The sequence below is a fragment of the Bradyrhizobium sp. genome (assembly GCF_035309285.1).
Taxonomy (GTDB): domain Bacteria; phylum Pseudomonadota; class Alphaproteobacteria; order Rhizobiales; family Xanthobacteraceae; genus Bradyrhizobium.
The window spans coordinates 1-54,057 of record NZ_DATGFH010000135.1 but is presented as its reverse complement, the minus strand read 5'-3'; the positions used below and the strand labels follow the sequence as shown (position 1 = coordinate 54,057).

Below are 54,057 nucleotides of genomic sequence, written 5' to 3'. Positions count from 1 at the left end.
CGGGGCCGACATAGTCTTCTATCCGCGCAGGAAGCAGGCAGACCTGGTCCCGGCTCTCGCCGCTCTTGAATGTGTGATTCGTCATAAACCGAATCGTACATCAATTGCCGGAAATGCCGAGTTCTTGCCCAGCCTCGTCGGCCAGCACCTTGATGAGCGTAGCCTTCACCTCTGCCGCCGGCTCGCCGGGGATGATCCGGCAATTGACCTTGGCCGAAGCCAGTTGCGGCAGCGCGTTGGCAGCGTGGCCGCCCTGCAGCATGGTCGCGACACAGGTGGTGCGGAGCTCTGCGTTAAATACCGGAATGGCCGACAGCCGCGCCACGGCCAACGCGTCAGGTTTGTCCGAAAGCATCGAGCGGATGTCGGACGCGGTCTGCTGGCTGAAAAACTGCGCACTCCGTGCAAACCAGGCTCGCGTTGTGTCGTTCAGGTGCAGCGGGAATTCGAATTTCGACAGCTGCACCAGGCCCTGCGCCAGATGATAGATCGCATTGTCCGGGCGCGGCACCGAGGAGTGTCCGCCCGGGTTCCTGACGTCGAGCTGGAACGTCACCGGCACCTTCTCGCTGGTCTGGATATTGACGCGGATGGCCTTGCCGTCCTTCACGTAGACGCCGCCGCCCTCGTTCAGCGCAAATTCGGCGTCGATCAGATCGCGGTGGTTGGCGAGCAACCACTGAATGCCAAGTCCGTTATGATCGAATATCTCCTCGTCCGTCTCCATCGCGACGATGATGTCGCGGTCGGGCTTGTAGCCTTCCTGCTTGTAACGGATCAGGTTGGTGATGAAGGACGCGCCCATGTACTTGTCGTCGCTCGAGCCGCGCCCGTAGAAATAGCCGTCCTGTTCAGTCAACTTGAACGGATCGACCGACCAGTCCGCCCGAAGCGCCGGCACCACGTCGAGGTGCGCCACCAGCAGGATCGGCTTGCGCTTGCCGGTGCCATGCAGCCGCGCCACCAGATTGCCCTTGTGTGGCGCCGGCGACAGCACGTGGACATCTTCATCGGCGAAGCCCGCCGCCTTGAGCCGCGACGCCATCGCTTCCGCCGCCCGCTTGGTGTCGCCGGTCGCGGTCGTCGTGTCGATTTCGACGAGCTCCTTATAGATGTCGTGGGCCAGCTGCTGGTTCGGCGTCAGATCGTCGGCGATGGCTTGACCGGACAACGCGAGCAGCGCCCACAGCCCGGTTGAGAGAAGCGACGACGCGTTATTCGTGTTCTTCATGATGCCTCCCGAAAGATTCTTCTCACTGCCGCGCCTCGCTCACCTCCTGCTCGGTCACGACGTCGCTGTAGTTGTTGCCGAAGTGCGTCCGCAGATAGTTCACCACGGCCGCAATCTGGGCATCGTTCATCATGTCGCCGAACGGCGGCATCGCGCGACGGCCGTGGATGATGAGCGTGACGGGATAGCCGGCCTGCTCCAAATTCGGATTGGTAGCGAGCGACGGATAGGAGCCGGCGCCGGTCGCGCCCTTGCCGTCCGCCATGTGACATCCGCGGCAGACATTGTCGTAAATCTCCTCGCCGCTCATTTCGACGAAGCGGTAGCCCGAGCTGAAGGTGCGATGCCCCTCCTGCGCCACGGCCGCATGCGCGACCAGCGCGAGCGACGCCGCAAGGCCAGCCACCGCATAGTTGCGTACGCGGACCATCATCACGTCTTCACCACGCGCTGATGCAGCCTTGTGATCGCATCGAGCGCGGACAGGATCGCGCCCTCCTGCCAGGCCGGCAACGCGGAGGCATGCTCGCCGGCGAGCACGATACGCCCGTCGATCTGGCAGAGATTGGCATAATGCTGTCGCCGCGCCTCGTCCGACCAGTCGCCGCTGCAGCCGAGCGCGAACGGCACGCGGTGCCAGGCGACCGAGAAGCCGTTCTCGAACTCGCTCTTGTATTGCGGATGCAGCGCCGCGCCGAACTCGACCGCGTGCGCGACCCGCTCTTGCGGAGCCATCGCGGTGAACTCGTAGGAATTGGCGCCGTCGAACAGATAGGCCCCGAGCAGCACGCCGCGGCCGGCGCGGTTGAAGCCGGAGTTGGGATAGGCGATCTGGCGGATCGGCAAGTCCGTATAGCTGATGCCGCCATAGATGCCGTCATCTTCCTCCCAGAAGCGGCGCTTGAACTGCAGGCCGATCTTGACCGCGCCCGCATAGGGAACGGCGTTGATCGCAGCTCGCATCGCGGGCCCCACATCGATCGCCAGCTGGCTCAAAATCGAGAGCGGAATGGTGCAGACGCACCAGTCGGCGGTCACAATGGTCGGGATCGACGGCGTTGCCGCGTCGACATAGCTGACGGTGACGCCATGATCGCTCTGCTCGATCTTCGTGACCCGGGCGTTGTATCGGATCACGTCGCCGAGCTCTCTCGCAAAGCCCTTGCCGATCGCATCCATGCCGCCGATCGGCTGAAACATCGTGGTCTGGAAATTGTAGCTGGCGAAATTCCGCAAATAACCCCAAAGCCGCGACTTCAGGATATCGGACAGCGCCACCGGATCGCTCGGCACGGGCGTGGCGGAAAGCCCGCCGCCGGGAGCAGCGGCATAGCCCCGCACCGACGCGGAAGCGAGATTGGCATTGTAGTGATAGTCGCGATCGAGCGCGCCCCAGGAGCGCAACGCCTCGAGCAGAAGCTCCTGATCCTCCTTGCTCACGGCCTCGTCGAGCTTGCCCTGCTGGGTAACCTTGGCAAGCAGCTCCGATACACCTCCCGCAAAATCGGCCTTCACCGTGCGGATGCGCTGCGGCGCGCCGCCGAAGGCGCGCACGGAATGCAGATAGGCATTGTGGTTGAGCTGGATGAAGGGTTCGAGCACGACGTTGAACCGCTTGCAATAGTCGAGCAGCGCGCGGTGATGATAGGGAATGCGCCACGGACCGGGATTGAGGTAGAGCCCCGGCTGGAAGTCGCAGTCTTGCGTGGCGCCGCCGAGCTCGGTGTAGGTGTCGCCGCCGCGGATGGTCCAGTTGCGGCCACCGGGCCGCTTGTTGAACTCCAGGATCCGGACCCGATAGCCCGCCTTGCGTAGCTCCAGCGCCGCGGTCATGCCGGCAAGCCCCGCGCCGAGGATCAGGACGGACGCGCCCTTCGGATCGCCTTCGAGCTTGATCGGCCCCTGGTAGCGCGACTCCGCGGCGAGGCCGAGGCTCGTCATTGCGTGATACATCGCCGCGCTGCCCGCCACGGTCCCGATCAGCGACAGCAGATCACGCCGACTGACTCCCTGAGCTTCGCGATGCATCGATACATTCCCGACCCGCGGGCGTAATCGGAGCCGCGCGGCGATGCGCTGTCAAGAAAGCGAATGCCGCTGCACACGCGTTGTTGATCGAAAGCGCCTCGCCTGTCCTGGATGAGATCTGGCAACCCGATGACGCGCTGGGCTGCCTGATGGACCTCACCGAGCACAATATGCTTCCGCGCTGGCGCGCCGGAAAAGTAGCGACTCTACGCAACTGCCGGAGGGATCATCAACCGGCGGCATCGAGACGGCGCCGGGATACCGGGCGATGTCGCGCATACAGGCTGGACTCGGATCGGCCGCCTAAGGCTTAATGCCACCGACATTGCGAAGCGTTCAGTACAACAAGAACAACAGGACGCCGGCCGACCGAGGAATCGCTTGAAAAGGGAGGAACCATGCTTGGACTCATGCAAAACCGGCCGCTCTTGATCTCGGACCTGGTGGACTATGTCGCGACCTGGCACGCGGAAACCGAGATCGTCTCGCGCGATCCGAAGGGCGTCATGCACCGGTCCAATTACGGACAGATCGCCTCGCGCGCCAAGCGCGTCGCCAATGCGCTTGGCGCACTCGGCGTCGGGCTCGGCGACCGCGTGGCGACGCTCGCCTGGAATTCGTGGCGTCATCTTGAAATCTATTATGGCGTGACCTGCTCCGGCCGCGTGCTGCATACCGTCAATCCGCGCCTGTTCGCCGAGCAGCTCGTCTACATCATCAATCATGCCGAGAACGGCTATATCTTCTTCGATCCAGATTTCACCGCGCTGGTCGAGCAACTCGCGCCACATCTGCCGCTGGTGCGCGGCTGGGTCGCGCTGTGTGACGAGAAGGACATGCCCTCCGTCAAGGTCGACCGTCTCCTGTGTTACGAGACGCTTCTCGCGCAGGCCGCGCCGGACTACGCCTGGCCGCAGCTCGACGAGAACACCGCCTGCACGCTCTGCTACACCTCCGGCACAACAGGTAATCCCAAAGGCGTCCTCTACAGCCACCGCTCGACGGTGCTGCACGCCTTCGCCGCCTGCGCGGTCGACGGGCTTGGGCTGTCGGCCAAGGATTCGATCCTGGTGGTCGTGCCCTTGTTCCACGCCAATGCCTGGAGCTTGCCGTTCTCGGCGGCCATGTGCGGCGCCAAGCTGGTCCTGCCCGGGCCAAAGCTCGATCCGGAAAGCATCTACATGCTGCTTGAACAGGAGGGCTGCACCAAGGCCGGCGGTATTCCGACCATCTGGCTCAACTTCCTCGCCTACGTGGAAAACAATCGTGCAAGGCTCGATCTCTCGAAACTGAAGCTGAAGCTCGTCTTCTCGGGTGGCACCGCGGCGCCGCGCGCGACCATCGAGAAATTCCGCGATCTGCTCGGTGTGTTCCTGCTGCATGCCTGGGGCATGACCGAAACGAGCCCGATCGTCACGCTCGGCTCGCCGCTCGGCAAGCACGACGGCGCGACGCCGGACGAGATCGTCGACATGCAGATCAAGCAGGGGCGTCAGATTTTCGGCGTCGAACTGCGCGTGGCTGGCGAAGATGGTCAGCCTCTGCCATGCGACGGCAAGACGGTCGGCCAGCTCAAGGTGCGAGGCAACTGGGTGATATCGGGTTACTTCAAGGGCGAAGGCGGCAAGGTCGTCGCCGACGACGGCTGGTTCGGCACCGGCGACGTCGCGACCATCAATCCCGACGGCTATGTGCAACTGACCGACCGCCTGAAGGACGTCATCAAGTCCGGCGGCGAGTGGATCTCCTCGATAGAGATCGAAAATCTCGCCGTCTCGCATCCCGACGTGTTCGAGGCGGCCGTCATCGCAATTCCGCATCCCACCTGGCAGGAGCGGCCGCTGCTGTTGGTGCAGCCCAAGCCCGGCACAAATCCGACCAAGGAATCGATCCTGGAATTCCTCTCGACGCGGATTGCCAAATGGTGGATGCCGGACGACGTGATCTTCGTGGAGTCGCTGCCACACACCGCGACCGGCAAGCTGCTCAAGACCGAGCTTCGCGCCAAATATGGCGGTCGGCTCGCTGTCGCGGGATGAGAAGCAAACGCACGTCGCAAGGGTGACGCGTGAGGGGCAAGCCGGTGCCGGACCGCCCATGCGGGCAGTTTCGCAAGGTCTTGCGAAATTCCAGATTAGGCCCAACCTAATTGGAGTTTCCCATGTCCGACCCAACAACCAGTATCCTCTCTTCGCTGTCTGCCGCCCTGGAAGGCGCCGTCGCAAAAGTGCGGCCCTCGATCGTGTCGGTACATTCGCGGCGCTCGCGCGCCTCGGGCTTCGTCTGGAAGGCCGGCCTTGTGGTGACCGCCGACGAGGCGCTCGCCGAGGAAGGCGATGTCGCAATCAAGCTCGCCGACGGAACGAGCCGCCCCGCCACCATCGCCGGCCGCGATCACACGACTGATGTCGCACTTCTTCGGTTCGACAGCGCGGGCCTCACCCCGGTGGCACTGACGTCCCGCGTGCCGGCGCTCGGTGGGCTGGCTTCTGTCGTTGCCGCCGAGAACGGCAATCCGACCGTTGCACTCGGCGCGGTTTCTCTGGTCGGCGAACGCTGGCGCAGTCTTCGCGGCGGCGATATCGACGCCAGAATCGAGCTCGACGTCACGCTGCGGCACCGCCACGAGGGCGGCCTTGCGCTCAACGCATCGGGCGAAATATTCGGCATGGCCGTGCTGGGACCGCGGCGCGTGCTCGTGATCCCATCGGCGACGATCGAACGCGTTGCGGCCAGGCTCGAGACCCATGGGCGAGTCGCGCGTGGCTATCTCGGCCTCGGCCTGCAGCCGGTCAAGCTCGACGACGGCGTCGGCGCCATGGTGATGAGCGTCGACGGCGCCGGTCCATCGGCCGCCGCCGGCATCAAACAGGGCGACGTGATCGTCGCCTGGAATAACGAACGGCTGACCGGGGTACGATCGCTGCTGCGCTCGCTGGGCCCCGACAGCATCGGTTCCGCGGTGGACGTTGCGGCGCGGCGCGGCGGCGAGCCCGTGAGTTTCAAGCTCACGATCGGCGAAAGGCCGGAGCGGTGAGCGAAGACGCTTCGCCAACAATCTCGGTTGCGATCGAGATCGACGATCCCGTGCTGGCGGACCGGCTCGTGCTGCTGCTTGGCGGCGTGGCCGGTCTCACCCTCGCCGCCCCGGGACAAGCCGCCGATCTCGCAATCGTGACACGGATGGCGGCGGGCGCACGGGAACCGCCGGAGGTCGAACTGACCCCGCGCGAGCTCGACGTGCTGGCGCTGATGGCCGAGGGCGCATCCAACAAGGCCATTGCGAGGCAGCTTGGAATATCCGTCCACACCGCCAAATTCCACGTCGGTTCGATCCTGGACAAGCTCGATGCCACCGGCCGTACCGATGCGGTCGCGCACGCGGCGCGGCGCGGCGTCATCCACCTGTAGGATTCGCCCCGGAAGCCAGGCAAGAAAGCAACACTTCAAATCACTTCAAATCATTTCGAGACGGCATATTTCCGATTATTAATGCGACAAAGCTGAACACGGCGGTCCAAAATATCGCCCTTGGGAATGTTACTGGTGTTGCCAACGGGGTAAACTGCGGTAACCCGATCTCCCACTCCAAGCCTTGGGTGACATCAGCTCCATGGACCAGCCGCTAAAGCCACCGGCCAAGGTGCCCTCGTATGATCGCTCGCCGACCAAGCCGCGGTCGGGCGGTCGCGTGGTCGTGGCCTCGCTGATCGTGCTGTCACTGGTGGCCGGCATCGTGTGGTGGACCCGTCACCAGGGTTCCCCACAGCCGAATCCCGGTGGCAAACGGGGCGGCGGCGCGCCGATGTCGATCGTTCCGGAGACGGTCGGTAAGGGCGACGTCGGCATCAACCTCAATGCGCTCGGCACGGTGACCTCGCTTGCCACCGTCACCGTCCGCACCCAGATCTCGGGCTATTTGATCAAGGTCGTCTTCAAGGAAGGCGACGAGGTCAAGAAGGGCGATCTGCTGGCCGAGATCGATCCGCGGCCCTATGAGGCGGCCCTCGCCCAGCAGCGTGGCCAGCTCGCGCGCGACGAAGCGCTACTGAAGGGCGCGCAGGTGGATCTTGCGCGCTATCAGGGCCTTGCCGCGCAAAACGCTGTCCCGCACCAGCAGCTCGATACGCAGACTGCGCTGGTGGCGCAGGACCAGGGCACGGTGGAAGCCGACCGCGCACTGGTGAAGGCGGCCGAGGTCAATCTGGCTTTCACCAAGATCGTGTCCCCGATCGACGGCCGCGTCGGCCTGCGCCAAATCGACCAAGGGAACTATGTGACGCCGGGCGATGCGAACGGGCTCGTCGTGATCACACAGATCCAGCCGATCAGCGTGCTGTTCACCGTACCGGAAGACAATCTGCAGGCGATCTCAAAACGCCTGCAATCCGGCGCCCAGCTTCCCGTCACCGCACTCGACCGTGCCGGCGCCAACAAGCTCGCCGACGGCGTGCTGACGACCTTCGACAGCCAGATCGACCCGACCACGGGCACCATCAAGCTGCGCGCGCAGTTCCCGAATGACACAAGGACGCTCTATCCCAACCAGTTCGTCAACGTCCGCCTGTTGGTCGACACCCACAAGGACGTGGTGACGATGTCGACCGCGGGTATTCAGCGCGGCGTGCCCGGCACCTTCGTCTATCTCGTCAACGCCGACAGTACGGTGAGCGTGCGGCCGGTGAAGCTCGGCGTCACCGACGGCGATCGCGTCGAGGTGCTGTCGGGCCTCGAGCCGGGCGACCGCGTCGTCATCGACGGCGCCGACAAGCTGCGCGAGGGCGCGAAGGTGATCGTGCGCGCCGAAGGCGATGCCAACAATGCTCCGGCCAATGCCAAGGATGGCGTCAAGGGTGGCGTCAACGCCGCCGGCACAAATGGCGGCGACAAGGCGGGTGGCGGGCAGAAGAAGCGGAGTTCGGGCGGCGACGCCAAGCCAGCCGAGTCAAAGCAGAGCGAGCCGAAGCAAGGCGAGCCGAAGCAATGAACCCGTCACGGCCATTTATCCTAAGGCCGGTAGCAACCACGCTCCTGATGATCGCCATCATGCTGGCGGGCGGGCTTGCGTTCCGCTTCCTCCCCGTGGCGGCGCTTCCGGAAGTGGATTACCCGACGATCCAGGTGCAGACCTTCTATCCCGGCGCGAGCCCGGATGTGATGACGTCCTCGGTGACGGCGCCGCTGGAAGTGCAGTTCGGCCAGATGCCGAATCTGAACCAGATGAGCTCGGTGAGCTCGGCCGGCGCCTCGGTCATCACGCTACAATTTTCCCTCAACATCTCGCTCGATATCGCCGAGCAGGAGGTGCAGGCCGCGATCAACGCCGCGGGCAATCTGTTGCCCTCCGACCTGCCGGCGCCGCCGATCTACGCCAAGGTCAACCCGGCGGACGCGCCGATCCTGACCCTTGGCCTCACCTCGAAGACCATGGAGTTGACGCAGGTCGAGGACTTCGTCGACGCCCGGCTGGCGCAGAAGATCTCGCAGCTTCCCGGCGTCGGCCTTGTCAGCCTCTCCGGCGGCCAGCGGCCGGCCGTGCGCATCCGCGCCGACATCCGCAAGCTCGCCGCCTACGGGCTCAACATCGACGATCTCCGCACCACGCTTTCCAATGCCAACGTCAATACGCCCAAAGGCAATTTCGACGGCGGCATGCGCGCCTACACCATCAACGCCAACGACCAGATCCGCAACGCGTCGGATTATTCCTCGCTGATCGTCGCCTACAAGAACGGCTCGCCGGTCCGCCTCTCTGACGTCGGCGAGGTCGTCGACGGCTCCCAGAACGACAAGCTCGGGGCCTGGATGAACGAGACGCCGGCGATCATTCTGAACATCCAGCGCCAGCCAGGCGCCAATGTGATCTCGGTCGTCGATGGCATCAAGGCAATCCTGCCGCAACTGCAGGCGACGCTGCCGGCTGCCATCGATCTCGCGATCCTGACCGACCGCACGGTGACGATTCGCGCTTCCGTGCGCGATGTCGAATATGAATTGTCGCTCGCGGTGGTCCTGGTCGTGCTCGTGATCTTCGTGTTCCTGCGCTCGACGCGCGCCACGCTGATCCCGAGCCTGTCGGTGCCGCTGTCGCTGGTCGGCACGCTGGGAGCAATGTACCTGTTCGGCTTCAGCCTGAACAACCTGTCGCTGATGGCGCTCACGATCGCGACCGGCTTCGTCGTCGACGACGCCATCGTCGTGATCGAGAACATCTCGCGCTACATCGAGGAAGGCGATTCGCCGCTGGAAGCCGCGCTGAAAGGCTCCGAGCAAATCGGCTTCACCATCATCTCGCTCACCGTCTCCCTGATCGCGGTCTTGATCCCGCTCCTGTTCATGGGCGACGTGGTCGGCCGCCTGTTCCGGGAATTCGCGATCACACTGGCGGTGACGATCCTGATCTCGGCGGTGGTGTCGCTGACGCTGGTGCCGATGGCCTGCGCCAAGCTCCTGAGGGCCGAGGGCGAGGCGCACGAGAACACGTTCCAGCGCTTGAGCCGCGTCGGCTTCGACAAGGTCATCGAAATCTACGGGCACATGCTGAACTGGGTGCTCGACCGCCAGACCTTCGTACTGTTGATCGCGCTCGCGACGTTTGGGCTCACCGCCTACCTCTACGCCGCGATCCCCAAGGGCTTCTTCCCGCTGCAGGACTCCGGCGTGATCCAGGCGATCTCGGAAGCGCCGCAGTCGGTCTCCTATGCCGCGATGGCGGAGCGGCAGCAAAAGCTCGCAAGCGTCATCCTGAAGGACCCCGAGGTCGATAGCCTCTCCTCTTTCATCGGCGTTGACGGCACCAACACCACGCTGAACTCTGGTCGCATCCTGATCAACCTGAAGCCGCATGATGAGCGCAAGTCCGACATCTCGACCATCATGCGCCGCCTCAAGGAGGCAACCTCGCAGCTCACCGGCATCACGCTCTACATGCAGCCGGTGCAGGACCTGACCATCGAGGGCACCGTCTCCAAGACGCAGTACCAGTTCATCCTGCAGGATGCCGATCCGGTGCAGCTTGCCGAATGGACCCCGAAGCTCGTCGACAAGCTCCGCAGCCTGCCCCAGTTCGAAGATGTCGCCACCGATATCTCGGCGCAGGGGTTGTCCGTCTTTGTCGAGATCAACCGCGACCAGGCCGCGCGCTTCGGCATCACGCCGGCCACTATCGACAACGCGCTTTACGATTCCTACGGCCAGCGCATCGTCTCGACCATCTTCACCAACTCCAACCAGTATCGCGTGATCCTCGAGGCTGATCCGACCCTGCAGAACTCGCTGCAGTCGTTGTCGGATATCTATTTGCCCTCTTCCGTCGGCTCGGCGCCGGTGCCGCTCTCGGTGCTCGCCAAGTTCCGTGAGGAGACCGCGCCGCTGCAGGTTTCCCATCTCGGCCAGTTCCCCTCCGCCACCGTCTCGTTCAACCTTGCGCCCGGTGTCTCGCTCGGAGAAGCGGTCACTGCAATCAAGCGGGCGCAGACCGACATCGGCCAGCCGCTTGGCGTGATCACGAGCTTCCAGGGCGCGGCGCTGGCCTTCCAGTCGTCGCTGTCGAACCAGCTCTTCCTGATCATGGCCGCGATCGTCACGGTCTACATCGTGCTCGGCGTGCTCTACGAGAGCTTCATCCACCCCGTCACCATCCTCTCGACGCTGCCGTCGGCCGGCATCGGCGCGCTGCTGGCGCTGATGGCGGCTCGCCAGGACCTCACCATCGTCGCCATCATCGGCATCATCCTGCTGATCGGAATCGTGAAGAAGAACGCGATCATGATGATCGATTTCGCGCTCGATGCCGAACGCAACGAGGGCAAGCCCCCGCGCGAGGCGATCTACCAGGCCTGCCTGTTGCGCTTCCGCCCGATCATCATGACCACGATGGCCGCGGTCCTCGGCGCGCTGCCGCTCATGGTCGGCACCGGCGCGGGTTCGGAATTGCGCCACCCGCTCGGCATTTCCATCGTCGGCGGCCTGCTCGTCAGCCAGATGCTGACGCTGTTCACCACGCCCGTGATCTATCTCTGGTTCGATCGCCTTGCCGTCCGCTTTGCGGGCCGGCCCGCGAGCGCGCACCAAGCCGGGCCGTGAAGCGATGCAGCCGTCGACACCCTTCATGCGCCGGCCGGTCGCAACCACGCTTTTGACCTTTGGCCTGGCGGCGGCCGGCGTCGTGGCATTCTTCAAGCTGCCGGTTTCGCCGCTGCCGCAGGTCGATTTCCCCACGATCTCGGTGCGGGCGGTCCTGCCGGGTGCGAGCCCGGAGGACGTCGCGACCACGGTGGCGAGCCCCCTCGAGAAGCACCTCGGCCAGATCGCCGACGTCACCGAGATGACCTCCTCCTCCACGGTCGGCTCGACCCGCATCACGCTGCAGTTCGGGCTCAACCGCGACATCAATGGCGCGGCGCGCGACGTGCAGGCCGCCATCAACGCTGCGCGCGCCGACCTGCCGTCCAGCCTGCGCACCAACCCGACCTACAAGAAGGTCAATCCGGCCGATGCGCCGATCCTGATCCTCACGCTCACCTCCGACACTGCGAACCGCGGCGACCTCTATGACGCCGCCTCCACCGTGCTCGCGCAAAAGCTCTCCCAGGTCGAAGGCGTCGGCGAGGTCGTCGTCGGCGGCAGCTCGCTGCCCGCCGTGCGCGTCGACCTGTTGCCGCAGGCGTTGTTCAAATACGGCATCGGGCTTGAGGACGTTCGCGCGGCGCTCGCCAGCGCCAATGCGCACAGCCCGAAAGGCGGCATCGATGTCGGCGACAACCGCTACCAGATCTACGCCAACGACCAGGCCACCAAGGCCGACGACTACAAATCCCTGATCGTCGCCTACCGGAACGGCGCCGCGGTGCATCTCTCCGACGTCGGCGAGGTCACCGACGGCGTGGAGAGCCTGCGCAACGCGGGCCTTGCCAACGGCAAGCCGGCGGTGCTCATCATCCTGTACCGGCAGCCCGGCGCCAACATCATCTCGACGGTCGATGCGGTGCGAGCGCTGGTGCCGAGCTTGCGCGCCTCGATCTCGCCCGCCATCGACATCGGCGTCGGCGTCGACCGCTCCTCCACCATCCGCACCTCGCTGCGCGACGTCGAGCGGACGCTGGTGTTTGCCGTGCTGCTCGTGATCCTCGTCGTGTTCGCCTTCTTGCGGAATTTGCGTGCGACTATCATCCCGGTGGTCGCGGTCTCGGTGTCGCTGGTCGCGACCTTCGGCGTGATGTATCTGATCGGCTACAGCCTCGATAACCTGTCGCTGATGGCGCTGACGGTCGCGACCGGCTTCGTCGTCGACGACGCCATCGTCGTGCTGGAGAACGTCACCCGCTACATCGAGGAGGGGATGTCGCCGCTGAACGCGGCGCTCAAGGGCGCCAACGAGGTCGGCTTCACCGTGCTCTCGATGAGCGTCTCGCTGATCGCGGTCTTCATTCCGATCCTCCTGATGGGCGGCATCATCGGTCGCCTGTTTCGCGAATTCGCGATGGTGATCTCGATCTCGATCGTGCTTTCGCTGGCGATCTCGCTGACGACGACGCCGATGATGTGCGCCATGATGCTCCGCCACGAAGCCGGCGAGCATGGCCGGCTGTATCGGGTGAGCGAGCGCTTCTTCGAGGCGATGCTCGATTTCTACCGGCGCACGCTGACGGTCGCGCTCGATCATCCGCGCTTCATCATGCTGGTGCTCGCGACGGTCGTAGGTCTCAATTTCTATCTTTATGGCGTGGTCCCGAAGGGCTTCTTCCCGCAGCAGGACACGGGAAGGGTCATCGGCATCATCCAGGCCGACCAGAGCATCTCGTTTCAGTTGATGCAGAAGAAGCTCGCGCAGTTCGTGAGCATCATCAAGAAGGACCCGGCGGTCGAGACCGTGGTCGGCTTCACCGGCGGCGGCCAGACCAATTCCGGCTTCATGTTCATGTCGCTGGTGCCGGTCAGCGAGCGGCATATCAGCGCCGACGGCGTGATCGCGCGACTCAGGCGGGCGATGGCGGTCGTGCCGGGCGCAACGTTGTTCCTGCAGGCGGTGCAGGACATCCGCGTCGGCGGCCGCGCCAGCAACGCGCAGTACCAGTACACGCTCGAGGGCTCCTCGTTTGCAGAGCCGAACGAATGGTCGCCGAAGATCGCGGCCGCGCTGCAGCACGAGAAGAATCTGGCCGACGTCAACAGCGACCAGCAGAACAAGGGGCTCGAGTCCCAGGTCATCATCGACCGCAACGCCGCAGCAAGGCTTGGCGTCACCGTGAGCCAGATCGACAACACGCTCTATGACGCGTTCGGCCAGCGCCAGGTCTCGACCATCTATGTCGCGCGCAACCAGTATCACGTCGTCATGGAGGTGGCGCCGCGCTTCTGGCAGAGCCCGGAAACGCTGAAGGACGTCTATGTTTCGACCTCGGGCGGCTCGGTCGGCGGCTCGCAGGGGACCAATGCCGTGGCGGGCACGGTGGTGTCGTCCGCGACGTCGACGGCGGCAGCCGCAGCCAACGCCCAGGCTGCGAGAAATCTCGCGACCAACTCGATCGGCGCGACCGGCAAGGGCGTGGCGTCGACCGGCTCGGCGGTCTCGACAAGACAGGAAACGATGATCCCGCTGTCGGCGGTGGCGCATTTCGGCCAGGGTGCGACCCCGCTCGGGGTCAATCACCAGGGCCTGCTGGTCGCCACCACCATCTCGTTCAACCTGCCGCCCGGCGTCTCCCTGAGCGATGCGGTCAGAACCATCGAAGCCACCATGAACCGGCTTGGGGTCCCCGCTACGATTCGCGGCACGTTCCAGGGCACCGCCAAGGTGTTCCAGGATTCGCTCGCCAATCAGCCCTTCCTGATTCTCGCCGCGCTCATCACCATCTACATCGTGCTCGGCGTGCTCTATGAGAGCTACATCCATCCGCTGACCATTCTCTCCACGCTGCCGTCGGCTGGTGTCGGCGCGCTGCTCGCGCTGATGGCATTCAAGACAGAATTTTCGATCATGGCGCTGATCGGCGTCATCCTGCTGATCGGCATCGTCAAGAAGAACGCGATCATGATGATCGATTTCGCGCTGGACGCCGAACGGCAGCGCGGCTTGAGCCCGCTCGATGCGATTCGCGAAGCCTGCCTGCTCCGCTTCCGCCCGATCATGATGACGACGATGGCCGCGATGCTGGGCGCGTTGCCGCTGGCGCTGGGGCTCGGCGAAGGCGCCGAATTGCGCCAGCCGCTGGGCATTGCCATCGTCGGCGGCCTGATCCTCAGTCAAGCCCTGACGCTTTATTCCACACCTGTGATCTATTTGTATCTGGACAGGTTTCGCCTATGGAGCCAACGTCTTCGGGGCGGGGCGGCACCTCATACACCCGGACCTTCGCTGCAACCGGGTGAGTAGATGTCAGGGGTAGTGTCAAACGTGGCTGCTGGACGTGTGCGGACCCATTTTGGGATCAAGGGGCTGCTTGCGCTCGCGCTGGCCCCTGCGCTGTCGGGCTGCATCATCGGCACCGAACGACCCGCGCTCAATCTGGAGGTGCCTGCGGCCTATCGCGCGGCGGCGAAAAGCGACGCCGATGCGCACGTTCCCATGCTGGATTGGTGGCGCGGTTTCCGCTCCGGCGAGCTGACCTTGCTGATCGACACGGCGCAGGTCTACAACCTCGATATCGCGGTCGCGATCGCGCAGATCGTGCAGGCCGATGCGCAAGTCGGCGTGTCCGGTGCGCCGCTGTTGCCGACACTGACGGGCAACGGCAGCGCCGAACGGCAGAAGACGTCTTCGGCCACCAGCAGCAGCGGTGGCGGCTTTGGCGGAGCCACCTTCAACACTTTCACCTCGAGCCTGACCGCAAGTTACATACTCGACTTCTGGGGCAAGAACCGCGCAACGCTTTATGCCGCGGAGGAGAACGCTACCTCCGCGCGCTATAACCGCGAGGTCGTGACGCTCACGGCTATCGTCAGCGTCGCCAATACCTATTTTGAGGTGCTGGCCGCTCAGGATCAGCTCCGCGTCACCCGCCGCAACCTCGCGGCCGCCGAGCGTATCCTGAGCCTGATCAAGAAGCAGTTCAACGGCGGCACGGCTTCGCAGCTCGAGGTGTCGCAGCAGGAGGCGCTGGCGGCGACCCAGCGCGCTGCGATCCCGCCGCTCGAGGTCACGCTCGGCCAGAACATCGCCGCACTGGCGCTGCTGGTCGGGCGAGCACCCGCGAACCTCACCGTCCGTGGCGGCTCGTTGAGCCGGATCGCGGTGCCGCGCGTGACGCCGGGGCTGCCGTCAGAGCTGCTCTATCAGCGGCCGGATATCAGGCAGACCGAGGCGCAGCTTTCGGCCGCCAATTTCAGCGTCGAGTCCGCACGCGCGGCCTTCTTCCCGCAGATCCAGTTGACCGGCACCACCGGTTTCGAGAGCGCGGCGCTGGCCTCGCTGTTCACGCCGGGGGCGTGGTTCTACACGCTGACCGCAAGCCTGAGCCAGCCGATCTTCGACGGCTTCCTGCTGGATAGCCAATTGAAGCAGGCCAAGGGCGTGCAGCTTCAGGATCTCAACGCCTATCGCAAGGCCGTGCTGTCGGCGTTCACCGACGTCGAGAAAGCGCTGATCGCGCTGCAGAAGTTCACACTGCAGGAAAGGCTGCAGCAACAGGTGGTCGCCGCCTCGCGCGCGGCCTTCGACGTCGCCGAAAAGCAGCTCGCCGGCGGTACCGTCAACCTGATCACCGTGCTGCAGACCGAGCAGACGCTGTTCACGGCCGAAAACAACCTGGTCACGGTTCGGCTGAACAAGCTTTTGGCGGCAACGAGCCTGTTTCAGGCGCTGGGCGGCGGCTGGACGCCGGGCGGCACGCTGGCGGCGGTGGAGTGAGACGCATGACGAGCCGCAAGAATCGAAAGCGTAACCCGGCCGCGGCAGTCCTGGTGCTGGCCTGCCTCGCGCTCGCACCGGCATTCGCCCAGCAGCTCACGCCACCCAACATTCCGCTGACGTTCGGCATGACGCCGGACCAGGCCTCGCAGGCGCTCGGCGTGCAGCTCTATTATGTGCGCGGCCGTCCCGGCGATGAGCTCCTCGTCGCGCTGCCCAATGTGAAGGGCGCGGCGCTCGCGAGCCGCAGCGACGCGCTGTATCTACAGTTCCGGAAGGGACGATTGTCCGGCTGGAAAGGCGATTGGGGAACCATCCGGCCATGATGCGGGGGATACGCCTATGACCACGTGGCGAAAGACGATGGCGGCGGCAGGCATCGTGACGGTGCTGACCACGGGCATGGCGCAGGCGCAAGACCTCGGCCTCCGCCCGCTGCGCTACGGCAACACGTCCGGTTGGTATTACGACAATCGCGACGACAACCGCGATTATCCGACCAACGGCTTCTTCCCGGGAAATTTCACCGACGATCCCTCGACCGCCTGGCTCGGGATTGCGGGCCTGCGTGCAGGCAATTCCTATCGCTCGCCCTTGCCCTACCCTTCGCAGGTGGTGATCGGCCCGCCGCCCGCTCGGCCCGCCTGCCTTCGCGCCCGCTCTTATGATCCGGCAAGCGGCAGTTATAGGAGCCGCGACGGCCTGCGGCATCGCTGCTGATCACATCTCTCACCGCTGCGTCCAGGCGCCACCCGCTAGGCGTTCGGCATATTCGATCGCCTCGATCATGCTGCGCTCATTGGCGATGCCCTTGCCTGCGATATCGAACGCCGTGCCGTGATCGACGGAGGTGCGGATGATCGGCAACCCCAGCGTGATGTTGACGCCGGACAGCTCCTGCCATTTGCCGGTTGCCGGATCGACCTCGAAGCCAAGCAGCTTGACCGGAATGTGCCCCTGGTCGTGATACATCGCGACAACCGCGTCATATTGCCCTGCGCGCAGCTTGACAAAGACGGTGTCGCCGGGGATGGGTCCGACCACGTCGAAACCATCAGCTACCGCCTTCGCAATCGTCGGCGCTGACACCTCGATATCCTGACGCCCGAACAAGCCGCCTTCGCCCGCATGCGGGTTGAGCGCAGCGACTGCAATCGTAGGCTTCGCGATCCCCATCGCGACCAGCGCCTTGTGCGTGAGGTCGATCACGAGCCGCAGCCGCTCCGGCGTCAGCCGCGCTGGAACGTCCTGCAGGGCAACGTGCGTGGAAACATGGCTCACGCGCATGTTTCCATGAGCAAGCAGCATCACCGAGCCGCGCACGCCGGTCAGCGCCGCCAGCATCTCGGTATGGCCGGGATAGTGATAGCCGGCCTTGTTCAGCGCTTCCTTGTTGAGCGGCGCGGTGACGATGCCGGCGACGCGGCCGGACAGCGAAAGCTTTACGCCGTGCTCGACCGCCTTGTAGGCAAAGCGGCCGCCATCGGCCGAAAGCACGCCGGGCGCAATCGCATCGCTTTCCTTATCCGCCTGCAGGAAGGCAAGATTCGGCCATTCATTGTCGTCGAGCCCGACTTGCGCGATGTCGAGATTGGCCGCGACCTGCGTCTTGGCTCGGTCGAGCGCGCGGTGACTGCCGATGATCAGGAGTTTCAGATCGGAGGCATCAAGGCGATCACGCAGCTTCGCGCAGGCCTTCGCGATGATCTCGGGGCCGATGCCGGCAGGATCGCCCATCGTGATGGCGAGATGTCGCTTGGCCATGATGTTCCCCTCTAGGTCAGACCGTTCCGCTTGAGCAGCTTCGACCACAGATCCGGCGGCCCAAAAGCACCGGACTTCGATATGACGTCAACCCCCGCCCAGCGCCCGCCTCGTATCACAGATTTGGGAAGGCCGGGCTCGAGCCGGCCGAGGACGTGCAAGGCGCTTGCCCCGACTGCCAGCATCTGGGCCTTGAGGGTCTCGCCGCCGGCGACGACGACGGTCCTGGGCGGATCGATCGCCCGGCTGAGAAGCGCGATCTCTTGCGAAAAGCGGCTGGCCGCTTCGCTGCGCGAAAGCGCGCCAGCCGTCTTCAATTGGACGAAGACGACACCCCGATCCAGCGCGCGCCCGATCTGGTCGATATCCGATCCGATGTCGGCGCTTCGGATCACCACGCGCCCGCATCTCGCAAGCTGGGCCGCAGTGGCCGGATGGTCGGAGCCGAAGACACCCAGCACCGGCGTTGTCAGTCGAGCAGAGACCGCGGCGTCAGCCCCCCGCGCCAGCGCGGTGGCGAGACCGCCGCTGCCGCACCACAACAGCCGGCTCTTGAATGTACGGCCGATGTCGGCGACGCGATCGAGGTCGGCGTCAGTTTCGGCATCGAAGACATTGATGCCTTTTTCAAGCGGCGCCGCAAGACCGGCGATCCGCGCCTCCAACCCTCGATCGCGGAGCCGCCGGAGGATGTCGTCGCCGACCGCGGTCCAATGTCCGTCGAGCGTGCGGGAAAATTGCTTGCCGCTTCGCGTGACCCTGCCCTGATGCGGGAAGGCCGGAGCGACAATACAGGCGTCCCACTTGCCCGCCTTAAGGCAAGCGTCGAGCTCGGCGACCCAGGGTCCGCGCAACAGGCTGTCGATCTTCTTGAAGGCGATGCCGGCGCCATCGAGGAGCGGCGCAAGCTTGCGTAGAATCGCAAACGCCTCGCCGGACGCAAGCTCGCGCGTGCCGCTGTCGCTAGCAAGACTTTGCTCGCCGGCCGCAAGCGGCGCGGGGGACCACACCACGTCGATCGGCCCGAACGCGCCGACGAATTCCGCCGAGGTGTCGAGCGCGCCCGTGAGGTCGTCCGCCAGGAGTCTCAGGGAGCGCATGCGATCCGCGCTCGCATAAGCGCGCTCACTTGAGCGCGCCGCGGCTTGCGAGATTCTTCAGCATCGCGCCGATGCCGAAGGCCCACGGCTCGCATTCATCGCTTGTACGCATGCGATTGATCAGCTTGCCGAGCTTGGCGGTGCGAATGGTGACAACGTCGTTGCGCTTGTGGGTAAAGCCCTGCCCCGGCGTGTCGCGGTCCTTCACCGGCGCGAACATGGTGCCGAGGAACAGCGCAAATCCGTCCGGATATTGATGCACCGCGCCGATCGTCTGCGACACCAGGTCTTCCGGGTCGCGGCTGATCTTGCCGATCGAGGAATGGCCGTCGAGCACAAAGCCGTCCTCGCCCTCGACCGTCATGGTGATGTCCATCGTCCTGACGTCGTCGAGCGAGAACGAACTATCGAACAGCCGCACGAACGGGCCCACCGCACAGGAGGCGTTGTTGTCCTTTGCCTTGGAGAGCAGCAGCGCCGAGCGCCCCTCGAAGTCGCGCAGGTTGACATCGTTGCCGAGCGTGGCGCCGACGATCTTGCCCGTGCTTGACACGACCAGCACCACCTCCGGCTCGGGATTGTTCCAGGTCGATTTCGGATGCACGCCGGCATCCATGCCCGTGCCGACCGACGACAGCACCGGCGCCTTGGTGAAGACCTCGGCGTCCGGCCCGATCCCGACCTCGAGATACTGGCTCCAGGCCTGTTGCGAGATCAGCACCTCCTTGAGATGCATCGCCTCCTTCGAACCCGGCTTGAGTTTCGAAAGATCATCCCCGACCAGCCGCTCCACCTCCTTGCGGATTGCCGCCGCCGAGGATGGATTGCCGCGCGCCCGCTCCTCGATGACGCGCTCGAGCATCGAGACCACGAAGGTCACGCCCGCCGCTTTGAGCACCTGAAGATCGACCGGCGCGAGCAGCCAGGGTCTTGTCGCATCACGCGTGTCGGGTGGTGTGTTGGCAACGATCTCGTTGAGGCTTCCGATCCGCACACCTTTGGCCTCGCACAACGCGGCAGCCGGCTTCGCGACCTCGGCCAGCGCGCTCACCGTTGGAAAAGCTTGCGTCACATCGAACACGCCATCACCGCGCACCGCCGCTACGGCCGGCCCACCTGCCTGTGGCAGCCAGACCCGGCCCACCAGCGTTCCCGCGGTGCCGTCCTCTGGCAAGATCGATGCAGCATTGAGCGCCTTCATCAAGAGTTCCTCCCCTCTATTTCGGCTTATAACGCCGGCATCAAACCAGCCGGCCGAGCGCCGCCTGCGCATCGCTCTGGATGCGCTTCAGATGCGCTTCATCGCGAAAACTTTCGGCGTAGATCTTGCAGACATCCTCGGTTCCTGACGGCCGCGCCGCAAACCAGCCCATCCCGGTTTCGACCTTGATGCCGCCGAAGGGCTGGCCATTGCCGGGCGCGGTGGTGCGCATCGCGCGCACGGCATCGCCTGCGAGCTCCTTCATGTTGAGCTTCTCCGGCGTCACCGCCTTCAATGCATTCTTCAACGGCGCGGTCGCCGGCATGTCGATCCGCTCGTAGAAGGGCATGCCGAGCTCGGCGGTGAGATTGCCAAAATACTGGCTCGGATCCTGTCCGGTGGCGGCCAGGATCTCTGCGGCAACCAGCCCCAGGATGATTCCATCCTTGTCGGTGGTCCACACCGAGCCGTCGCGCTTGACGAACGAGGCGCCGGCGCTCTCCTCGCCGGCAAAGCCGAATCCGCCATGACCGAGCCCCTCGACGAACCATTTGAAGCCGACCGGCGTCTCCACGAGCTTGCGGTTCAGCTTGCGCGCGACGCGGTCGATGATCGATGAGGAGACGACGGTCTTGCCGATCGCGGCATCGCCGGCCCAATTCGCGCGCCGGCTGAACAGATAGGCGATCGCGGTGGCGAGGAAATGGTTCGGGTTCATCAGCCCGCTCGACCGCGTGACGATGCCGTGGCGGTCGGCGTCGGTGTCGTTGGCGAAGGCGACGTCGAAGCGGTCGCGCATCTGGATCAGGCTTGCCATCGCGTAAGGCGATGAGCAATCCATGCGGATCTTGCCATCCCAATCCGCCGTCATGAAGCGAAAGGTCGGATCGACTACATCGTTCACGATCGTCAGATCGATGCCGTAGCGCTCGGCGATCGGCTGCCAGAAATGGACCGCGGCGCCGCCAAGCGGATCGGCCCCGATCCGCACGCCGGACGATCTGATCAGCGCCATGTCCACGACGTTTTCGAGATCGGCGACATAAGGGCTGATGTAATCGAACGCATGAACCGACGGCGACTTCCGCGCCCGGTCGTACGGCATGCGCGAAACGCCCTTGAGCCCCTGCTCCAGATAGCGGTTAGCCTGCCTCTCGACCTTGCCCGTAACGTCGGTGTCGGCGGGGCCGCCATGCGGCGGGTTGTATTTGTAGCCGCCGTCCTCGGGCGGATTGTGCGAGGGCGTAATCACGACGCCATCGGCAAGCCCGCTCGTCCGTCCCTTGTTGTAGGCGATGATCGCATGCGACACAGCGGGGGTGGGCGTGTAGCCGCGGCGCTCGTCGACCATGATGTCGACGCCATTGGCGGCAAACACCTCGATGGCGCTGGCGAGCGCAGGTTCTGCGAGCGCATGGGTGTCAATGCCGATAAACAGCGGCCCCGTGAGGCCCGCCTCTCGGCGGTGGTCGCAGATCGCCTGCGTGGTCGCGAGAATATGGTTCTCGTTGAACGAGGTTTTCAGCGACGTGCCGCGATGACCCGAGGTACCGAACGCGACACGTTGGGCGGGATCGGCGGGATCCGGCTTCGACGCGAAATAGGCGGTGACGAGCTTTGGGATGTTCGCTAACGCGTTCGCGGCAACGACCTTGCCAGCGGCGGGATTGGGCACACTCACATCAATTCCTTCAGCGTTTCCCTTAAAGGTCGGTCCACCGACCATAGCGCATCTCGCGCGACCCCGCGATACGGGTGGCGCCGCGTGCTCTCAAGGGAACCGTGAGGACGTCAAAACAAAAGGCCCCCGTTGAAGGGGGCCTTTTTCTCTTAGACTGCGTCCTTCGCAGCCTTGACCGGCCTCGCCCGGACGATCTTGCGAGCGGGCTTTGCCTTGAACATCATCTCCTCGCCCGTGAACGGATTGGTGCCCTTCCGCGCCTTCGTTGCCGGCTTCTTGACGACAACGAACTTCGCGAAGCCGGGGACGAGGAAGATCCCGTTCTTCTTGAGCTCCTTGTGACCGACATCGACCAGCGTATCCATGACGTTCTTGACGTCGCGCTTGGACAGTTCGGTCGCGGTGGAAATTCTCTCAACCAGTTGAGACTTGGAAAGTTGGGTGGCCATTCGAACTCCTTTGATTCGGACCGATCTGACAATAGACGAACACACGGGAAAAACAGGGTTTTCTGCACAGCTTTGTTCAGAATTCCCGGGGATTCAGCGTATTTTTTAGAGTTGGGCGCCCGATTCCCGGCGCGCCTACTGCATTTCCCCCTTTAAAACAAGGGTTTTTGCTCGCCACCCTGCCGTGGTCTACAACGGCGGCCATGTCGGAGACCACCATTTTCAACGCTCCCCTGCCGTTCGACTCGCTGGCTGAAGCGATCGGCCGCCGCCGCTCGACCTATGGTCATATCAGCGGACTTCAGCTCGATCGGGCCGCACCCGGCGAGGCCTGGTCGAGCCTGCCCTACCGGCCGGCCTTTGTCGGCGACTCCGAGACCGGCGTGCTCCACGGCGGCGTTGTCACCGCCATGCTGGATGAGAGCTGCGGCATGGCGGTCCAGCTCGCGCTCGACGGCACGCGCGCGATCGCGACGCTTGATCTGCGCATCGATTATCAGAAGCCCGCCACCCCGGGCCTTGCCATCCGGGCGCATTCGCTCTGCTATCGCGTCACCCGCAGCATCGCTTTCGTGCGCGCCACCGCCTACCAGGACTCCGAGGACGATCCGGTCGCGACCGCAACCGCCTGCTTCATGATCGGCGCCAATCGCACCAATATGCTCGCCGACGGCCGGCTGAACGACGGCGCGCTGCCACCGCTGGAGGCGCCGGAGGATCCGGCCGGCCCATTCGCCAACAGCCCGTTCGCGCGCTTCCTCGGCATCAGCATCGCCGACGACGGTACGCTCGTGATGCCGTTCTCAGAACGGATCATCGGCAACCCCATCCTGCCCGCGATCCATGGCGGCATGACCGGCGCCTTCCTGGAAACGGCTGCGATCGTCGGGGTCACGAATGAGCTTGGTGGGGTGGCTGAGCCTGGCGGGGTAGCACGGCCGAAGCCGATCGGACTCACCATCAATTATCTGCGCTCGGGGCGCGCGCTCGACACCAGCTCCCGCGTCTCGATCGTCAAGCAGGGGCGGCGCATCGTCGCCTTCGAGGCGCAGGCCTGGCAGGACGATCCGACGAAGCCGATCGCTGCAGCGTTCGGCCACTTCATGCTGCGGCGGGCACCGGGGTCGGATGAGGAATAGGCCTGTCGGCTACCATTCGCGCGGCTTCGTCGCGCAAATGAGACCCATGGACAAAGAGCTGCAGCACGACAACGCACCGCAGCCCCTCGCGTCAAAAACCGGCGTCGCAGCCGACTTAATACTTCTTGCGCTTATCGTTCATGCGATCGCCCGGCGTATTTTCCGATGCGCCGCGTGCGCGTCCGACCGTCCCTTTGTCCTTCATCTTGTCGCCGGGGCTATATTCCGAAGCGCCCTTGGTGGTGGATGTGGGCGAATTCTGCATCTCGTGACCAGGCGACATCTTGGACGCGCCCGGTTTCTCTGCCGCATACGCAGTTGCGCCGATCAGCATCGCCGCCAGGACAATCATCGTTTGCTTCATTCAAGTTCTCCATCGTTGGAGCGGAGAAAACAAAACACGCGGGGAAGCGTTCCGAAGGAACCTGGAAACTCGACAATCGCAAGGGCGCGCCCAGCGATCTCATCGAGGCGAAATCCGGGCGGACGTGCAAATCGCTTCCCGCGTCGTCGAAGAAGCCGTATCCGTGACACGTGACCGAGATCACGGAAAGCGGCAGCGCCACGTCCTAAACCCTCCAAAGCGGAGGGAACCATGAGCATTCTGATCGACATCATCAGCCTGCTTGCCGTGTTGGCAAACGTGCTTTTCGCGCTTCACATCTGGGCCGCCGTGACAGCCTCGTCCAGCGCGCGGTCGTAGGCGCGGACCGAGGCCAGCGCCGTCTCTCGCACCTCGGCTGCCGTCATGCCCGGGCGATAGAGGCTGGAGCCAAGTCCGAAACTCTTGATCCCTGCCGCTGCATAGGCGGCAAGGTTTTTGTCCGACACGCCGCCGACCGCGCCAACGACCGTGTCCTTCGGCAGGACCGCGAGCTGCGCGGCAATGCCTGACGGCCCCAGCACGGACGCCGGAAAGAATTTCAGCGCCGAGGCTCCGGCGCGCAGCGCAAGAAAGGCTTCGGTTGGCGAGAACACGCCGGGCATGGTCACCATCTGCCGCGCATTCGCCATCGCCAGCACATCGGCATCCACGTTCGGGCTGACCATCAACCGTCCGCCGACATCGGCTACGCGCGCGCAGTCGGCCGCGCTCAGAACAGTTCCTGCTCCGATCCAGCAGTCGTTCCCGAAGCGCCTGGCGAGGCGCTCGATCGAGACGAAGGGATCAGGCGAGTTCAGCGGCACCTCGATCAATTCAAAGCCGGCCTCGATCAGCGCGCCGACGATCGCCTCTGCCTCATCGGGCCGGATACCGCGCAGGATCGCCACCAGCGAGCGTTTCACCTTGGGCCAGGGAATCGGCTGAGTAGTTGATCGAGTGACGGGCTGCATCATGTCTGCGCTCCCCAAATGTTGATCGCGGCCTTGCCGAGGCCTCGCCGCGACGCCTCTTCGGCATCGACCGCCGTCACGTCGAAACCCTGCGCCGTCAGCGCGGCCTGGTAAAGCCGGCCCAGGCCGCCCGCTCCGATCAGCCGCAGCGAACGCGCCCGCCCGTGCCGCTGCAGCGCATCGGCGATTTCGGTTCCGATGAGAAGGCCCGACAGCCGCGCCGCGCCGTCAGCGCGCTGCTCGAAACCCAAAAGCTGCGCGGCGCGCAGCCGAAACAATGATGCGGTCAATCCTGCCGGCTGAGCCAGCGCCGTCGCAAGGCCCTCGCGGAACGGCTCGCCGTCCGCCGGTGACGAACCGGCCGGCTCGACGGCGTGCGCGAGGATGCTGTGCTGAGCGATCACCGAAAACAGCTCGCCGGTCATGTAGGTCGAGAATGCGACGACCTCACCGGCTTCGATCTTGACCCATTTGCTGTGGGTGCCGGGAATGCAAACGAGCCCCGTAAAGTCGGGCTCTGTCACCCCCAGAAGCTGCGTCTCTTCCCCGCGCATGACGTCGGGCTGGTCGGCTCTTGCTTGTGCGAGCCCCGGCAGAATGCGGATGTCGCCTTGTGCGTCGATCCGGATGGCGCCCTTGTGCAGGGCGTCGAGACGCGTCGGCGTCTTCAGGTAGGGCGCCTCGGCCCAGCCCTGCCGCGCGCCCGCCATGCCGCAAATCAGGATCGGTGTGCCATCCCGCGCACCAAGGCGCGCAAGGTGATCGCGCAGCACCGGCGCAAAGCCGCTACTTGCACAATGCAGCATGCCTTCGCTGCCGCGGCTCTCCGCCCTCACCTCGCCATTGGCCGACATCAGCCAGCCGCGAAAGCTGGAGGTCCCCCAGTCGACGGCCACGAAGGCTTCAGGAATTTCGCCGCTCGAGTTTGTGGCTGACGTCAAATCGGCATTTCCTCCGTATCAAGCGCGATCAAACGCCAGTCATTCAGACCCTGCACGTTCGATGTCAAGATGCGGAGGAGATTTTGTCGGCGAGAGCCAGGCGCTGAGCCAGAGTTCAAGCGGCGCTTCGCGACGCAACCACATCGATATCCACGCGCCTCGATGAGGAGGTCAACCGCTGCGCCACCGCCTGGGCGTGCCGCTCGACCAGCCGCCAGGTCGCGACCGACACGACATAGCTGACGAGCGCGGTGAACGCGTAAGCCATGACGAGCGAGACCAGCCCGTCGCCAAGCGGCCAGAGCAGCCGCAGGCCATGGATCACGGCGAAATGCGACAGATACATGGAATAGGAATTGCGGCCGAGCGCTTCGAGCAGGGCGAAGCGGAGCGCGAAACGGATGCAGCCGTAAACCAACGCGCCGAGCACCAGATTGATGATGAGGTAGTTGAACTCATGTGAGGGCGTCGCGCGATTGGCAAGGAAGGCGAGCGCAATCCAGCCCGCGAGCATCGCGGCATCCGATCTCGCAAAGCCGTCGCGCAGCGCAAAGAACAGCGCGCAACCGGTCAGGAAGATCGGAAGCTGATTCAGGAAGCTCAGATGCAGCGCGTTCCAGACGAATGCCTCGTGGCCGGCTCCGTAATGGCTCACGAAGAACGGATAGGCCCAGGGCTTGAAGAAACAAACGTTGAAGAGATTGATGGCGATCGCGAGCAAGAGATAAAGGTGCCGGCGTGCCCCGAAGGCTGCGATCACGAGCGGGAAGACGGCGTAGAACGTCATCTCGGCGGCGATCGACCAGTCGCCCGGCACCACGCTGTTGATGGAGTCCGGCCAGAAGCCGTGCAGGAACAGCGCGGTCAGGATCACCTGATGGGGCGCGATGCCGTCCGGCGCATCGTGGCTCGGCCCGGTTCCGTTCACCACGAGGTAGAGCGGGATCGCGAGCCAGAACAGCGGCGCGATGCGAAGGAAGCGGCGAATGTAGAATTTGCGCGTCGGGTGCTGCTCCCCTTCGCGCTGCGTCCACATCAGGCACATCGTCAGCGCGCTGACGAAATAGAACACGTTGACGCCGGCCCAGCCGGACGAGAACACGAAATCGACGACGTGCAGGCCCGACGGAAAGCTTTGCGAGACGTGGATCGCCATCACGCCTGCGATCGCGATCCCGCGCAGGACATCCAGCGTGCGCGAGCGGCTGAAGGGCGACGCCACGCCTACGGCCACCTCACACCGGCGGTCGGACGTGCGCACTGACATCTGCATGACGCTGCCTCGCGATTTCGCGTTGGCCCCCTTTGCCCCGCGAAACCCTATATTTGAGGCGCGCCGGATTTCGAACCGAAAGGTCTTGTTTACCTTAACCGGCGTGCGGAATCTTCAAGGATATCAAGCGCCGACGACCACGGCCGGAGCGCCCTTTCCAAACCCCATGCGACTGCCGACAACGAGCGTTGCGACAAGGCCGCACACGACGATCGCGATCGATGTCGAAAAGGCCAGCGACCAATTCCCCGTCCAGTTGACCAGCCCGCCGATCACCAGCGGCGAGACGATTCCGGCCATGCCAAATCCAAAATTCATGATCCCGCTCGCCGTGCCCGATCGCGACGGCATGAGGTCCATCGGCAGCGACCAGATCGGAGACACGATGAACTCCAGGAAGAAGAACGCCGCGCTGAGCAGCACGGCGGCCGTCACCAGATCCGATATAAAGGTCATCGGAACGATGAACACGAGCGAGAGCGCAAATCCGGCGCCGATAACGCCCAGCCGCGAGATGCCGAGACTCCGGTAGCGCTTGTAGAGGTAGTCGCTGATCAGCCCGCCAAGGGTGTCACCGATGACGCCGGCGAAAAAGATTCCCGTTGCGAACACGGCCGTGTGCTTGAGATCAAGCTTGTACTGGTGGGCGAGGAAGAGCGGGGTCCAGTTCAGGTAGGTCCACAGCACCCAGCCGTAGCAGAAGTCGATCAGCGTGATCGGCCGCACGCGCTTGAACACCGTAAGGAAGGGGACTTCGCCCTCGCCAGAAACTGGCTTTAAGGCCGCCTGCTCCGCACCTTTGTCGGTCCGGTAGATGGCGAGCCAAAGCAGGGTCCAGGCGAGGCTGCAAAGGCCGAATGTGACGAAGCTCCCCCGCCAGCTCGACACGGCGACCAGAGCGGCCACGACCGCTGGCGTTACGGCGTTGCCGAGCCGCGAGGAGGAATGCGTGATGCCTTGGGCAAAGCCGCGCTCGGCGGGCGGCATGACGGCGGCGAGAGCCCGCGTCGCGGTCGGAAAGGCCGGCCCTTCGGCAGCGCCCAACAGAGTGCGCGCGCAGACGAGGCCGACAAGTCCGCCCGCGAGCCCTGTCCATATCGTCGCTACGCCGACCAATAGGCCACAGAGTCCGAGCGTTGCTTTCGGGCCGAGCCTGTCACCCATATAGCCACCGATGATCTGGAAGATGGCATACGGATAGGCGAAGGCGGAAAAGACGATGCCAAGCTGGAATGCGTTGAGCTGCAATTCCTTGCTGATGATGGGCGCGAGCGAGGATATATTCACGCGATCCATGTAGAACAGGAAATACATCAGACAGGAAGCCGCGAGTACCTTGCCTTTTGTTGTCATTGTATTGGCCTCTCGCGACTTTTTCCCCGTGCAACGACAGGTTTCATTGGCCGGCTGATGCTGTCAACCCTCTCGCGTTGACGATGCAGGGTTTAGGTGACACTCTTCGGTGTCAAAATGAGTCATTCGCGAACTGCGAGGGAGAACCCATGGCGATCTCGACCAGAGAGTTGACCCCCGTTGTCGGGGCCGAGATATTGGACGTCGATCTACGCAAGGTCTCCGCGCCGGCTCGGCAAGCCATCCATGCCTCTTTCGCAAGATACGGCGCGCTTCTGTTTCGCGATCAGACGATCAGCGACGACGATCTCTTAGATTTCAGCCGCGGCCTCGGCGATCTCGACCCGCCGCCCAATCAGGAGAACGGGCGCCTCTCGCCGGCCGGCTATCCTGACATTTATGTCGTGTCGAATGTGCTCGATACTGCCGGCGCGCCGATCGGCGCGCTCGGCTCGGGCGAAGCGGTGTGGCACACCGATATGAGCTATCTGGACGTTCCACCCTTCGCCTCGATGCTCTACGCGCTGGAAATTCCCGACACAGGCGGCAACACCTGGCTCTGCAGCATGGTGGAAGCCGCGCGTCAGCTTCCGGATCATTTACGTAAAGCCATCGCAGGCCGCCGCATCAAGCATGACGGCACCTACAATTCAGGCGGTTTCCTGCGAAAGGGCGTGACGCCCACCGATGATCCGCACAAGGCACCCGGCGCGTGGCATCCCTCGCTCTGCGTTCACCCGGAAACGGGCGAAGCGATGCTGTATCTGGGGCGGCGCCGGAATTCCTACATCGAAGGCTACGATGCGGATCGCTCGTCGAAGCTGCTGGACGAGCTCTGGGCCTACGCCACGCAGCCGAAATTCTGCTACGAGCATCACTGGCGCGTGGGCGACCTCCTGTTGTGGGACAACCGCAGCACGATGCACCGCCGCGATCCCTTCGACAACAGCATGCGGCGGGTGATGCACCGGACCCAGATCAAGGGCAAATCGGCGCCGATCCCTGCCATGCATGCAGCGGCGTAACAAGGTGGCATTCGAACGCCGATGGGGTTCACCAACATGAAGCGATCGGCTGCGATGCTAGCCTGGTGCGGTCTGTTGACCGCTGCATCCGGATTGTGCTGGCACACAGCAACCGCCTCTACGATGGAACTCACGGCGCCACAGGCGGCCCTCTACACCTCGGTGTCGATCTTTCCGCCGTCGGCCACCTCGATGACCGTGTGTTACGGCTTCGTCTGCCGGCGCCGCGAAGAGCTGGACTTCACTCCGGCCGACCGCAAGGCGCTCACCAGGATTCTCGCAACCGGGCGCGCCTCGGCCGCCGCCGAACGAGCTGCCGTCCAGAAAGCCGTGATCTGGTTCGACCGCCGCGTGGGACCGATCATCGGCACGGACAAGCGGGTCGCGAGCGCCGATATCCGGACGCTCGACGCCGAGCATAATTTCGATTGCTGGGACACCACCCGAAACATGACGAGCCTCCTGCTGGTCCTGCAGGAGTGGGGTCTTTTCAAATATCATTCCGTGGGCGACCCTCATTACCGCGGCAATCCGTTGATCCTGCAATTGCCGCACAATACCGCCGTCCTGGTCGATCGCACGACCAAGACCGAATGGGTTGTCGATCTGTGGACGCGCGGCTACGGCAAGCCGCCGGACGTCAAGCCGCTCTCGGAGTGGGTCAAGGAGGATTAGGTTAAGAGGAACTACAGCCGGATTGATCGCAGGCCCGTACAATTACGGGCCGCGATGCAATGCCGCGATCGCTGCGAGACTCGCCGCCGCCTCACGGCACTGCGCTCGCGGCCTCCTGGGCAGCGGGCGCCCGGTGATCGATCGTTGCGATCGCCGGTGAGGTGCCGTCGAATCGATGCTGATAGACCAGGAGGTTCTCCATCACGCGCTGGACATAGTTGCGCGTCTCGGCAAACGGAATGCGCTCCGCCCAATCGACGGCATCGACATTGGGATCGCGCGGATCGCCATAGGCTTTGATCCAGTCGCGCACGCGGCCACGGCCGGCGTTGTAGCCGGCAAACGTCATGAGGTAGTTGCCCTTGTATTCCCTGAGCAGCGCGCTGACCTCGGCCGCGCCCATTTGCGTGTTGTAGACGGGATCGGAGACCATCCTGTCCCAATCATACTCGACGTGGAATCGTTTCGCCGTGTCGCGGCCGGCCTCCGGCGTGACCTGCATCAGGCCGACGGCGCTCGCACTCGAGCGATCCTTCTGATTGAACGCGCTCTCGGTACGCGCGACCGAATAGATGATGCTGCGATCGATGGCCGGTCCGATCGCATCGTGCTCCGGGATGCCGATGGTCGGAAAGGCATAGGCGTCGAGCGGAAGTCCCCGCCCCAGCGCCGTCTTGCCGAGCTCCAGCATGGCGCGCGCATCATTGTTGCGGCCGGTGACGTCGGCGACGGCCGCCAGCGTCGGAACGTCGGTGCTCTCTCCGGCAAGATCAGCCGCAAACAGGATCGCGGCGTCGCGATCGCCGATCGCATAAAGCATCTCTTCCGCGTGCACGATCTCTTTCGCCGCACTGCCCGGCGCATCGCCCTGCGGCGGCGTGCGCAACTCGATGTCGTTCAGACCAAGTCTCGCGCGTGCCAACTGCCCATAATAGGCCGTTGAGTGGCTGGCTGCCGCCTCGTATTCGGCGCGCATGGCATCCTTGTCGCCGAGCGCTTCGTTGGCGCGACCGCGCCAATAGGCCGCCCGCGCCAGCGTGATCGGGTTCTTGCACCCCTCGTCGATATGCGCGAAGTGCGAAAGCGCGGCATTCGCATCGTCGAGATAGCGGAGCGCAATCCAGCCGGGCATGAAATGCGAGTCCGCGCGGTAGCCCTCGCTTGCCGGTGGCGCGGCATCGCGCACCATCTCATAGGCGTTCTGGACATCGCCCTGGTCGAGCAGCTTTCGCGCAAGACCGCGGCGCACGCGCCACCATTCGTCGGTGTCCTGCAGCGTCATGGTCCGTTTCGGCGCGGCAAGGATCAGGCGAGCGGCTTCGGCGACCTTGTCGTTCTTCATCAGCCATTGCGCGCGGCACAGCACGTAGCCGAGATCCTCGCGAGCAGCGGTCGCGACCGAATCGAGGTCATCGGAGGCATGGTCGTCGTTGCCCTTGACCGCACTGCAGGCCTTGACGATCGACACCGCATCGTCGTCGAGATGATGGGCGGCACGCATCGCCGCCGCAAAATCCTTCGCGCCGATGCGCATGTCCATGCGTGCCTGATAATCCTCGCGGCCGAGGAGGTCGCGGAACGCATCGATCACGTCGGATTCGGTGCGCTCCGACAGTTCTTCCGATCGGAACACCGTCTGCACCAGGCGTTCCGCACCGTCGCGGTCGCCCTCGCCGAGCAGGACACGCGCCAGCGCGAGACGGCCTTTCGCGGTCACCGGCTGATCAGACGTAAAAGCGTGCACCGTCGCCGCGCCGATCTTGTCGTCCCACAACAGCCCTTCGGCGCGCCGGCGCAACAGCACAACGCCGGGCCAATCGGGATTGGCTGCGATGAACGTCGCATAGCGGTCGAAGCTGGCTTGCGAGTCCGGATGGCGAAGCAGGAACCATTCCACGAGCTTTTGGCCGGCCGGATCGGCGATGGTCTTCTCGGCATCGATGGCGTCGCTGGTCTTGCCCTGCCGCGCCATGCCAATCGCGTCCTTCACGACGGCGAGGTCGCCGGTCAATTCAGGCGCCGCCTTCTCGGCAGGCTTGTCATCGGCATCCTTTTTCCCGCGGCGCTTCTTCTCCGCGACGTGCTCCGCCCGCCTGGTCTTCTTGCCTTCCTTCTTCAGCTCCGCCGTTTTCGGCTGCCCTGCCTTGCGCTCGCGCGGAGCAGGGCTCGCAGCCTCCGTCTTCTTCCCGTGCGATTGTTTTTGGGTGGTTGCGAGCGCATCGCCCGAAGTGCCGGCAAGCGCGGCAAGCACGATGAGACAGGGCAAAGGCCCGAACACCTGGCTCATAGCGAGGTCCCCCCTGAGCCGACTGGCGCGAACCGCAAGATCAGGCGATCCGTCCGGTTAGAGCTGAGCACACGGTAGCACAGCGTCGATTCCCGACTGTCGCGCTGCTGCAACACGAAGCCCCAAAATCATGGCATAAAAGCGGAACAGAAAGTTCCACAGACAGATCGCGTGTCTCATACCGCGTGTTTCATAAAGGCACAGCCTGCCTCTGCCCGCATTTGCGGACCGCTGGACGAGGCAAAGCCTGATGGCGTGATGATTATCGAGCTGCGGTCACCGCGGTCTGGCGTGCTGGTCCACTTCGCGCAGATAGCTGAGCCCGTGGACCGTCAGGCGGTCGGTGTCCTGCACGCCCCGCTCCGCAAGCCGCTTGATGTGCCGCGCGAGATCACGCCGTGTCTGCGTGTCCGGATCATGCCTGGCGACGCGACGGTAGATCTTGATCGCGCGAGCGATCGGTTTGGCGATGGTCTTTACAGACGTCATCCTGGCCAACGCGCGCATGCTGCCGTCGTTCCCGGCCCTCAAGGCTCCGAGAGCCATAGGAACAACCAGGGCCCCGGCGGCTTGGGATTCATCGGGTTCGATGTGGCCGACGGGTGAGGGCGTGAGCGCTGTGAAACCTGCGCTGCGCGCCGTCGCTGACGTGAGAAGCCCACGAGTTCGCCATGCAACAGGAAGCCGGCCTTCGCAATTTCACCATCAATTTCGGCCCGCAGCATCCGTCTGCCCATGGCGTGCTTCGCCTCGTGCTGGAACTCGACGGCGAGGTTGTGCGGCGCGTCGATCCTCACATCGGCCTGCTTCATCGCGGAACCGAAAAGCTGATCGAGCACAAGACCTACCAGCAAGCGATCGGCTATTTCGACCGGCTCGACTATGTCGCGCCGATGAATCAGGAGCATGCGTTCTGCCTTGCCGCGGAAAGGCTGCTCGGCATCGACGTGCCGCGGCGCGGGCAATTGATCCGCGTGCTGTTCTGCGAAATCGGGCGCCTGCTCTCGCATCTTCTCAACGTCACGACACAGGCGATGGATGTCGGCGCGCTCACGCCGCCGCTGTGGGGATTCGAGGAGCGCGAAAAGCTCATGGTGTTTTACGAGCGCGCTTCCGGCGCGCGCATGCACGCCAATTACTTCCGCGTCGGCGGCGTGCACCAGGACCTTCCGCCGAAGCTGATCGACGACATCGAGGCGTTTTGCGATCCGTTCCTGCGCGTGGTGGACGATCTCGATCGGCTCCTGACCGGCTTGCGGATCTTCAAGCAGCGCAATGTCGACGTCGGAAAGGTGACGCTGAAGGAAGCCTGGGCGTGGGGCTTCTCCGGCGTGATGGTGCGCGCCTGCGGCGCCGCCTGGGACCTGCGAAAGGCGCAGCCCTATGAGTGCTATCCGGAGATGGATTTCGACATACCGATCGGCAGGAACGGCGACTGCTACGACCGCTATCTGATCCGCATGGAGGAGATGCGCCAGTCGGTGCGCATCATGAAACAATGCGTCGCGAAACTCCGCGCGCCTGACGGGCAAGGTCCGGTGGTGGTGCAGGACAACAAGATCGCCCCGCCCCGCCGCGGCGAGATGAAGCGCTCGATGGAAGCTCTGATCCATCACTTCAAGCTCTACACCGAAGGCTTTCACGTGCCTGCCGGCGAGGTCTACGCGGCGGTGGAAGCGCCCAAGGGTGAGTTCGGCGTCTACCTGGTCTCCAATGGCACGAACCAGCCCTATCGCTGCAAGATCCGCGCGCCGTCGTTCGCGCACCTGCAGGCGATGGACCTGCTCAGCCGCGGTCACCTGTTGGCCGACGTCGCGGCGATCATCGGCTCGCTGGACATCGTGTTTGGAGAGATCGATCGATAGCGTCGCAAGCAGGAGATCGCCATGCCGCAGATCCACGTCGACAAGCAGCCCGTTGCGCAGATCGATCCGCATCTCTACGAGGTCGCCGAGATCCTCGGCGACGAAACAAGCGGCGGTTAATGCAAATGAGAGCTTCGCGCAAAGCGATGGAGGCGGAAATGGCTTTTCGCGTTTTGTCCTTCAGCCATGCTCGCGTGTCGGCGACCAGCGTGATCGCTTCGGCGATGCTTCTGGGCGCGACGATCGCGCATGCGCAGAGCGTCAACACCGATTTCGCGGGGCACCGCGCGGCTCTGCTGCATCGGGTCGCCGACACGGGACGGACTGGCGCGCCGAACAGCTTTGCCGATCTCGCGGCAAAGGTCGAACCGGCAGTCATCGCCGTCACCTCCCGGACCGCGGCAACGAAAAAGCTGTTGCCCGATCAACTGCCCGGCCTCGGCATGCCTGATCGGAGTGCTCCGGATCAGGACGCCCCGGGGCCGAATGATTCCGATACCCCCGGGCCGAATGGGTCCGATCAAGGCACGGCACGCGTCGAAGCGATCTCGATCGGATCGGGCTTTTTCATTTCGGCGGACGGCTATGCCGTGACCAACAGTCACGTCGTCGAGGGCGGCGACAGGAAGACGGTCGAGATCCGCACCAGCGACAACAAGACCTATCCGGCCCGGCTCGTCGGAAGCGATCAGCTCAGCGACCTCGCCTTGATCAAGGTCGACGGCCGCACGGACTTCACTTACGTGAAGCTCGCCGACCAGCCGCCGCGCGTTGGCGACTGGATCCTTGCCGTCGGCAATCCGTTCGGATTGGGGGGCACGGTGACGGCGGGTATCGTCTCGGCGCGTGAACGCGAGATCGAGACCGGTCCGACCGAAGGTTTCATCCAGATCGATGCGCCGATCAACCGCGGCGATTCCGGCGGGCCGAGCTTCAACACCGATGGCGAGGTCATCGGCGTCAACAACATGATCCTGTCGCCGTCCGGAGGCTCTTCGGGAGTTGCCCTCGCGATTCCAGCCGACACTGTCAAAGCGGTCATCCCGCAACTCAAGGAAAAGGGCTCCGTGACGCGCGGATCGATCGGGGCCAAGGTTCAATCCGTCACTCCCGAGATTGCAGACAGCCTCGGCCAGAACAATCTCCACGGCGCGCTTGTCGCAAGCGTTCAGGACAACGGCCCGGCCGCGAAAGCGGGAATCAAGAGCGGTGACGTGATCACGAAGGTCAGCGGCGAGCCGATCAAGAACGCCAACGAGCTGATCAGGAAGATCCATGCGATGGCGCCCGGTTCCTCGGTCCAGCTCGCAACGGTGCGGGAAGGAAAGGAAAGCTCATTGAGCGTGACGCTGGAGACGTTGCCGGATCAACCAAGGCCGTCACCTGCCAATCCGAGGTGATCGGCGGCAGTGCATTTCCCCGCCCGGTTGCGGATCACTCGTTGTTGCGCGACGCGTTCGGCAGTGGCTTTGCGCGACCGCAAAAGGCGCCGCGCCCCGTTGCGGGAACCTTCCGGGGCCAAATTCGTTCGATGAACGGGAGCGATGCTGCGATCATCGGATCGCCCGTGATCCTCAACCGAAGAGATGTCGTTCTGGCAACGGCTCTTTCCGCGTCTCCAAGCGCTTTGGCGGTGGGAGAGCCAGCGGATCGCATGGCAGCCGATGTCGAACCAGAAGCCGAGCAGAGAGGTGAGAGGGTCACATGAATAAAGCGCATTTTCGCGCCGCGGCAATCGCGTGTGCGGTAACCATCGCGGTCGTCTGCGTCGGACTGGTTTCCAGGGTCACTGCCGGCCTCCCGAACATCGACGTCGGACTCCTCGCCGGCGTGATGCAGCTCGTTCAGCAGGCCTACGTGCATCCGATCGACTCGAGCGAGCTCACCGACGATGCCCTGAAGGGAATGCTTTCCCGCCTCGATCCGCACTCCGCCTACATGACCGAGCAGGAATTTCGCGAGTCGACCGAGGATATGCGCGGAAAATTCGGCGGCGTCGGCCTGAAGATCTCGGATCACAACGGCGTGCCGACCGTCATCTCGCCAATCGACGACACCCCGGCGGCCGGCGCGGATGTACAGCCGGGAGATGCGATCGTCTCGATCGACGGCGAAAGCACGCAAGGCGCCGATCTGATGCAGGTCGTCTCGCGGATTCGTGGAAAGCCGGGAACGACCGTCAAATTGACGATCGTGCGCGGCAACAAGCCGCCGTTCGAAATCCCCCTCACCCGGCAAGTCATCCAGGTCCATAGCGTCAAGTCGAAGCTGGAGCCCGACAACATCGGTTACGTGAGAATCAGCGAGTTCGGCCGGGACACGCCGAACGAGCTCCGGCAGGCGCTCTCGACGCTGAAGCAGGATGCCGGCGGCAAGCTCGCGGGCCTCGTCCTGGACCTGCGAAATGACCCGGGCGGCCTCCTCACCTCCGCCGTCGACGTCTCCAGTGATTTCCTGAACGGCGGCACCATCGTCTCCATCCACGGGCGCAACAGCAGCGACGATCGATCGTTCGCGGCGCCTGCAGCGGGCGCCTTCTTGCCGGATACGCCCATGGTGGTTCTCGTCAACGGTGCCTCGGCGTCGGCCTCCGAGATCGTCGCGGCCGCATTGCAGGACCGTCACCGCGCCACCGTGATGGGGACCCAGAGCTTCGGCAAGGGATCGGTGCAAACCGTCATCCCGATCAAGGACCACGGCGCCTTGCGGCTGACGACGGCGCTCTACTACACGCCGTCCGGCCGATCCATTCAGGACCAGGGCGTCACGCCCGACGTCGTCGTCCCGGCGCCCAAGGATGAGCAGATCGCAAATTCCATGGTCTGGCGCGAAGCCCAGCTCCATGGCGCTTTCGCCAATCCCGGGCCGCTCGCAAAGAAGTCCGAGGGACCATCAAACGGCAAGCACGCGTCTGCCGAACCGGCGTCGCCACCCATCAAGGAGCAATTGATCGGGACCGATCATGACGCGCAACTCACCGCTGCGCTGAACCAGCTCAAGCCAGCGAACAGACCAAACTCTGCGGACGTCGACAGAAGCAACTTATGACCACGCCACCCCGCCCATGACCAGCAAGGCGCCCGCCACCAGGAGAGCGGTTGCGGAGGAGTTGTCTCACCTGGTGCGCAGCAATTCGCACACGCTCGCCGGCTGGGCGTGTCTGATCGTCGTCTCCCTGATTGCCTTCTGGCTCACCGAACGAACGCCATATCATCAGCTCGTGGTGGGAATCCTGATGTCGTCGTCGACGCTGCTCATCCTGATGGCGGTGTTTGAATGCCTTTGGCGACTGTCCGTCGACCCTCTTTCGGGGGACGACAACGCGGATGACCGTGGATCGGGCGCTTGAAGTCCAGCTCCTGAAGGAAAGCTCGGCATCGACGCTTCGCGGGGCGTTGGACGAAAAGCCGATGCCGATATCCAAGGAGCTTCCGAGTGTGGATCAGACTCTAGGCAGCCATGCGGATCAGACCCAACTGCTGCAGGGCGGTGACGCCGTCGTCGAGCCCGACTTCCTCCAGGATCTTGCCATCCTTCACTTTGAGGACAGTCATACCGGTGAACCGCATCGTTCGCCCGGTATTTGCGGGCAGAGAGCCAGCCAGGAAATCTCCAAATGCGGGTCCCGTATGCGTTCCGCCGCCCTCCCAGCGGCCGACCACGTAATCTCCCTCTGCGACGAGATCGGCGGTTCCCCAGAAGTTGAGGTTGGGGAAAGCCTTGCGAAAATCCGTCATGAACGCCTTGATGTCGTCCCGTCCGCGACGTGGCTCGTGCAATGAGTATTGCAAGAGCATGTCCGGCGCAGCCAACTCATCCACGACGGCGAGATTGCATGTCTCACCCCAGAACTCGGTGAACCAGCGACCGACCACGGCCTTGTTTTCATCCACTTTCGACATGTCCTGATCTCCTCTTGTGTCCTGTGAGTCTTCCCATCAGCGGTGACCGCCGTGAGGGACTCTCCAACAGAGGAGCAGGAACAACCACCCGATTTCTGCCTTCGTGGAAGTGACCGTTCGCGCTACGGCAGACCAGTCGCTTATCCGCCGCATGGGCTATTGCGTTTCCATTGGTTGGCCCTCGCCCCGCAGCAAGAGAATGCCGTTGGGAAAACGAACCCACTCAAGCTCTGACTCGCACCATACCGCTACCGTGGGTGCTGAGAAAGTTGGATCGGCGAAGCGTCCAACCGGAATGACGATCAGGTCGGGCAAACGTTCAAGGCTTGTGCTCACTGTCGAACCACATATGGGACAAAGCACGCATTGGACGTTCCCGCCCGATGCACCCTTGCGATTAAATGTCAGGCTGTTGCCCGTGCGACCCTTCACCTGATTGGATTTCCATCGGGACGAAAGAGAGAACAGACTTCCCGAACGCTTCTGACACCGCATACAGCTACAAGCTGAGATAAAGGCAGGCTCGCCCTCAACTGTCAGACGTAGCAGTCCGCATTGGCAGCTCGCCGTACGCGTCATGTCGTCACCTCCTCTAGTACGAGGTGGAATCATACGACATCACATGGCCGTCGCGTCCAGGATCGCAAGACCCGCCGCGCTTTGGTCGCCGGTGAAGCCGGATCACGCTTCCGCCTTCGCCGAGCGAGCTTCGGCGGACAAGTCGCTGATCCGCCCTGCCGGGCTCCGGCACCTCGATCTCTTGACGTCGTTATATCTTATATACTAAGAAGCTTTACTATTAAGATAATAGACCGCGCGAGAAGATTCCAAGTGACCGCTATGCCACCGCTCTACGCTCTTCTCGGAGCCCTCGTGCTCTCTGCCGTCGCGCTCGGCGGAGGCCTTTATGAAACAGCTCTGATTGATCGTTCATGGCCGCGAATGCCTGAGATCATTCAGCCGCAGCGCGGCGGCATCAATCGCGCCATGTTCTGGGCTCCGGTCCACACAACCTTCGAGATCACACTCCTCGTCGCGCTGTGGCTGGCCTGGAGCGCGACCGCCGTGCGCCCCTGGATCATCGCCGCTCTCGCCGTGCATGTCGCAACGCGCGTGTGGTCCTTCGCCTACTTCATTCCGCTGGCGATCAAATTTCAGAATGTTGATGCGGCAAGCCAGCCGAGCGAGGAAAAGAAGCATCAGTGGGTGAAATTGAGCCGCTGGCGGGTGCTGTTGGGGTGTGCTGTCCTGCTGATGCTGGCGACAGCCATCGTCAACACCGCCGGGTAGACTGGCTATTATTTGCCCGCCGGCTTACGCCGCAGCCAGCGGCATCCCGGCCTCCGGGACACGGGCAAACACCGCTCCTTCGAAGATCCGTCTCGCCGTGCGAACGACCGATACAGTCGGCGCCTCCGCTCCTTCGGCCCAAGCGAGTTCGAGCTCCAGCTTGCCCGACGGATGCTCAATCGCGACAGCAGCCGGCGGCACTTCGCCAACTAGCGTGTGCGCAACCGAGCCCGGAATGGCACACGCCGTAGCCAGCGCGACGGCGCCGGTCACGGCCAACGCACGGTGACAGGCGTGCGGCATAAAGTATCGGGCGCAGAGCGTGCCGCCGTGTAGCGCTGGCGCTATCAAAACCGGCTTGGGAATGACCAGCCCAAGTGGCAGCCCCATGCGCCTCGCGGCAGCGCACCTTATCGCCTCGAGCTGGGTCATGAACGGACAATCGGCGTCGAGCTCGCCCGGCTGCTCCAGCCCCGTCTTGCCGAGATCCTCCGCCCGCATGATCACGAGCGGCGTCGCGGCGTCGATGCAGGTGACGGGCACGTTCTCCACCACGTCAAGGGCGGCGCTCGTCGGCAAGAGGTGTCCCGTCTTCGATCCTGCCGCATCAACGAAGGTGAGATGGATCGGCGCGGCGCCGCCGGGCACGCCGTCGATACGCGTCGTACCCTCATAGGTGACCCCGCCGTCAGGCGTCTGCACGGTTGCTGCGATCAGCTTGCCAGTGTTCACGTTGTGGATGCGAACCGTCGTCCGCCCGTGCCGAGCACGCACGAGGCCTTGCTCTATCGCAAAAGGCGCAACTGCCGACAGCATGTTGCCGCAGTTGGGTGAGGTATCGACCGCGCATTCAGCGACTTTCACCTGGGCAAACAGGTAGTCGACGTCGGCATCGGGACGCGTCGATGGCCCGACGATGGCAACCTTGCTGGTCAGCGGACTACCGCCGCCGATGCCGTCGATCTGCAACTCATGCCCGGCACCGAGCGCGGAGATCAGCAGTTGATCGCGTTCGGCGGCATTGCCCGGAAGGTCTGTCGCCAGGAAGAACGGTCCTCTCGAGGTGCCGCCGCGCATCAGGACGCAGGGAACGCGAACGGAACGAAGCATGGCGGCGAAATCCTCCAGAAGAGCGGTCTTGCGTCTCCGACATTGCCGAAGGACCTCTCTGTTGTGAAATGCAAAGATTTTCACTATTGATGCGCAATGCGCATCAATTTCGAGCTGCTCGACATCCGTGCCTTCCTGGCGGTCCTCGACCTCGGCAGCTTTAGCAAGGCGGCCGAAGCCTTGAACCTGTCGCAGCCGGCGTTGTCGCGGCGCATTCAGTCGCTTGAGACCGCCATCGGGGCTCCGCTGCTCGAGCGCACCACGCGGCATGTCGCGCCGACAGCAGTCGGTCGCGCGCTGGCGCCTTTGACGCGGCGTCTGCTCGACGAGTTTGAGGAATCGCTGCTCGGCACGACCGGCATTGCCGCTCGGCAGACCGGGCAGATCACGCTTGCCTGTGTCCCCACGGCAGTGTTCTACTTCCTGCCGCGCGCGATCGAGCAGTTCAACGCCCGCTTTCCCCACATCCGCTTCCGGATCCTCGACCTGTCGGCAAACGAGGGGCTGGCAAGCGTGGCACACGGCGAGGCCGAATTCGGCATCAACCTGATTGGCAGCACGGATCCCGATCTCAGTTTCACTCCGCTGTTGGATGACCCATTCGTGCTGGCCTGCCGGCGCGACCACGCCCTGGCCACCAAGCGTCGCCTGGCATGGAAAGACCTTGAAGGCGAGACCCTCATCGGTGTGAGCCGCGCGAGCGGCAATCGCATGATCCTTGAAGCGGCCTTGATGAAATCAGGAGTGCGGCTCAACTTTCACTTCGAAGTCAATCACCTCACCACCTCGCTGGGTCTGGTCGAACGCGGGCTCGGCGTGTCCGTATTGCCAAAGCTTGCGACGCCACCGCCCGGCCATCCCATCATCGCAACAAGGGCGATCAGCGATCCTGAGATCAAACGCACGATCGGTATTATCGAGCGGCGGGCAGCGCGCCTTTCGCCGGCGGCCCAACGCTTCCGCGATATGCTGGTTGCGACCTGGCAGCGTTGACAAAGGTCATGGTTTCCCGGACCGCGGCCCGCATGCAACCGTGCGCTTGTTCAGCCAGGATCAGCGGCGCGACTATGCGACCGCGATCGAGCGCATGTGCGTTGCAATCGGCGGATCACGCTCCGCTGATCCGCCCTACAGGGCCTACGCTGGCGCGCTAAGCGACGCTGGGCATCTCGTCAAAGGTCATGTCGCGATAGTAGCGACCGGTCGCGTTCTTGCGCACGCCGCCCCACTGTTTGAAGAAGAAAGCCACGCCGGATTTCCGACACATGGCCGCGATCTCATCGACCCACTCGCCTGCCATCGGGCGAGCACGCGGACCGCTCTCGCCGCCTACAATCGCCCAATGAATGCCGCTCAAGTCAGCTTTCGCCACCGACCCGAGCAAAGGCTCGAAGGAGACAAATCTAACTGCCGCGCGGACCTTTCGCAGGTCGTCGATCCGGGGAAGATATTCAACGCTCTCTACGGTGGTGCCCAACCAAACGTTCTTAAGCACCGGAAGGGATCGCGTCACTTCCAGCATCCGGTCCGGACGCTTCGTCAAGACCTGATATGTGTGCTGGGTTGTTGCCTCCATCACCGACCAGACTTCAGCGACAAACTCGGCAGGCACGCCGTCGTGAAACAAATCCGACATCGAGTTCACGAAGATCTTCCGTGGCTTCCTCCAGCTCTTCGGCACGTCAAGCGAGTCGCGATCAAGCCGAATTTTGCCGGTCCAGACAGCTCGACGGCCACTCTTCCTGGTCAAGCCGCGATATTTCGGCATCGACATTGCATCGAGCCTCGCCGCCATTCTCATCGCGTAGCAATTGGTGCAGCCGGGAGAAAGCACGCTACACCCTGCGACCGGATTCCATGTCGCATCGGTCCACTCGATCGAAGTATCAGCCATGTTGCTGCCTCACAGTAACCGCCCCTGCACGTGGATGTTTCGGATGTCGTCCCACAGCCTCCGCCCGAGCTCGTGAGCACTCACGAACACCAGCCAGTAAAGACGCTGCCCCCTTGTCGCCGAGACTAATTCTATCCCTTCCGCTGGCGATGTACCAAGACTGCGGATCGAACCAAGCCAGTAGCGAAGCAAATCAGCCCGAACATCTTCGTCCTTCCGCCCGGCATCGACGCGATTGCGCCACCCAGGCATGAACGCATCGAGCGTCCCACCATTTTGATCAAGATAGCGCCTCAGATTTCGCTGCAAATCAAAGGTGCTGACATGAATCAGCATGTCCATCCTCGGCAGCTTCGCCAGGCGTTCGATGACGGAGAACGGCAGGTGTTCCAGATTGTAAGGATCGAGAAAGGCGAAATGGAGTCCTGCCGGATTGAGAGCGTAGATGATGCGATCAACCGCCTTTTCGGCAGGCTCTGAATAATAGTGTGCCGCGCCTCCAAGGCTCGCAATGCGCTGGCGCAATGCTGCGATATTCTCCTCATCGATGTCGTTGAAATGCAGATCGGAGAAGCCGGTGCGGCTTACACGAGCAGCTTTGAAGGCAACCAATGGGCTCCCATCGACGAACTCATTCGTGTCTTCGATTTGCGATCGGCCAGCACCCGAATACAACTCAATGTAGGCTGCCCCACCTTCACCTCGAGGAGGGAGAAATTTCGCTCGGGCAGCTCGATAAGCATCAATGTATTTCCTAAGCCGTTCGTGCTTTTCGGCCGCCCAAGGACCCACGATGCTGGCGGGAAGGCCGTCCGTTGGATCGATTGCCTTGTTTGCCACGCCCTATCCTCCAAGCCGCAATTTACCCTTGACCAAATCCAATCATAGTGTATGTTCCCGTTTTGTTCTAATCCTGATTCGAGGGGGCGTCGCGACCGTCACGGACGCTGGATTGGAATGCGATGGACGTGGCTTTTTCGCGTGACGAGCGAGGTAGCCACGGACGAGCGAAATCGTGTGGTCCTGATCCCCCGGCGCTGGGATCAAGTTTCGCGGGAGGCGATCCCGCGGGGCGACGGAGGCTAACAAGCCCGGTACTCCGGGGAGAGCGCGTATAAGCCGTAAAACCATTGCGCAGGGAGTGCCGGTGTTTCGGCGTACCTGTGGCGTTTTCTTCTGCATGCGAGCCGCGGGTGCGACTGGTGCATCCGGTGCTCCCTGCGCCCTCGCTTTCCGCGAGGGACAGAGAATGACCCATCATCCGGACGCGCACAGCGCCGCGGGACGTTGTTCTGCGTCCAGCGACGAGCCAATGGCCGATTTCAAGCGGTTGACTTGAGAACCACCAGCAATCAGAACCAATTCAAGGTGAGAATGGTCGGAGTGGCAGGATTCGAACCTGCGACCCCTGCGTCCCGAACGCAGTGAACATCTTCTAAGTTGTTGATTTTTCTCGCTGCGACAGGTGTTTCCGTCTCGTTTTGTTCACGGTCGTTTCACCCAATTCGTTGCGATTTCGTTGCGGCGTTCTCAGGGAGAACGAGCAGCAGTTGCTTGGTCGCACGGGTGGTGTTCCAAACGAACCTAAGACGCGGGCACTGGCCCAGTTCGGTGCGTCGTAGGTTCAAATCCCGGAGGCGCAACACCCGATCTCTGCGATACGGCGCCCAAAATATGAAAGGCGACGCCTTCGCCGATTTTGCAAGAATCGGTGGTTGCGGGGGCCCGCAACACCCGATTCTTGCGGTTGATTGAAAGCGAAATTCCAAGGCTAGTCGCATGAAAGGTCGAACCTTGAGTAGCCACCACAGGAATCGACCAGTGTCCCCAACCAGGTCAAGGTAGTCCGGGACACGAATTCTCACGCAAAATCAAAGCGAAAAGGCCAATGGATGTGCAAAAAGAGTAAGAACCAGATCGGAACGAAACCCTATTTGCTGTTGACGTGCTGTTCATCGGCGTCGCCACCTTGTTCGCTAAGCGGCCAACCTAACACGGCCTGCCAATTGGAAAGAACAATAGTCTGATCGCAGGCGCGTGCAATCGACTGGTGATGACAACTGCCGCTGCGGCGAGGGCTGCTAGTTTGTGTAGGTCGGCGCCTTTCGACCGGACGCGGTCCGGCCGCTCCTCGAATGCGGGGATGTTGACCACCTGCTGACGTTTCATGACCTCGCGGGCGGAAACCACCTTCGATGTGTTGATCGACATTTCAAGCTCATCATCGCAATCATCGCACGATCCATCAAACGCCCGTGGGCCTGCATGGCGCGCCTTTCGATGTGATTTGGACGAAAATGCCTACCCGCGATTGAATTTGCATTGGCTTTTGAAGTTGCAATGGCTCGCCGCAGCGAGCGATCGCCTGACCGCACACTCTCAAGGCGAAATCTGAGCCGAGCAAGCCCGGCTGAACGATTTGTCGGACGGCGGGCCGGCGGCAGCGGCCGCGTTGCGCCAGCGGCTTCAGTCGAGCCCCAGCGGCGCTCCAAACTCGTTGTCGTCCATGCGCGCAAAGTCATGCCGGGGATACACGTCCCTTGCGCGGACGAAGAAGAATTCATCGAAAGCCTTCGCAGCTTCGGGCCGCAGCGGATTTGCGGTGCGGGCAAAGGCGATCTTTGTAAAGAACGACACCACGCCTGGAACGGCGACGAATTCGAAATGATCCGGAAATGCGTGCGCCCAGAATGAAACGAGGTGAAACCAAGTGAAGGCGACGTCCGCATAACCGCGAGCGACCATCTCGGGCAGATCGCGATGCATGATGCCGAGGCAACCGGGAAAATTGGTCTCAGCTGCGACGAGAGCGTTGGCCGCGGGCTTGCCAAGCTGCGCTTCGACGGCAGCAAGGCACTGCGCACGGACGTCGCCTGAATCGGGCAGCGCGATCCGCGCGCCGGTGCGGACCAGGTCGGCGAGCCCATGAAGTGCTGTTCAACGATCGATACGGCGGCGGCGGCGGCGAGAAGAGCAGGTGGGCGCGGCGCAGGGTCGGACCTGGTGGATGCGCCCTGGATCATGACGCCGCTCGATGCGCTGGGCGATACGTTCGTGGCCGGCTCGTTCGCAAGGCGAGGACTGAAGGCGCCGAACCTGATGATCACGACGTTCTCAATCCATCTGCGCAACCATCTCGTCGGGAGCGGCGAGTTCATCACCGCCTTGCCCAGTTCGGTGTTATGGGTCTACCGCAGGCTCCACGGCCTCAAGGAGCTGCCGATCGACCTGTCGGTTCGTCCGCCGGTGGCGATCGTCACGCCCCGGAACCGGACCCTTACTCCCGTGGTGCAGTCATTCATCCGCTGCGCACATGACATCGCGCGGTCCTTCGTGCCGGGAGCGCTCGCGCAAGACACGAAGCGGCGCCGCCTCGAATAGAATTTGCCTTCACTTTCGTCGCGATGTCGCGTTCGACGCTCTGCGATAGGGCCGCCGTTGCCAGCGCGCGGACACGACCCGTGATCAAGGCGGGCGGACGAGGCCAACCAGTTGGCCGTCGCGGGCCCCCGGGCCGTCAGCACTGCCGCCGAGGCGGCGCCTCGTTAGTGATGGATAAATCGATGTCCCGGGGCGTATCCCGAAGCACCGGGAGGTCCTCGCAAACTGCCGTGTGCTCTCATTAAGCGACCCGGCGCATAGCCAGACGCGCCCGGATATCCGGCGACGGAGCCATGCGCGCGGAACTCTTGCCCCGGAGCGAACGCCGAAGCTCCACCGCCGCGCGCATCGGCCGTTGACGACGCTGCGAGAAGCACCAAGGCAGCAAGCATTGTGATTCTCGTCATTGTTTCCTCCTCCATTTCCTTTCTCCCGACGCTGCGCTGGTCCTCCCGCAGCTCGTGGAAATTACGAAAACGCCGGGCATGCAGGTTTGTTCAACAAGGCGAGCGCTGTGCAGCGCAACACGTTGGTTCGCGTTGGCGAGGGCTCAGCGCGCGCGTAGTGGAAGAACTCGCGGTGGCCGGAGCCGCCCCGCTCGCACGTCTAACTTGCAAGTCGTCCGAATTCGAGTCGAGCGAAGTCGTCGAACAGCGATCGTCTAGTGCGACTCCATATTGGCAATTGGGAAATCTTTGGAGCTTTTCTGTGATCGGCCCGTTCATCGCGAGTTCAGCCCAAAAATAACAAAGCTGACGGGTCGCAACGCTTGCAGGAAATCCTGACGACGTTGTCGGCGCAGCGCCACTTTCCAAAGGGAGCAAGTTCATGATTGATCGGCGTCTCGTACTCGGAATGATCGCGGCGATTGCCACAATCGACGCGTCTCGCATCGCGTTCGCGAAGGAGAAGCACCATCTCAATGGAAAAGATCTGCTTGGCGAAAACATCAAGAAGAATGGCAGGCACAAGATCTATACGACTGGCAAAAAAGTCGATGTGCTTGCCGAAGTGAACAACGGCAAGGTTACCGCTGTTACCGCCGCCGGAATGCAAGTAAAGAAAGTGAAGTCTCGTCAGAAGCTGGCTGAGATGACCCCTGGGATCACGCTTGCCAGCATGCAGCTCGCACAAGCAGACGTCTACTACTACGGCTATTGGGTCTATGACGATCTTACCGATACCTACATTTGGTTCCCGGCCGACTACGTGATCGTTGATTCGTCTTGGGTCGAGTACACGGCTTAGCTTAGGCCGCCAGAGCGATCAGGCCGGTGATCAAACGCCGGCCTGCCCTGCCTCGTCGGCCACGAACGGTCCACGCGGTTCGCAAAGAAACTCCGCTTCTTGACCAGCGTTGTCGCCAAGTGAACCCATGTGGCGGCCTCCCGCCGGCATCATAGCGCCACGGCGAAGCAGTAGTGCCCATGTGTGGACGGCCCCTGCGGCGCAAGAGGTTTTTTGACGTTTCGGCAAGTTGGTCGAGTGCGCTCATGTGTCCGGCCTGTTTGCGCGGTACATATGACCGGTGAACCTGATGAAAGTTCGCGGACCAGGTCCCAATCATCTTTTCGCACTCGAAGTGCTGGGCACTATTCGGGTTTTCCCAGTCCCCGGCTCAACCGGTTCGCCATCACGTCATTGCACCCCCTGCAGCCGGTAAAAGTCACATCGGGTCGTTGGCCGGGTTCAGTGGAGCAAGCTGCGAGCGAGCGCGCTCCCAAACGGCGCCGTAGCGAGCGAGCGGCTTGCGGTCAGCAAGCGCAGACAAATGTTGTCTGTCATGCCGCTGCCCTCGTGATCGTCGCCTCTCGGTAGGTCTCGCCGCGGATCAGGATCGCCCAAGGCGATCCGCGCCGCCTTGTTAGCGAGCGCCACCGAAACCAGGCGGGCCGAACGGCGCTCGAGCAGCGTGTTGACCGAGGCGAAGGCCGGCGCTCTGGTGGCGCCGCGCCGACCGGATCACAGCCTCAGCTTTTTTCGAACAACAACCGTGCCGACGGCGTCGACACCGTGAATTTGAAACACTCTCTTCGCGATATCCAGGCCGATCGTGGTAACTTGCATGGCGGACGGTTCCTTTCGTTGTGGCGTTCAGCGACAACCACGCTATGGCACATCGATGCCGGTGAGCAGGGGTCGTCCACCCCATCACCTTCATCGGCCGTGGCGCGCCATTGCCTTGCTGGGAGGTTCCCTGGCTGCCAAGCCCGGACGCCTGGGGCAAAGCTGGCCCGTCGTGCGCTACTCCCTGGCGCGCAGCAGGCTATGGCTCTAGCTTCGTGGTTCAGAGATACTGGATTCCGGCCTGAACTCTGGGTGCGTACTCTCATGGAAATATCGATACCGGCGGATGAACCCGAACGGCTCGAAACGCTCAAGAGCTACGCCATACTTGATACACTTCCCGAAATCGGCTTCGACGAAATCACAGACCTCGCGGCGCACATCTGCGGCTGTCCCGCCGCCCTGATCAGCTTCGTCGATGAGTCGCGTCAATGGATGAAGGCGAAGTACGGTCTTCCGCCGGACATGTCCGAATGCCCGCGGGAAATCTCGATCTGCCAGGTCACGATCTGCAATAACGACGTCCTCTACGTTCCCGAGCTGGTCAAGGATCAAAGGTTCAACACCAGTCCGCTGGTGACAGGCGATCTGGCGCTGCGTTTCTACTGCGGCGCTCCGCTCATCACGCCGGAGGGTCATGCGCTCGGCACCCTGTGCGTCGTCGACTTTCAGCCGCGCGAGCTGACCTTCGAGCAGAGGGAGGCGTTGCGTCGGCTGTCGCGGCAGACGATGGTTCACCTCGAACTGCGCCGGCAGCTGCTTGCGCGCAACGAGTCGCTGCTCCAGCTGCAGCACGCGCGCGATCGCGCGGTTGCCGAAAAGGCCGAATCGGACCGACTGCTCCTCAACATCCTGCCCTCCTCGATCGCGGATGAGTTGAAGGCCAACGCGCGGGTCCAGCCGCGCTTCTTCGACAATGCGACCGTCATCCTGATCGACTTCAAGGGATTCACCCGCCTGGTCGAAACCCTGGAGCCGGCAAGCGTCGTCGATCAGCTCGACCAGCACTTCACGCGCTTCGACGACCTCATGGCAAAGCATCGTCTGGAAAAGTTGAAGACGATCGGAGATGCCTACCTCGCGGTCGGCGGCGTGCCTGAACCCAACCGCTCGCACGCAGTCGATGCAGCGCTGTGCGCGCTGCAGATCCTCGATCATCTCGCAAGACTCAATCGCCAGCGCGAGAAGGTGCGATTGCCCGCCTGGCAGGCGAGGGTCGGAATCAATACCGGACCGGTGATTGCCGGCGTCGTCGGCAAGCATAAGTTCACCTACGACATCTGGGGTAATACGGTGAATACCGCCCAGCGGCTCGAAGCGGCCGCGGAGCCGGGCCGCATCTGTATTGCCGAATCGACTTGGCACCACGCGAAGTCGCGGTTCGAAACCGAGTCCCGCGGCGCGATCGAAGTGAAGCACCATGGTCTTGTGAACATGTATTACCTCAATCGCATCAAGCCCGAGTTTGCTGCCGATGCAGCTGGCCTGACCCCTAACGATCGCTTCTGGAAGCAGGACTGAACAATGACATCTCGCGACGTCTGAGGATGGCGGGACTGCCAGAGTAGTGGTCCCAAGCCCCCTCCCTTGGCCGCGATGGCCTGTTTTTGGCACATCTCAATCGACCGCGCGGATCGATCGAAAGGGCCGCGGTCGAACGTAACCGGACCACCCTGCGAAATCGGGAAGGCAGCCGCCCGTGAGGCGAAGCGCAAGGTCGCAGGCCGTCGCAGATTGGCCAACCGGAGCGCTAGGTCGGCCGTGCCCTCATAGCGCCACGGCGAAGCAGTGGTGCCCATTTCCATCGGCTGTGGCGCGCCAAATATCTGATTAAAGTACAATCGATTTCCGGACTGGCCCGAAATGGCCCAGACCAAATTTTCTCTTTAGTCTGGGGGAATTCTTGTCTCGACGCGAGGCTTGTCCTCCACGAAGCCGCGGGGGCTGCTGACCCACGCCTCCTAGCTACGATCTCGTCGTCTGATGTTCGGCGGCTGAAAAAACCCAGATCGCTGCCTGGTCGGCCAGCGAGAACGTCTGCCGCCAACGGGCAGAGGTGAACCGAGTCTTGCTCGCAATCAAAAGACGTGAAAACAACCCCATGCAAAGTAATGGCGAGCCTATGCACAGTCAGCGGCAGAGGCGTATCTCTCGAGCGTCGCCGGTTGTCTCAACAACAAGCGGAAGCCGATTGGCAAGAGGAGCGCGCGTCCGCTCTCGACTGGATCGTGCGTACAAGAAGAGTAGCCGCTCGGCCTCCGCCGTCAGGGGTTCGCTGCGAGTAGCAAGCCAACCGCCGCCGCGGCGAGGGAATAGAACCAACCTGAAACTGCTCTAGCTTAGCTAAGTCCTAGCCGAGGCGGGAGATCGCCATCTCGGTACACGTATTGCGAGTACAACCTATTTTTGCCCACAGGCCTAGCTTAGCGCTTTCGCCATGCCTTCAGTGGCGGCGTCTCGATCAATCCTAGCGGAATCGATCGGAAACTGGACTTTGACCCAAGCTAAATGAAATAACGCCGTGGAATCGGTCCGCGAACTTGGGAATAGAGGGTGCATTTTGCAAGGCTTCCTCAGGGGCGCACCGCGAGTGGGCGTTGCGGACCTGCGCCCACTTGGTCCACGACCCTCTCCCGGATTTGAATCCTTGTCGTGTTGAGGAAGAATCATTCGGGCCGCGTGGCGGGTGGTTGGCCGGAAGAACACGTCGTAAAACCAAGAAGAATGTGAACGACCTCCGGACCGAGGAGAAGTTGTGCAAGAGAAAGGCCCTGGTGAAGAAAGAGCCCAACGCGGTCGCCCCGGCTCTCAAGGTGCCGGGCACGTGCCTGAGAAGCCGATCGTCGACCGCGGCGTCATCGAGGTCCGCCACGGAGCGCTGCGCAAGAAGGTCAGCCAAACAGCGATGGGCGTCGATACGCGAGGGCTGCACCAGGCGATGAGGTTTGGTCCCGCGGGGCTTACGTCGGCCGGCATCCTGTACGGAAATTGTATGCTCCCGACCCCGCCTAAACCTCCTTGAGACCAATTTTGCAGCCTTGCGGCACCTCAGTGCACCTCGAAAACCCCAAATTCCGCGATTTCTGGATGAGGTAGTGTCTCTTCAGGACTTCATCCGACAGGCCCTGTCCGACGGGGGCTTCGAAGTTGACATTATCCTCTCAGGAGAAGCAGCCCTCTCACGGTTGCGCAGGCGGGGATTTTGCCCCGATATTGAGCGCCGGAGTGAGAGCCCCGCCCAGTCGAGGATCGCGATGGCTGCTCCCGATCAGGCCAACGGTCGGACGTTCTGGTTCATGCGGAAGAAATTCTTTGGATCATAGCTTGCCTTGATCCGCTGCAGACGTCGGTAGTTGGGTCCATAGGCCGCAGCGACAGGATCGCCCGTTTCGTCATCATCGAGATAGTTGACATAGCGGCCGGCGGCGAAGAAGGGCCGCATCGTTTCGTAGGTTTCGCGCGCCCAGGAGATGCAGCGGCTCGTGTCGCCAGGCTGCATCCATTGCGCGAGCACCGAGAAATTGTAGCACTCTTGCCGATGCGGAAAAGCCGTATCACTGGCACCGACGCGGGTCACCGCGCCGTGGATGTGCTCCAGAAGCAGCTGCCCCATGGGCGTCGGGCACCGCGCGAAGCAGTCGATCATGGTCGCAATCGCAGCGTCACTCAGCTGCATAAGGAAATTCGATTTCCAATAGTTGAGGGCGCCTTTGGGATAGCTGGCGTCGAGCATGCTGTTGAGCTGGCAGTAGGGCATGGGCCCAACTGCGTCCACGATGGGAACCCCGAGCTGTTTCAGCGGCCGCATGGCTCGTTCGGCTTCCGCTGCAGGGCCGCAGTGGCAGGTGACCAGAGCGGCGACCTCTGTGCCAGATCCGTCGGGCGCATGTGTCAGGGATGCGAACAGCGTGTGCTCGTCCGGTAGAGATCGCGTGCTGGCTCGGAAGAATTCGAGCACGTCACGGGAGCGTTCGATGGGGTAGCCGATTGGGCCACCGATGACGGTTGGCCCGACTGGGTGCAGGTCGTATTCGAAACTGGTTGCGATGCCGAAGTTTCCGCCGCCGCCGCGCACAGCCCAGAACAGATCGGGTTCCTCTTGGTTGCTGGCTCGCAACACTCTGCCGTCGGCGGTGACGAGCTCGACCGCCCGCAGGTTGTCGAGCGCCAAGCCGTACTTGCTCATCAGCCAGCCTAGCCCTCCGCCGAGGGTTAGTCCGGCGATGCCCGTGGTGGAGATCACGCCGCCCGTGACCGCGAGGCCGTGAAGTTGCGTCTCCCGATTAAGCTCCCCCCAAGTGACCCCGCCCTGCGCCCGCACCGTTCTGCCGACAGCATCGACGTGGACGCCCTTCATGGGCGACAGGTCGATCATTATTCCGCCGTCGATGGTCGCGCGTCCTGCCACGTTGTGGCCCCCGCCACGAACCGCGACCTCAAGGCCGAGCCTGGTCGCAAGATCGAGGGCATCCACGACGTCCGTCGCACTGCGGCATCTGGCGATCAATGCCGGCCGTTTGTCGACCAGGCCGTTGTGGACCTTTCTTGCCTCCTCGTAGCCTGCATCCGTAGGCTTGAGGAGTTGTCCCCCGAAAGAGGCGCGAAGATCGGCGGCAGCGCTGGCGACAGAGGCGATTGACGACATGATGTGGTCTCCTCCAAAATGCAGCCTGCCGTATCTTCGATCGCGGCCAGCCTCGAAGCAAACTTGAAGAATTCAGCTGAAGATGAACTGATTTCATCTAGACTGCCGGCATGCACAAGCTGCCGCCCCTCATTGAGCTCCGCGCGTTCGATGCTGCCGCCCGCCATCTGAGTTTCAAGAAGGCCGCAGCAGAACTCGGCGTGACGCCGACGGCGATCAGCCACCAGATCGGGCAGCTTGAGCAGTATTGTGGCCGCGCTCTGTTCCGCCGCAGACCACGTCCTCTTTCGCTGACCGATGCCGGCGCACGACTTTTCCCAACGATCCGCGAGGGGCTTGAGGCGTTTGCCACCGCGATCGCCGCTGTGAGGCGGGATGCCGACCAGCAGCCTCTCCGGGTGACGACGACCAACGCCTTTGCCAGTCGCTGGCTCGTCCCGCGTTTGGCTGCCTGGGGAAAGTTGCATCCCGAGGCGCCTCTCGAGGTCATCGGCACGGACAGCGTGCTCGATCTAAGAGCTGGTGATGGCGATGTCGCCATTCGCTATGCCACGAGTCGGCTGGGGCCCACGGATGGCATTGCGGACGAATTCCTGAGCGACACCTTCTGGCCCGTCTGCAATCCTCGACTGCTGTCATCGGGACGTCTGAAGAGCCCTGCCGATCTCAAGAAGCACGTTCTCGTGCATTGCTATTGGTCGCCGTCCGATCGCGACCCGCCCACCTGGCAAAGATGGTTTGCCCTCGCGCGGCGTAAGTGGCGCGAGGTGCCCGACTTCAAGGAGGTGCAACATTTAAGCTTCCGGGAGGAGCTGCACGCGATCGAGTCGGTGATCGCTGGGCAAGGGCTTGGCATCTTCAGCGACGTGCTGGTGGCAAACGAACTCGCCGCCGGCCAGCTCGTGAAGGCATTCGGGCTCAGCTTGCCAGGTTATTGCTTCTACGTGGTTCGCCGGCGCGCTCATCCGCGCGAGAAGATCATTCAGGCGTTCTCCGCCTGGGTGCGCTCTCTTAAGTAGGGCTCACTGCTGGTAGCCGACCCTTGGCGCCTGCACGACGAAATCACTGCCGACTACAATGACATGATCTACGCAGCGACGCGCGAGGAGATCGAGGCACCGCGCAAGGCCTTCATCCGCAAGTGGCGGCTCAAGTATCGGGCGGTGGCCCACAGCCTGCAGGAAGCCGGTGACCGGCTCTTCACCTTCGCCCGACTGCCACCGAGCCAGTGGAAGAGCGCACGCACAACAAACGCCATCGAGCGGCTGCACGAGGAGTTCAAGCGACGCATCAAGACGCAGACCGTTCTGCCATCAGCGGATACTGCGGCAATGTTGTTCTGGGCTTTGCTCGCTTCTGGTCAGATCAACATGCGCAAGGTCGGTAGCTGGAAAACGCTCACCACAAAGCCCATCGATCAACCAATTGACCTCGCTGCGCGCTCCGGGGCATAGCGACCAGTGAATCCGATTGATGGCGACCACCATTTCCGATCGATGACGACCACCTGTTCCGGTCGATGGCGACCAGGGCAACAGGGCTGTGGACGGGCGTGATGAACGCCGTTGGGTGAT

45 protein-coding genes and 2 pseudogenes are annotated in these 54,057 nt (G+C 63.1%); 23 read left to right on the top strand and 24 right to left on the bottom strand.

The window, feature by feature from the left end; genetic code table 11:
• Positions 1–100: 100 nt before the first annotated feature.
• From VKR55_RS25645 to VKR55_RS25635, 3 genes are read right to left on the bottom strand one after another with little or no spacing between them, the layout of a single operon-like run.
• The gene (locus tag VKR55_RS25645) at positions 101–1,231 is read right to left on the bottom strand and encodes a M20/M25/M40 family metallo-hydrolase (protein ID WP_324407762.1); all 1,131 of its coding nucleotides are present in this window, start codon (positions 1,229–1,231) and stop codon (positions 101–103) included.
• 22 nt (positions 1,232–1,253) lie between these two features.
• Positions 1,254–1,664 (bottom strand): c-type cytochrome, encoded by a 411-nt coding sequence (locus VKR55_RS25640; protein ID WP_324407760.1) that lies wholly within the window; start codon positions 1,662–1,664, stop codon positions 1,254–1,256.
• On the bottom strand, positions 1,664–3,259 hold the full coding sequence (locus VKR55_RS25635) for an NAD(P)/FAD-dependent oxidoreductase (protein ID WP_324407759.1): 1,596 nt from the start codon (positions 3,257–3,259) through the stop codon (positions 1,664–1,666). The genes VKR55_RS25640 and VKR55_RS25635 overlap by 1 nt, the downstream gene beginning before the upstream one ends.
• A 398-nt stretch (positions 3,260–3,657) precedes the next feature.
• Between VKR55_RS25635 and VKR55_RS25630 the strand changes: the two genes are divergently transcribed.
• From VKR55_RS25630 to VKR55_RS25590, 9 genes are all read left to right on the top strand, one after another.
• Entirely contained in the window at positions 3,658–5,298 is a 1,641-nt protein-coding gene (locus VKR55_RS25630) for a long-chain fatty acid--CoA ligase (protein ID WP_324407758.1), read from the top strand.
• A gap of 122 nt (positions 5,299–5,420) precedes the next feature.
• The gene (locus VKR55_RS25625; protein ID WP_324407756.1) at positions 5,421–6,296 is read left to right on the top strand and encodes a S1C family serine protease; all 876 of its coding nucleotides are present in this window, start codon (positions 5,421–5,423) and stop codon (positions 6,294–6,296) included.
• Positions 6,293–6,670: a response regulator transcription factor gene (locus VKR55_RS25620; RefSeq protein ID WP_324407754.1), complete on the top strand. Its 378-nt coding sequence runs from the start codon at positions 6,293–6,295 to the stop codon at positions 6,668–6,670. Before VKR55_RS25625 ends, VKR55_RS25620 begins: the two co-directional genes overlap by 4 nt.
• A 202-nt stretch (positions 6,671–6,872) precedes the next feature.
• On the top strand, positions 6,873–8,246 hold the full coding sequence (locus VKR55_RS25615) for an MdtA/MuxA family multidrug efflux RND transporter periplasmic adaptor subunit (RefSeq protein ID WP_324407752.1): 1,374 nt from the start codon (positions 6,873–6,875) through the stop codon (positions 8,244–8,246).
• Complete coding sequence (locus VKR55_RS25610) at positions 8,243–11,344, top strand: MdtB/MuxB family multidrug efflux RND transporter permease subunit (protein ID WP_324407750.1); 3,102 nt, start codon at positions 8,243–8,245, stop codon at positions 11,342–11,344. Before VKR55_RS25615 ends, VKR55_RS25610 begins: the two co-directional genes overlap by 4 nt.
• Positions 11,345–11,348: 4 nt before the next feature.
• Complete coding sequence (locus VKR55_RS25605; RefSeq protein WP_324407748.1) at positions 11,349–14,633, top strand: efflux RND transporter permease subunit; 3,285 nt, start codon at positions 11,349–11,351, stop codon at positions 14,631–14,633.
• A gap of 21 nt (positions 14,634–14,654) precedes the next feature.
• A complete protein-coding gene (locus VKR55_RS25600) occupies positions 14,655–16,106 on the top strand; it encodes an efflux transporter outer membrane subunit (RefSeq protein WP_324407747.1) in 1,452 nt (483 codons plus the stop codon).
• Positions 16,107–16,111: 5 nt separating this feature from the next.
• Positions 16,112–16,432 (top strand): hypothetical protein, encoded by a 321-nt coding sequence (locus VKR55_RS25595; RefSeq protein ID WP_324407746.1) that lies wholly within the window; start codon positions 16,112–16,114, stop codon positions 16,430–16,432.
• A 16-nt stretch (positions 16,433–16,448) separates the two neighbouring features.
• Positions 16,449–16,826: a BA14K family protein gene (locus tag VKR55_RS25590; protein ID WP_324407745.1), complete on the top strand. Its 378-nt coding sequence runs from the start codon at positions 16,449–16,451 to the stop codon at positions 16,824–16,826.
• 9 nt (positions 16,827–16,835) lie between these two features.
• On the opposite strand, the gene pdxA is transcribed toward VKR55_RS25590, so the two are convergent.
• From pdxA to VKR55_RS25565, 5 genes are all read right to left on the bottom strand, one after another.
• Positions 16,836–17,870, bottom strand: coding sequence for a 4-hydroxythreonine-4-phosphate dehydrogenase PdxA (gene pdxA, locus VKR55_RS25585; protein ID WP_324407743.1), 1,035 nt, complete (start codon positions 17,868–17,870; stop codon positions 16,836–16,838).
• An 11-nt stretch (positions 17,871–17,881) separates the two neighbouring features.
• A complete protein-coding gene (locus VKR55_RS25580) occupies positions 17,882–18,970 on the bottom strand; it encodes a four-carbon acid sugar kinase family protein (RefSeq protein WP_324407741.1) in 1,089 nt (362 codons plus the stop codon).
• 25 nt (positions 18,971–18,995) lie between these two features.
• Entirely contained in the window at positions 18,996–20,171 is a 1,176-nt protein-coding gene (locus VKR55_RS25575) for a fumarylacetoacetate hydrolase family protein (protein WP_324407740.1), read from the bottom strand.
• 40 nt (positions 20,172–20,211) lie between these two features.
• Positions 20,212–21,897 carry a phosphoglucomutase (alpha-D-glucose-1,6-bisphosphate-dependent) gene (gene pgm / locus VKR55_RS25570; protein ID WP_414642451.1) on the bottom strand — a complete coding sequence of 562 codons (1,686 nt, stop codon included), beginning with the start codon at positions 21,895–21,897 and terminating at the stop codon, positions 20,212–20,214.
• 104 nt (positions 21,898–22,001) lie between these two features.
• Positions 22,002–22,301, bottom strand: a complete 300-nt coding sequence (locus VKR55_RS25565; protein ID WP_324407737.1) for an HU family DNA-binding protein — start codon at positions 22,299–22,301, stop codon at positions 22,002–22,004.
• A 203-nt stretch (positions 22,302–22,504) separates the two neighbouring features.
• Between VKR55_RS25565 and VKR55_RS25560 the strand changes: the two genes are divergently transcribed.
• Positions 22,505–23,440, top strand: coding sequence for a PaaI family thioesterase (locus VKR55_RS25560; protein WP_324407735.1), 936 nt, complete (start codon positions 22,505–22,507; stop codon positions 23,438–23,440).
• Between the two features lie 115 nt (positions 23,441–23,555).
• Here VKR55_RS25560 and VKR55_RS25555 read toward each other — a convergent pair whose 3' ends face one another.
• The 5 genes from VKR55_RS25555 to VKR55_RS25535 all read right to left on the bottom strand — a co-directional run bounded on the left by VKR55_RS25555 (position 23,556) and on the right by VKR55_RS25535 (position 28,342).
• Positions 23,556–23,804: a hypothetical protein gene (locus VKR55_RS25555; RefSeq protein ID WP_324407733.1), complete on the bottom strand. Its 249-nt coding sequence runs from the start codon at positions 23,802–23,804 to the stop codon at positions 23,556–23,558.
• Positions 23,805–24,097: 293 nt separating this feature from the next.
• A complete protein-coding gene (locus tag VKR55_RS25550; protein ID WP_324407731.1) occupies positions 24,098–24,778 on the bottom strand; it encodes a 2-dehydro-3-deoxy-6-phosphogalactonate aldolase in 681 nt (226 codons plus the stop codon).
• Positions 24,775–25,716, bottom strand: coding sequence for a 2-dehydro-3-deoxygalactonokinase (locus VKR55_RS25545; protein ID WP_324407729.1), 942 nt, complete (start codon positions 25,714–25,716; stop codon positions 24,775–24,777). Before VKR55_RS25545 ends, VKR55_RS25550 begins: the two co-directional genes overlap by 4 nt.
• Before the next feature lie 115 nt (positions 25,717–25,831).
• Entirely contained in the window at positions 25,832–26,989 is a 1,158-nt protein-coding gene (locus VKR55_RS25540; protein ID WP_324407727.1) for an acyltransferase family protein, read from the bottom strand.
• Between the two features lie 123 nt (positions 26,990–27,112).
• On the bottom strand, positions 27,113–28,342 hold the full coding sequence (locus VKR55_RS25535) for an MFS transporter (RefSeq protein WP_324407726.1): 1,230 nt from the start codon (positions 28,340–28,342) through the stop codon (positions 27,113–27,115).
• A gap of 149 nt (positions 28,343–28,491) precedes the next feature.
• Here VKR55_RS25535 and VKR55_RS25530 point away from each other — a divergent pair, with 149 nt between their 5' ends.
• The gene (locus VKR55_RS25530) at positions 28,492–29,367 is read left to right on the top strand and encodes a TauD/TfdA dioxygenase family protein (protein WP_324407724.1); all 876 of its coding nucleotides are present in this window, start codon (positions 28,492–28,494) and stop codon (positions 29,365–29,367) included.
• Positions 29,368–29,403: 36 nt separating this feature from the next.
• Entirely contained in the window at positions 29,404–30,042 is a 639-nt protein-coding gene (locus tag VKR55_RS25525) for a hypothetical protein (RefSeq protein ID WP_414642449.1), read from the top strand.
• A gap of 91 nt (positions 30,043–30,133) precedes the next feature.
• Here VKR55_RS25525 and VKR55_RS25520 read toward each other — a convergent pair whose 3' ends face one another.
• Both VKR55_RS25520 and VKR55_RS25515 read right to left on the bottom strand, forming a co-directional pair.
• The gene (locus tag VKR55_RS25520) at positions 30,134–32,329 is read right to left on the bottom strand and encodes a lytic transglycosylase domain-containing protein (protein ID WP_324407723.1); all 2,196 of its coding nucleotides are present in this window, start codon (positions 32,327–32,329) and stop codon (positions 30,134–30,136) included.
• A gap of 276 nt (positions 32,330–32,605) precedes the next feature.
• Positions 32,606–32,818, bottom strand: coding sequence for a hypothetical protein (locus VKR55_RS25515; RefSeq protein WP_324407722.1), 213 nt, complete (start codon positions 32,816–32,818; stop codon positions 32,606–32,608).
• 182 nt (positions 32,819–33,000) lie between these two features.
• Between VKR55_RS25515 and VKR55_RS25510 the strand changes: the two genes are divergently transcribed.
• The 4 genes from VKR55_RS25510 (at position 33,001) to VKR55_RS25495 (ending at position 37,543) form a co-directional block, all read left to right on the top strand.
• Positions 33,001–34,194 carry an NADH-quinone oxidoreductase subunit D gene (locus VKR55_RS25510; RefSeq protein ID WP_324407720.1) on the top strand — a complete coding sequence of 398 codons (1,194 nt, stop codon included), beginning with the start codon at positions 33,001–33,003 and terminating at the stop codon, positions 34,192–34,194.
• A 158-nt stretch (positions 34,195–34,352) separates the two neighbouring features.
• On the top strand, positions 34,353–35,594 hold the full coding sequence (locus tag VKR55_RS25505; RefSeq protein ID WP_324407719.1) for a S1C family serine protease: 1,242 nt from the start codon (positions 34,353–34,355) through the stop codon (positions 35,592–35,594).
• 304 nt (positions 35,595–35,898) lie between these two features.
• Positions 35,899–37,242: a S41 family peptidase gene (locus tag VKR55_RS25500; RefSeq protein WP_324407717.1), complete on the top strand. Its 1,344-nt coding sequence runs from the start codon at positions 35,899–35,901 to the stop codon at positions 37,240–37,242.
• Between the two features lie 16 nt (positions 37,243–37,258).
• Entirely contained in the window at positions 37,259–37,543 is a 285-nt protein-coding gene (locus VKR55_RS25495; RefSeq protein WP_324407715.1) for a hypothetical protein, read from the top strand.
• A 100-nt stretch (positions 37,544–37,643) separates the two neighbouring features.
• On the opposite strand, the gene VKR55_RS25490 is transcribed toward VKR55_RS25495, so the two are convergent.
• A complete protein-coding gene (locus VKR55_RS25490; RefSeq protein WP_324407713.1) occupies positions 37,644–38,096 on the bottom strand; it encodes an ester cyclase in 453 nt (150 codons plus the stop codon).
• A 156-nt stretch (positions 38,097–38,252) separates the two neighbouring features.
• Positions 38,253–38,675, bottom strand: a complete 423-nt coding sequence (locus VKR55_RS33130; RefSeq protein ID WP_475387236.1) for a GFA family protein — start codon at positions 38,673–38,675, stop codon at positions 38,253–38,255.
• 294 nt (positions 38,676–38,969) lie between these two features.
• Here VKR55_RS33130 and VKR55_RS25485 point away from each other — a divergent pair, with 294 nt between their 5' ends.
• The gene (locus tag VKR55_RS25485) at positions 38,970–39,386 is read left to right on the top strand and encodes a hypothetical protein (RefSeq protein WP_324407712.1); all 417 of its coding nucleotides are present in this window, start codon (positions 38,970–38,972) and stop codon (positions 39,384–39,386) included.
• 24 nt (positions 39,387–39,410) lie between these two features.
• Here VKR55_RS25485 and VKR55_RS25480 read toward each other — a convergent pair whose 3' ends face one another.
• On the bottom strand, positions 39,411–40,496 hold the full coding sequence (locus tag VKR55_RS25480; protein ID WP_324407710.1) for a 4-oxalomesaconate tautomerase: 1,086 nt from the start codon (positions 40,494–40,496) through the stop codon (positions 39,411–39,413).
• Between the two features lie 96 nt (positions 40,497–40,592).
• Between VKR55_RS25480 and VKR55_RS25475 the strand changes: the two genes are divergently transcribed.
• A complete protein-coding gene (locus VKR55_RS25475) occupies positions 40,593–41,489 on the top strand; it encodes a LysR family transcriptional regulator (protein ID WP_324407708.1) in 897 nt (298 codons plus the stop codon).
• 157 nt (positions 41,490–41,646) lie between these two features.
• Here the strand turns inward: VKR55_RS25475 and VKR55_RS25470 are convergent, their stop codons facing one another.
• The 4 genes from VKR55_RS25470 to VKR55_RS25455 all read right to left on the bottom strand — a co-directional run bounded on the left by VKR55_RS25470 (position 41,647) and on the right by VKR55_RS25455 (position 45,276).
• Complete coding sequence (locus tag VKR55_RS25470; protein WP_324407706.1) at positions 41,647–42,390, bottom strand: DUF5131 family protein; 744 nt, start codon at positions 42,388–42,390, stop codon at positions 41,647–41,649.
• A gap of 9 nt (positions 42,391–42,399) precedes the next feature.
• The gene (locus tag VKR55_RS25465) at positions 42,400–43,230 is read right to left on the bottom strand and encodes a three-Cys-motif partner protein TcmP (protein WP_324407704.1); all 831 of its coding nucleotides are present in this window, start codon (positions 43,228–43,230) and stop codon (positions 42,400–42,402) included.
• A 1,149-nt stretch (positions 43,231–44,379) separates the two neighbouring features.
• Positions 44,380–44,601, bottom strand: a complete 222-nt coding sequence (locus tag VKR55_RS25460) for a hypothetical protein (RefSeq protein WP_324407702.1) — start codon at positions 44,599–44,601, stop codon at positions 44,380–44,382.
• 255 nt (positions 44,602–44,856) lie between these two features.
• Positions 44,857–45,276 (bottom strand): hypothetical protein, encoded by a 420-nt coding sequence (locus tag VKR55_RS25455; RefSeq protein WP_324407764.1) that lies wholly within the window; start codon positions 45,274–45,276, stop codon positions 44,857–44,859.
• 39 nt (positions 45,277–45,315) lie between these two features.
• Between VKR55_RS25455 and VKR55_RS25450 the strand changes: the two genes are divergently transcribed.
• Together VKR55_RS25450 and VKR55_RS25445 are read left to right on the top strand one after the other, a co-directional pair.
• Positions 45,316–45,771 carry a LysR substrate-binding domain-containing protein gene (locus tag VKR55_RS25450; protein WP_324407700.1) on the top strand — a complete coding sequence of 152 codons (456 nt, stop codon included), beginning with the start codon at positions 45,316–45,318 and terminating at the stop codon, positions 45,769–45,771.
• 828 nt (positions 45,772–46,599) lie between these two features.
• Entirely contained in the window at positions 46,600–47,019 is a 420-nt protein-coding gene (locus VKR55_RS25445) for a hypothetical protein (protein ID WP_324407699.1), read from the top strand.
• Between the two features lie 533 nt (positions 47,020–47,552).
• On the opposite strand, the pseudogene VKR55_RS33125 reads toward VKR55_RS25445, so the two are convergent.
• Positions 47,553–47,727 (bottom strand): annotated as a pseudogene (locus VKR55_RS33125) (IS110 family transposase); the annotation flags it as partial.
• Positions 47,728–47,790: 63 nt separating this feature from the next.
• On the opposite strand from VKR55_RS33125, the gene VKR55_RS25440 reads away from it, so the two are divergent.
• A complete protein-coding gene (locus VKR55_RS25440; RefSeq protein ID WP_324407697.1) occupies positions 47,791–49,359 on the top strand; it encodes an adenylate/guanylate cyclase domain-containing protein in 1,569 nt (522 codons plus the stop codon).
• Between the two features lie 1,747 nt (positions 49,360–51,106).
• Here the strand turns inward: VKR55_RS25440 and VKR55_RS25435 are convergent.
• Positions 51,107–52,483 carry an FAD-binding oxidoreductase gene (locus VKR55_RS25435; protein ID WP_324407696.1) on the bottom strand — a complete coding sequence of 459 codons (1,377 nt, stop codon included), beginning with the start codon at positions 52,481–52,483 and terminating at the stop codon, positions 51,107–51,109.
• A gap of 110 nt (positions 52,484–52,593) precedes the next feature.
• On the opposite strand from VKR55_RS25435, the gene VKR55_RS25430 reads away from it, so the two are divergent.
• Both VKR55_RS25430 and VKR55_RS25425 read left to right on the top strand, forming a co-directional pair.
• Complete coding sequence (locus VKR55_RS25430) at positions 52,594–53,502, top strand: LysR substrate-binding domain-containing protein (protein WP_324407695.1); 909 nt, start codon at positions 52,594–52,596, stop codon at positions 53,500–53,502.
• A gap of 3 nt (positions 53,503–53,505) precedes the next feature.
• Positions 53,506–53,937, top strand: a pseudogene (locus VKR55_RS25425) (transposase); the annotation flags it as partial.
• Between the last annotated feature and the right edge of the window lie 120 nt (positions 53,938–54,057).

Excerpts from the sequence above, each read along its gene's own strand:
- VKR55_RS25630 (WP_324407758.1), top strand. The coding sequence starts at position 3,658 with ATGCTTGGACTCATGCAAAACCGGCCGCTCTTGATCTCGGACCTGGTG.
- pdxA (WP_324407743.1), bottom strand. The coding sequence starts at position 17,870 with ATGGCCAAGCGACATCTCGCCATCACGATGGGCGATCCTGCCGGCATC.
- VKR55_RS25640 (WP_324407760.1), bottom strand. The coding sequence starts at position 1,664 with ATGATGGTCCGCGTACGCAACTATGCGGTGGCTGGCCTTGCGGCGTCG.
- VKR55_RS25490 (WP_324407713.1), bottom strand. The coding sequence starts at position 38,096 with ATGTCGAAAGTGGATGAAAACAAGGCCGTGGTCGGTCGCTGGTTCACC.
- VKR55_RS25580 (WP_324407741.1), bottom strand. The coding sequence starts at position 18,970 with ATGCGCTCCCTGAGACTCCTGGCGGACGACCTCACGGGCGCGCTCGAC.
- VKR55_RS25505 (WP_324407719.1), top strand. The coding sequence starts at position 34,353 with ATGGCTTTTCGCGTTTTGTCCTTCAGCCATGCTCGCGTGTCGGCGACC.
- VKR55_RS25610 (WP_324407750.1), top strand. The coding sequence starts at position 8,243 with ATGAACCCGTCACGGCCATTTATCCTAAGGCCGGTAGCAACCACGCTC.
- VKR55_RS25520 (WP_324407723.1), bottom strand. The coding sequence starts at position 32,329 with ATGAGCCAGGTGTTCGGGCCTTTGCCCTGTCTCATCGTGCTTGCCGCG.
- VKR55_RS25500 (WP_324407717.1), top strand. The coding sequence starts at position 35,899 with ATGAATAAAGCGCATTTTCGCGCCGCGGCAATCGCGTGTGCGGTAACC.
- VKR55_RS25550 (WP_324407731.1), bottom strand. The coding sequence starts at position 24,778 with ATGATGCAGCCCGTCACTCGATCAACTACTCAGCCGATTCCCTGGCCC.
- VKR55_RS25475 (WP_324407708.1), top strand. The coding sequence starts at position 40,593 with ATGCGCATCAATTTCGAGCTGCTCGACATCCGTGCCTTCCTGGCGGTC.
- VKR55_RS25565 (WP_324407737.1), bottom strand. The coding sequence starts at position 22,301 with ATGGCCACCCAACTTTCCAAGTCTCAACTGGTTGAGAGAATTTCCACC.
- VKR55_RS25645 (WP_324407762.1), bottom strand. The coding sequence starts at position 1,231 with ATGAAGAACACGAATAACGCGTCGTCGCTTCTCTCAACCGGGCTGTGG.
- VKR55_RS25590 (WP_324407745.1), top strand. The coding sequence starts at position 16,449 with ATGACCACGTGGCGAAAGACGATGGCGGCGGCAGGCATCGTGACGGTG.
- VKR55_RS25625 (WP_324407756.1), top strand. The coding sequence starts at position 5,421 with ATGTCCGACCCAACAACCAGTATCCTCTCTTCGCTGTCTGCCGCCCTG.
- VKR55_RS25555 (WP_324407733.1), bottom strand. The coding sequence starts at position 23,804 with ATGAAGCAAACGATGATTGTCCTGGCGGCGATGCTGATCGGCGCAACT.
- VKR55_RS25615 (WP_324407752.1), top strand. The coding sequence starts at position 6,873 with ATGGACCAGCCGCTAAAGCCACCGGCCAAGGTGCCCTCGTATGATCGC.
- VKR55_RS25635 (WP_324407759.1), bottom strand. The coding sequence starts at position 3,259 with ATGCATCGCGAAGCTCAGGGAGTCAGTCGGCGTGATCTGCTGTCGCTG.
- VKR55_RS25530 (WP_324407724.1), top strand. The coding sequence starts at position 28,492 with ATGGCGATCTCGACCAGAGAGTTGACCCCCGTTGTCGGGGCCGAGATA.
- VKR55_RS25470 (WP_324407706.1), bottom strand. The coding sequence starts at position 42,390 with ATGGCTGATACTTCGATCGAGTGGACCGATGCGACATGGAATCCGGTC.
- VKR55_RS33130 (WP_475387236.1), bottom strand. The coding sequence starts at position 38,675 with ATGACGCGTACGGCGAGCTGCCAATGCGGACTGCTACGTCTGACAGTT.
- VKR55_RS25495 (WP_324407715.1), top strand. The coding sequence starts at position 37,259 with ATGACCAGCAAGGCGCCCGCCACCAGGAGAGCGGTTGCGGAGGAGTTG.
- pgm (WP_414642451.1), bottom strand. The coding sequence starts at position 21,897 with ATGGTCGGTGGACCGACCTTTAAGGGAAACGCTGAAGGAATTGATGTG.
- VKR55_RS25540 (WP_324407727.1), bottom strand. The coding sequence starts at position 26,989 with ATGCAGATGTCAGTGCGCACGTCCGACCGCCGGTGTGAGGTGGCCGTA.
- VKR55_RS25450 (WP_324407700.1), top strand. The coding sequence starts at position 45,316 with ATGAAGTGCTGTTCAACGATCGATACGGCGGCGGCGGCGGCGAGAAGA.
- VKR55_RS25515 (WP_324407722.1), bottom strand. The coding sequence starts at position 32,818 with ATGACGTCTGTAAAGACCATCGCCAAACCGATCGCTCGCGCGATCAAG.
- VKR55_RS25435 (WP_324407696.1), bottom strand. The coding sequence starts at position 52,483 with ATGTCGTCAATCGCCTCTGTCGCCAGCGCTGCCGCCGATCTTCGCGCC.
- VKR55_RS25480 (WP_324407710.1), bottom strand. The coding sequence starts at position 40,496 with ATGCTTCGTTCCGTTCGCGTTCCCTGCGTCCTGATGCGCGGCGGCACC.
- VKR55_RS25560 (WP_324407735.1), top strand. The coding sequence starts at position 22,505 with ATGTCGGAGACCACCATTTTCAACGCTCCCCTGCCGTTCGACTCGCTG.
- VKR55_RS25460 (WP_324407702.1), bottom strand. The coding sequence starts at position 44,601 with ATGTCGATCAACACATCGAAGGTGGTTTCCGCCCGCGAGGTCATGAAA.
- VKR55_RS25575 (WP_324407740.1), bottom strand. The coding sequence starts at position 20,171 with ATGAAGGCGCTCAATGCTGCATCGATCTTGCCAGAGGACGGCACCGCG.
- VKR55_RS25595 (WP_324407746.1), top strand. The coding sequence starts at position 16,112 with ATGACGAGCCGCAAGAATCGAAAGCGTAACCCGGCCGCGGCAGTCCTG.
- VKR55_RS25525 (WP_414642449.1), top strand. The coding sequence starts at position 29,404 with ATGAAGCGATCGGCTGCGATGCTAGCCTGGTGCGGTCTGTTGACCGCT.
- VKR55_RS25510 (WP_324407720.1), top strand. The coding sequence starts at position 33,001 with ATGCAACAGGAAGCCGGCCTTCGCAATTTCACCATCAATTTCGGCCCG.
- VKR55_RS25430 (WP_324407695.1), top strand. The coding sequence starts at position 52,594 with ATGCACAAGCTGCCGCCCCTCATTGAGCTCCGCGCGTTCGATGCTGCC.
- VKR55_RS25445 (WP_324407699.1), top strand. The coding sequence starts at position 46,600 with ATGATTGATCGGCGTCTCGTACTCGGAATGATCGCGGCGATTGCCACA.
- VKR55_RS25535 (WP_324407726.1), bottom strand. The coding sequence starts at position 28,342 with ATGACAACAAAAGGCAAGGTACTCGCGGCTTCCTGTCTGATGTATTTC.
- VKR55_RS25605 (WP_324407748.1), top strand. The coding sequence starts at position 11,349 with ATGCAGCCGTCGACACCCTTCATGCGCCGGCCGGTCGCAACCACGCTT.